This is a genomic window from Streptomyces sp. NPDC053079, from assembly GCF_044546695.1.
Taxonomy (GTDB): Bacteria; Actinomycetota; Actinomycetes; order Streptomycetales; family Streptomycetaceae; genus Streptomyces.
Window position 1 is genome coordinate 1 of record NZ_JBITZJ010000001.1, and the last position, 54,353, is coordinate 54,353.

The window sequence follows — 54,353 nt, forward strand, 5'->3', positions numbered from 1 at the left end:
TGTCAACATATCTGGCGTTGACTTTTGGCACGCTGTTGAGTTCTCAAGGAACGGACGCTTCCTTTGTACTCACCCTCTCGGGCTTTCCTCCGGGCACTTCCCTTCGGTATTTCGTGTTCCGACTCTATCAGATCCTTTTCCGTGCCGTTCCCGGCTCGAAATTTTGTTTCCGATTCCCCGTCGGCGGGGTGTTCACTACGTTAGCGGATTTCCCCGGCGGCTCCTAATCGAGCCGGATCATTGTCGTAATTCGGCACAGCGAAATACGGCCCCGATCAAGGGGAGGTCCTCGTAGTAGTGGTTTGCCGCCCAGAGGTACGCGCACATGGCGCTGCCCGTCTCAAGCGGCTCGCCTACGTTAGGCCCTCCCGGCTCCGGAGTCAAGCACCGTCCCCCGCCCGGCCCTTCGTCTGCTCCTTCCCCCTGTTCCGCGGCACATGGGCCCGGTACGGGCTGACCGTCGGGTCTCCGTCCGCCCAGAACCGCCAGGGGTGCGCCGCGCCCTCGCCGCCCACGCCCGTGCGGGGGCCGCTGCGTACCCGGTCGGCGGGGACGGGGTGGCCGGCCAGCACGGAGAGAGGGGAGCCGGGGCCCGTACAGAGGTCGACGCCGTTGAGGTCGCGGTCCACGTCGAGGGCGGTGGCCAGGCGGGCCGGGCCCTGGGCGAGCTCGCGGTCGCGGCGGGCCTTCGGGCGGCGGGCGCGGGCGAGGTCGACGCCCTTGATCACTTCCCCGCCGCGGAGGAGGACGCCGCTCGCGGTGCCCTCTGGGCCGCAGACGAGGTTCAGGCTGAACCACATGCCGTAGATGAAGTAGACGTAGGCGTGGCCCGGAGGGCCGAACATCGACGCGTTGCGCTTCGTGCGACCGCGGTAGGCGTGCGATCCGGGATCGGATTCGCCGGCGTATGCCTCGACCTCCGTGATGCGGACCTCGATCGGGCCCTCGGGAGTCGTCCGGACCAGGGTGCGGCCCAAGAGCTCGGGGGCGACCTCGAGCACGGGACGGTCGAAGAACGCTCGGTCGAGTGGCATACGGTCAGGCGCGGCGATCATGCCGATCGAGCGTACTGGAAGGGTCCGGGACCGGTCCCGGACCCGGGGAGGTAGAGATGGTTTTCAAGAAGCTCATGGCGAGCCTGGGTGCGGGCGGCGCCTCGGTCGAGACCGTGCTGTTCGAGGAGAACGTGGTCCCCGGCGGCGTGGCGCAGGGTGAGGTGCGTATCCAGGGCGGCTCGGTCCCGCAGCGGATCGAGGGGCTGTCGGTGGGGCTGCAGGCCCGCGTCGAGGTGGAGCGCGAGGACGGCGAGTACAAGCAGGACGTCGAGTTCACCCGGGTCCAGCTGGGCGGGGAGTTCGAGGTGCAGCCCGGCGCCGTGCACACGGTGCCGTTCGGGCTGGAGATCCCCTGGGAGACGCCGATCACGACCTTCCTGGGCCGGCACCTGACCGGGATGAGCGTCGGGGTGACGACGCACCTGGCGATCGCCCGCGCGGTGGACTCGGGGGACCTCGATCCGGTGAACGTCCACCCGATGCCGGCGCAGCAGGCGATTCTCGACGCGTTCGGGCAGCTCGGCTTCTCCTTCAAGAGCGCCGACCTCGAGCAGGGCCGCATCTCCGGGACGCGGCAGCGGCTGCCCTTCTACCAGGAGATCGAATTCCATGCGCCGTCGCAGTACCGGGGGCTGAACGAGGTCGAGCTGTCGTTCGTCGCGGACGACCATGAGATGGACGTCGTCCTGGAGATGGACAAGAAGCCGGGCGTGTTCAGCTCGGGCAGCGACACCTACCGGTCGTTCACCGTGGATCTGCACTCCTACGGGCAGACCGACTGGGCCGCCTACCTCAACCAGTGGCTCGCCGAGGTCGGCGGCCGGCGCAGCTGGCTCTGACCGGTTCCCGGGCGGGGGTACGACCGGAAGGGTGCCGGCGCACCCGGGTACGCACCCCCGCACTCAGGCGAGCAGCACCGTCAGGGGTGACTCGTCGGCGGCCCAGAAGTCGACGGCGTCGGTGAGGACGGCCTCCGCCGTGCGGGCGTCGGCGGGGGCGGACTTGCGGAAGGTGCCCCAGTCCTCGGCCAGCAGCAGGCAGCCGCGGGCCTTGCCGGCCTCGCGCCACCAGGAGAGGTCCGTGAGGCAGTCGGCGAGGGCGTCCCAGTTGTGGCCGAACCAGTCGGGGAAGTCCAGGTCCCTGGCGCAGCGGTCGAGGAAGGCCGCCTTGTCGTGGACGCCGTCGAGCCGTAGCCAGGCGCCCTTCCAGTCGGCTTCGGCGGCGAGGGCCATGACGTGTGACGGGGCGTCGGTGGGGGGCAGGTGGTAGACGCCGGGGGGCGTGGAGCCGTTGAGGATGCCGGGGAGCCCGGGGGCGGGCAGCAGGCCGGTCATGGTTGTACCACCGCTTCGAAGGTCTGGTAGTGGTCGCTGGTGTAGAAGCGCTCGGAGTGTTCCCCGGTGATGATGCGGCGGGCGCCGCGGTTGCGGGAGCCGGGGGTGGGGACGGTGTACTCGCGGTAGTAGCCGCGGGCCTGCCGGGGAAGCCGGTTCTCGTAGTTGCCGAAGACGCTGCCGTCCTTCTCGTACGGGAAGGGGCCGCCCTTGGCGATGAGATCGAGGGTACGGCGCGCCTCGGGCGGCAGCCGGTCCTCGCTGACGGTCTTCATGCCCTTCGCCCAGGCGGGGACGGTCGCCGCCGGCGCTGTGGTCGCGGCGGGGGGCCTCTCCGCCTTCTGGCTCCCCGACGAGCATGCGGGGAGCAACAGGAGGGGCAGGGCGGCCAGGAGGACGGTCAGGGCACGCATGACGCGGCTCGCCGGTCGGTCTCGTCCGATTTGTCGAAGTACATGAAGCACACTCCATATGGTCGCAGTCTGCGCCGTCGTGGCCTCGTTAGGCTGGCGCTCTGACCTGTCCGCGTGTACTGGAGGTGTCCCCAGTGTCCGACGTGTCCGAGCGGAAGCGACGTCCGCTGCCGCACGATTTTCATCCGCCGGTGCCCTCGTTCGCCGTGGTGAGCGACGATGTGGCGCTGGGTGGGAAGCTGAAGGACGATCAGGTGTACTCGGGTGGCAATCTGTCGCCGGAGCTGCGCTGGGACGGCTTCCCTCCGGAGACGAAGAGCTTCGCCGTGACGTGCTTCGACCCGGACGCGCCCACGGGCAGTGGCTTCTGGCACTGGGTCCTCTTCGACATTCCCGCCACCGTCACCGAGCTCCCCACGGGAGCGGGCAGCGGTGACATGAAGGGGCTGCCCGAGGGTGCCGTGCACGTGCGCAACGACTACGGGTCGCGTGACTTCGGCGGTGCCGCGCCGCCGGCCGGGGACGGGCCGCACCGTTATGTGTTCACGGTGTACGCGGTGGACCGGGAGAAGCTGGGTCCGGACGCGGACGTCTCGCCTGCCGTGGTGGGCTTCCACCTGCGGTTCCACTCGCTCGCGCGGGCGCAGCTGATCGGCGAGTACGAGGTGCCGGCCGCGGGCTGAGCCCCGTACGCCCCGTCAGGCGCGTCTGGGCGTCCGGAAATTCCGTTGCGCCCCGACGCCCCCGGATCGCACAGTGGTGGTGCTTGACCGACGGCTTCGCATGCGGCCGTCGGGCAGTGGGCACCGCAGTGGCGGGGGCGGCGGGGCGCGATGGCGCCGGCCGTCTGTCGGAGTCCGGTTCCGTGCCGGGCGACCGCGCCCACTGCCGGACGCTCCGGGCCCGTGTTTCTTACGGGGGAAGGGCCCGGAGCGTTTCCCCCTGCCTCCCCTGCCTCCCCCTCTTCTCCCCCTGCTACTTGAGCAGCATCTGGACGATCGCCACGATGCCGACGGCGACGATGACGCCGCGCAGTGCCGTGGGGGGCAGCCGTCGGCCGACCTTGGCGCCTATCTGGCCGCCGATCGTGGATCCCACGGCGATGAGCAGGACGGCGGTCCAGTCGACGTCGGCGACGAAGACGAAGAAGAGCGCGGCGACGCCGTTGACGATGACGCCGAGGACGTTCTTGAGGGCGTTGACGCGCTGGAGTTCGTCGTTGAGGAGCAGGCCCATGAGGGAGAGGTAGAGGACGCCCTGGGCCGCCCCGAAGTAGCCGCCGTACGCGCTGGCCACGAGGAGTCCGGCGAGCAGCGCCGGGCCGCCGTCGCCGCGGGCCTCGGTGCCGTTGCGTTCGCGGCGGCGGGCGAGGGCGCGGGCGAGCCGGGGCTGGAGGACGACCAGCACCAGGGCGAGGGCGATGAGGGCGGGCACGATCGCGTCGAAGGCCTTCGACGGGAGGGCGAGCAGGAGGATCGCGCCGGTGAGTCCGCCGATGAGCGCGGCGATGCCGCAGCGGATGATGCGGGTGCGCTGGCCGCTCAGTTCGCGGCGGTAGCCGACGGCGCCGCTGAAGTTGCCGGGGACCAGGCCCAGGGTGTTGGAGACGTTGGCGGTGATCGGGGGCAGTCCGGTGGCGAGGAGCACCGGGAAGGTGAACAGGGTGCCGGAGCCGACGATGGTGTTGATGGTGCCGGCGCCGATGCCGGCGGCGAAGACCGCGAGTGCTTCCCAGATGGACAAGGCCATCTCCTTCAAGGTCAGTGTGTCGCCTCCCCGCCATGAGAGGTCGGGGGGCCGCACTGATCATGCATGAGGTCGATCATGCATGGTAGGGAAGTCGCTCAGTCGATCGTGGGCCGCTCGCGGCGCGGGCTCTCCTTCGCGGGCCGGGGCACGCCGCCTCCGCCGCCGCCCATGGGGCCGAGGTTGCCGACGGCGCCGCTGAGACCCTTGAGGGCGTCGCCGATCTCGCTGGGCACGATCCAGAGCTTGTTGGCGTCGCCTTCGGCGATCTTCGGGAGCATCTGGAGGTACTGGTAGGCGAGCAGCTTCTCGTCGGCGTCGCCGGCGTGGATGGACTCGAAGACCGTGCGGATCGCCTGGGCCTCGCCCTCGGCGCGCAGCGCGGCGGCCCTCGCCTCGCCCTCTGCGCGCAGGATCGCGGACTGCTTCTCGCCCTCGGCGGTGAGGATCTGCGACTGGCGGATGCCCTCGGCGGTGAGGATGGCGGCGCGCTTGTCGCGGTCGGCGCGCATCTGCTTCTCCATCGAGTCCTGGATGGAGGTGGGCGGCTCGATGGCCTTGAGCTCGACGCGGTTGACGCGGATGCCCCACTTGCCGGTGGCCTCGTCGAGGACGCCGCGCAGGGCGGCGTTGATCTCCTCGCGGGAGGTGAGGGTCCGCTCGAGGTCCATGCCGCCGATGATGTTGCGCAGGGTGGTGACGGTGAGCTGCTCGATGGCCTGGATGAAGCTGGAGACCTCGTACGTCGCCGCGCGGGCGTCGGTCACCTGGTAGTAGATGACGGTGTCGATGTTGACGACGAGGTTGTCCTGGGTGATCACCGGCTGCGGCGGGAACGGCACGACCTGCTCGCGGAGGTCGATGCGGTTGCGGATGGAGTCGATGAACGGGACGACGATGTTCAGGCCCGCGTTGAGGGTTCGGGTGTAGCGGCCGAAGCGCTCGACGATGGCGGCGCTGGCCTGCGGAATGACCTGCACCGTCTTCATGAGGGCGATGAAGACGAGCACCACCAGGATGATCAGGACGATGATGATCGGTTCCATCGTGGCTCCAGCTCCCCGTGCCGTTGTCGTTGGTGTTGATCGGGCGTTCGTTGATCGTCGTGAGGGAGTCTTTCAGAACCCGGCGCCGCTGTGCAGGCGTTGAGGCCGACTCGTCCGTACGGCGACGATCTGGGCCTTCGTCACGGCGGCGGCTCCCACCTCACGGGGGCCCTCACATCACGACGGCCGTCGCGCCGTCGATCTCGACGACGTCCACGTGCTGGCCGACCTCGAAGCTGCGCTCGTCGTCGAGGGAGCGCGCGGACCAGATCTCACCGGCCAGCTTGATGCGCCCGCCGCTGCCGTCGACCCGTTCGAGCACGACGGCCTGCCGGCCCCTGAGCGCGTCGATGCCCGACTTGTGCTCGGGACGGCGTGAGCGCTGCCGGTTGGCGAGGGGGCGCACGACGGCGATGAGCGCGACGGAGACGACGGCGAATACCACGACCTGGGCCACCATGCCGCCGTGCAGGGCCGCCGTGATCGCGGCGCCGACGGCGCCGACCGCGAACATGCCGAACTCCGGCATGGCGGTCACGACCAGCGGAATGCCCAGCCCGACGGCGGCTACGAGCCACCACACCCATGTGTCCACCTGGTCATGGTAGGGGCGCGAGCCGCTCGGCGGACAGGGCGCCCGGGGGCCCCGTGGGCCCCGGGGCGCGTCAGGCCATCGGCAGGCCCTGGGCGGTCCAGCGGTCGCCACGGCGCTCGACGACCAGGGGCAGGCCGAAGCAGTGCGAGAGGTTGCGGGAGGTGAGCTCGAGCTCGAGGGGGCCGGCGGCGAGCACCTTGCCCTGACGGATCATCAGGACGTGGGTGAAGCCGGGGGCGATCTCCTCGACGTGGTGCGTGACCATGACCATCGAGGGGGCGAGCGGGTCGCGGGCGAGCCGGCCGAGGCGGCGCACGAGGTCCTCGCGGCCGCCGAGGTCGAGGCCGGCGGCGGGCTCGTCGAGCATGAGCAGCTCGGGGTCGGTCATCATCGCGCGGGCGATGAGGGTGCGCTTGCGCTCGCCCTCGGAGAGGGTGCCGAACTTGCGGTCCAGGTGCTCCGTCATGCCCAGGACGTCGAGGAAGGCACGGGCGCGCTGCTCGTCGACGGCCTCGTAGTCCTCGTGCCAGGTGGCCGTCATGCCGTAGGCGGCGGTGAGCACGGTCTCCAGGACGGTCTGCGTGCGCGGCAGCTTGTCGGCCAGCGCGATGCCGGCCATGCCGATACGGGGGCGGAGCTCGAAGACGTCGACCGCGCCGAGCTTCTCGCCGAGGATCCGGGCGGTGCCCTTGCTCGGGAAGAGGTAGCTGGAGGCGACATTGAGAAGGGTGGTCTTGCCGGCGCCGTTGGGGCCGAGGATCACCCAGCGCTCGCCCTCCTTGACCGACCAGGAGACCTGGTCCACCAGAGCCCGGCCCTCGCGGACCACGGATACGTCCACCAGTTCCAGCACATCGCTCATGAGCGCGTTGTCTCCCATTGCAGTCGCGTCGTCGCTTGCGCCTGTCGGCGCAGCCCCCAAGGAAAAACCTACGCCACCGGTTGCCGGGGGCAGTCCTTAGGCTGGGGGCCATGCTCGATGAACATCGCTCAGGACGGCTCACCGCGTGGGGAAATGCCCAGCTTGCCGGATTTGCCGCACCGGATGACGCGGCGCACCACATCACCGGAAGTGACGCGGTCCACCGTGTCACCGGTCTGCCCGGCGAGTCGGGCCCGGTGGGGCTCACGCTGGCGCTGGGCCGGCTGCGGGCGCTCGGCGCCACGGGACTGAGGCTGGCGCTGCCCGCGCCGGGGCATCCCCTGGGGCTGAGCGGACCGCCGGAGTTCAACGCCCGTGCCCTCGAGGCCGAGGAGGCGGTGATCGCCACAGGTGCCGCGCTGGGCCTCGTACCGGAGGTGTACGAGGCCGGGCCCGAGGGCGATGTGCACGTGGAGGTCCTCTGGCACTGCCTGCCCGTGCGCGACGCCCCGCCCGCCGACGTGCCGTCCCTGTCGGAGGCCGAGCGGGAGCTGGCGGAGGCGCTGCGGGAGGCGACGGAGGTGCTCACCCGGTTGGACGTGGCCGGCTCCGGCCCGGTGGCCCAGGCGGCGCTGGAGGCCTACCGGGCGCGGGCCGAGAGCGGGCGCGAGGTGCTCGCGCCGGGGTATCCGCCGCGCGCGGTGCGGGTGCTGGAGCTGGCGCAGCGGGTCGGGGCGCTGATCTCGATCGCCTACGAGCCGGGGGACGCCGAGGGGCGTGAGCATGGCGGGGCGGTGAGCGCGTCGGAGATCGCGGCGCGGGCGGCGGCGCTGCGGCCGGTGGAGCGTACGGCCCGGCGGGCGCAGGTGGCGGCGTACAACGCCATGGTGGAGGAGCGGGACCGGCGAAGGCACTGACGGCGCCCGCCGGACAGCGGGAAGGCCCCGCGGACCTGTCGGTCCACGGGGCCTTTCCTGCGCGTCCGTGCGTCACCGGTGGGACGCGCGCGGCATCGGTCAGTGATGGCCGTTGTCGTGGTGACCACCGTTGTCGTGGTGACCACCGTTGTGGTGGCCGTTTTCGTGGTGACGGCCCTCGTGGTGGACCTCGTGGGTTTCCTCGTGGTGCCTTTCCCTGGTGTCGCCGTTGATGCAGGTGTTCCCGAAGGTCGGGTTCAGGAGCCCGATGAGGACGTCGATGGTGTTGCCGCAGATGTTGATCGGGATGTCGATCGGCACCTGGATGACATTGCCCGACACGACGCCCGGCGAGCCCTTGGCGACGCCCGAGGCCAGGGCTCCGTCGAAGTCCCCGTCGCCACCGGCGACGGCAGGCGCGACGGAGGCGCCGAGGGCGACACCTGCGGCGGCCAGGGCGAGGGCGGCCTTCTTGGCAGTGTTCATGTGGTGGTCTTCCTTTTGATGACTGACCTGGTCGGGCCCTGCCACGGGGCCCTGCACCTATGAACGCCAATGCACCGCCGATGGCACGGCCATCGGCGGTGTTTGCCCTCGTTCGGACGATTGATCACCCTCGGATGTCGGCTCCGACGGGACGGAGCCGACCGCCCGACGGGGCGTGGTGGTGCTGATTACTCGTTGACGCAGAGGTTGCCGCTGGCCGGGTTGAACAGGCCGACCACGCTGATGGTGTTGCCGCAGGCGTTCACCGGGACCTCGACGGGGACCTGGATGACGTTGCCCGAGACGACGCCGGGGGAGTTCTTCGCGACGCCGTCCGCGCCGTGCCCGCCGTGCGCGGAGGCGGCACCGGCGCCGGCGAGGGCGAGACCGCCCACGGCGAGCGTGACAGCAGCGGCCTTCTTGATGTTCTTCACTCTTCCAATGACCTTCCTGGAGTGTTACCAGAGCGTCGCCGCGGCCATCAGCCGCAGTTACGTCATGGAAAACGGGCCAGGGCCATTCGGGTTGCGCCATCGGGCGGCTTATCACACGACCGCATGAATCTCTGATCAGAACGCGACGTTCCGCTACCGCCGGGCGCCTCGCCCCTCAGGCCCCGATCCCATGGCGGACGGCCCACAGCGCCGCCTGCGTCCGGTCGGCGAGGTCGAGCTTCATCAGGATGTTCGAGACGTGCGTCTTGACGGTCTTCTCCGACAGGACGAGCGCCCGGGCGATCTCCCGGTTGGAACGGCCGTCGGCGATCAGGGCGAGCACCTCGCGCTCCCGGTCGGTGAGCGCGTTGCCCCTCCCCTGGCCCCCGCCGCCCGCCTCGTCCTGGGAGAGCAGGGCGTCGGCCACCTCGGCCTGGAGCAGGACGTGCCCGGCGTGCACGGACCTGATGGCGCCGGCCAGGGCGTCGGGGTCCACGTCCTTGTAGACGTAGCCCGCCGCGCCGGCCCGCAGGGCGGGGATGACCGTGCGCTGCTCGGTGAAGCTGGTGACGATCAGCACCCGGGCGGGGTTGGCCAGCTCCCTGAGCCTGCGCAGCGCCTCGATGCCGTCCATGCCGGGCATCTTCACGTCCATCAGGACGATGTCCGGGCGCAGCTCCTCGGCGCGCTCGACGCCCTCGGCGCCGTCCGCGGCCTCCCCCACCACCTCTATGTCGTCCTGGACCTCCAGGAAGGTGCGCAGCCCCCTGCGGACCACCTGGTGGTCGTCCACCAGGAGCACCTTGATCACCCGGTTGTCAGCCACCGGGCACCTCCATTTCGATCGTGGTGCCCTTCCCGGGCTCCGAGACGACGGTCAGCGTGCCGCCGACGCCGCCGGCCCGGTCCCGCATGGACACCAGGCCCAGGTGGCGGCCGGCCCGGCGGACGGCGGAGGGGTCGAAGCCGCGGCCGTCGTCGGCCACGCGCAGGGCGGCGCCCTGGCCGAGGCGGTCGAGGGTGACGTCGACTGCGGACGCGCCGGAGTGGCGCAGGGCGTTGTGCAGGGCCTCCTGGGCCACGCGCAGCAGCGCCTCCTCCTGGGCGGCCGGCAGGGCCCGTACGCCGCAGGCGGCGAAGGTGACGCGGGCGGTGTGGGCCCGGTCGAGGACCTTGACCTGGGTGCGCAGGGTGGCGACGAGCCCGTCCTCGTCAAGGCCGGCGGGGCGCAGCTCCACCACGGCGGCGCGCAGTTCGTCGGCGGCCTCGGCGGCGAGCCGGGCGACCTCGTGCAGCTCCCCCTTGGCGCGGGCGGGGTCGCGGTCGACCAGGGCGGTGGCGGCCTGAGCGGTCAGGCGCAGGGAGAAGAGCTTCTGGGAGACGGCGTCGTGGAGCTCGTGGGCGAGGCGGGCGCGCTCGCCGGCGATGGTCAGCTCGCGGCTGCGCTCGTAGAGGCGGGCGTTGGTGAGGGCTATGGCGGCGTGCTGGGCGAGCATGCCGAGGAGTTCCTCGTCCTCCGCCGTGAAGGCGCAGCCTCCCTCGGGCTTGGGGCACTTCTTGTTGGCGAGGAACAGGGCGCCGAGGATCTCGTCGCCGTCGGCGACCGGCATGCCGATGAAGTCGCTCATGTCGGGGTGGGCGCTGGGCCAGCCCTCGAAGCGGGGGTCCTTGCGGACGTCGCCCAGGCGTTGCGGGGTGGCCTCGCGGAGCATCGCGGCGAGGATGCCGTGCTGGCGGGGCAGGGGGCCGATGGCCTTCCACTCCTCGTCGTCGATGCCGGCGACCACGAACTGGGCGAAGCCTCCGTGGTCGTCGGGGACGCCGAGGGCGGCGTACTCGGCGTCGAGGAGCTCACGGGCGGAGACGACGATCGTCTGCAGGACGTCGCGCACCTCCAGGTGCCGGCTCATGGCGAGGAGGGCGGTGCTCACGGCGGTCAGGCCGGAGCGGGGGCCGTTGGTCATGGCCTCACGGTACCGAGGGGTGCGCGGGCGGGGATCGGGCCGGCGGTGGCATGTGGCGGGGACGGGGGACCTAGGCCGAAGGGCCCGGGAGCCGGGCGCGGCACCCGAGTTTCGCCATGTACGCCTCATCGCCGCGCGGCGTGGGCAGACTCCCGGCATGTCTATACCAACGCAGTGGACGCCCACGCACGGCGATCCCTACCGGCCGGTGCCCTACCGCCCCGAGCGGATGCCCGCCGAGGAGTCCCTCGCCCGCGCCGCCGAGCTGCGCGAGCGGATGGACCGGCGGCGGACCGTGCGGCAGTTCTCCGCGGACCCGGTGCCGGAGCAGGTGGTGCGGGACGCGATCGCGTGCGCCGCCACGGCGCCCTCGGGGGCGCACCAGCAGCCGTGGACGTTCGTGATCGTCAAGGACCCGGCGGTGCGCCGGCGCATCCGCGAGGCCGCGGAGGAAGAGGAGCGGCGCTCCTACGAGGGGCGGCTGGGCGAGGAGTGGCTGGCGGCCCTGCGGCCGCTGGGGACGGACGAGGTCAAGCCGCACCTGACGGACGCGCCCGCGCTGATCGTGGTCTTCCAGCAGCGCTACTGGCTCGGCGAGGACGGCGAGCGGCGCAAGCACTACTACGTGGACGAGTCGGTCGGCATCGCGGTGGGGATGCTGCTGTCCGCCCTGCACTTGTCGGGACTGGCGGCCCTGGTGCACACGCCGAGCCCGATGCGGTTCCTGTCGGAGGTGCTGGCGCGGCCGGTGAACGAGAAGGCGTTCGCGGTGATCCCGGTGGGCTATCCGGCCCCCGACTGCCGGGTCCCGGACCTGGTGCGCAAGAGCCTGGACCAGGTGCTGGTGGAGGTCTGATCCGGGCCGGGCCACGGCTCCCACCTCGACCTTTTTTCGATCGCAAACGCTCTGCACGGATGCGGGCACACCGGGTGAGGGCGAGGGGCCCCCGGTGTGACCCCGCTCATGGGACGCACGTCACGTACGAAGCTGCCTAGTGGAGGGGTAAGGCCGCCGTAAGTCACCGTGCGAGCAGGTCCTCGTACCTCTTGACAGGACCTTTGTCCCGTAGGTCGCAACGAAGCGGGGTAGTACGTCACACCTTTGCCACATGATTTTGCAGCCGCTAACAATTGCCCAGCCGCAGGGCGCCGTCGGATCGACGCGGCGCTTCATTCGCGCCGATCAGGGCCACTGCGACTCAAGCGATTGGAAGAGGTTCAGCTCAATATGCGCTCCCCCATCTCCGGTTATAGCCGTCTCACCAAGACCCACAAGTTCTCCGCCGCCGGCATCGCCGCGGCCGGTGCCGCCGCCCTGGTGTTCGCAGCCATCCCGAACGGGGCCGCAGATGCCGAGCAGTCCGTCGCCGTGAAGCCGGTCGCCTGGAACGCCACCGCTTTCGGTGAGACCCAGCAGAACGAGCTGACCAAGCAGTCGGACAACGCCGCCAAGCAGGCCAAGGCCGAGGCCGAGGCCAAGAAGAAGGCCGAGGCCGAGGCCGCCGCCAAGGCGAAGGCCGACAAGGAGCGCGCCGAGAAGGAGGCCGCGAGCCGTTCGCAGGAGCGCAAGCCCGTCGCGGCCGCGCCCGCCCCGGCCCCGGCGCCCGCCCCCAAGACCTACGCCAACAACCTCGACGGCTGGATCAAGCAGTCGCTCGACATCATGAAGGCCAAGGGCATCCCGGGCTCCTACAACGGCATCTACCGCAACATCATGCGGGAGTCGACCGGTAACCCCAAGGCCATCAACCTCTGGGACTCCAACGCCGCCAAGGGCATCCCGTCCAAGGGCCTGCTCCAGGTGATCGACCCGACCTTCAAGGCGTACCACGTCGAGGGCACGTCCTGGGACATCTACGACCCGGTCGCCAACATCACCGCCGCGTGCAACTACGCGTGGAAGGTCTACGGCTCCATGGACAACGTCAACTCGGCGTACTAAGAGAGCTCGTACCGGCCTTCGATCAAGGCTGTGACCAGCGCATATGCCGAAGGGCGGCACCCGGTACCGGGTGCCGCCCTTCGGCATATCCATGCATGCCCGATTACTTGCGCATGACCTCGGGCTCGTGGCGGCGCAGCAGGCGCGCGACCGCGAAGCCGCACGCGATGCCGATGGCGATGAGGGCGATCATGTCGATGCCCCACTGCGCGGCGGTGTGCTCCCAGAGCGGGTCGAGGTTCTTGGGGTTGCCCTTGTCCATCGGGGCCATGATGTGCGAGAGGTCCAGCGTGGCGCCGGCGGCGCCGATGGCCCAGCGGGACGGCATCAGCCAGGCGAACTGCTCGATGCCCGGCGAGTCGTAGATCTTGAACATGATGCCGGTGAAGACGACCTGGACGATCGCGAACATCACCAGCAGCGGCATGGTCTTCTCGGCGGTCTTCACCAGGGAGGAGATGACCAGGCCGATCATCATCGAGGTGAAGCCCAGCGCGATGATCACCAGGCAGAGCTCGGCGGCGGGCAGGGCCTTGATGATCAGACCCTCATCCGGCAGCTTGCGGATGGAGAAGCCGATGGCCGAGATGACCACGCCCTGGATGGCGGTGATGAAGCCGAGGACGATCACCTTGGACATCAGGTACGCCGACCGGGACAGGCCGACGGCCCGCTCCCGTTCGTAGATCACCCGTTCCTTGATCAGCTCACGGACGGAGTTGGCCGCGCCGGAGAAGCACGCGCCGACCGCGAGGATGAGCATGATCGTGCCGGCGTCCTGGTTGAAGTGGCCCTTGTTCGGTGCGCCGAGTCCGAAGTCGGACGGGATCACCGTGCTCACTCCGCCGAGGACGGCGGGCAGGAGCAGCATCAGGGCCAGGAACCCGCGGTCGGAGGCGATGACCGAGGTGTAGCGGCGCATCAGCGTCCACAGCTGGGAGCCCCAGCTCTGCGCCTTGGGCGGGCGGACCATCTGCGGCTGGACGTGCACGGACTGCGGGGCGACGGCGTCGATGTCGGCCGCGTACATCTGGTAGTGCTGCGAGCCCTTCCAGCGGCCCGCCCAGTCGTAGTCGCGGTAGTTCTCGAACGCCGAGAAGACGTCCGCCCAGGTCTCGTAGCCGAAGAAGTTGAGCGCCTCCTCCGGGGGGCCGAAGTAGGCCACCGAGCCGCCGGGCGCCATGACGAGCAGCTTGTCGCAGAGCGCGAGCTCGGCGACGGAGTGGGTGACCACCAGGACCGTGCGGCCGTCGTCGGCGAGGCCGCGCAGCAGCTGCATGACGTCGCGGTCCATGCCCGGGTCGAGGCCCGAGGTGGGCTCGTCCAGGAAGATCAGCGAGGGCTTGGTCAGCAGCTCCAGGGCGACCGAGACGCGCTTGCGCTGGCCGCCGGAGAGGGCGGTGACCTTCTTGTCCTTGTGGATGTCGAGCTTGAGCTCGCGCAGCACCTCTTCGATGCGCGCCTCGCGCTCGGAGGTCGCGGTGTCGCCGGGGAAGCGGAGCTTGGCCGCGTAGCGCAGCGCCTTCCGGACGGTGAGCTCCTTGTGCAGGATGTCGTCCTGCGGGACCAGACCGATGCGCTGGCGCAGCTCGGCGAACTGCTTGTACAGGTTCCGGTTGTCGTAGAGGACGTCACCCTGGTTGGCGGGCCGGTAGCCGGTGAGGGCCTTGAGCAGGGTGGACTTGCCGGAGCCGGAGGGGCCGATGACGGCGATCAGCGACTTCTCGGGGACGCCGAAGGAGACGTCCTTGAGGATCTGCTTGCCGCCGTCGACCGTGACCGTGAGGTGGCGGGCCGAGAAGGAGACGTCACCGGTGTCGACGAACTCCTCGAGGCGGTCGCCGACGAGCCGGAAGGTGGAGTGACCGACACCGACGATGTCGTTGGGGCCGATGACCTGCTGGCGGACCGGCTGACCGTTGACGTAGGTGCCGTTGTGGCTGCCGAGGTCGACGATCTCGAAGCCGCCGGGGGTGGCCCGGAACTCCGCGTGGTGCCGGGAGACCTGGAGGTCGGAGACGACCAGCTCGTTGTCGAGGGCACGACCGATGCGCATCACACGGCCGACGGCCATCTGATGGAAGCGGGTCGGGCTTCCGTCGCCGTGGGCGGCCGGAGCGCCCGCGCCGCCGCCGGGCGCCTGCGGGGACTGCGCGGCCTGCTGCGGGACGTACGGCTGCTGGGCCTGCGGCTGCTGCCAGGAGCCCTGCTGCTGCGGGGGGTGCTGGTACTGCTGCCCGGGCCAGCCCTGGCCGGGGACGCCCTGGCCAGGCTGCTGGTACTGCTGCGGGGCCTGGTGGCCGTGCTGCAGGGGCGAGGCCAGCGCGGTCTGCGCGCTGTAGAGGTCCGCCGCCGGGGCGCCCGCCGCGGCACCGGACAGATTCAGCCGCGGGCCGTCCGTCGCGTTGCCCAGATGCACGGCCGAACCGGGGCCGATCTCCATCTGGTGGATCCGCTGGCCCTGCACATAGGTGCCGTTGGTGCTGCCGTGGTCCTCGATGACCCAGCTGTGGCCGCCCCACCGCAGGGTGGCGTGCCGCCAGGAGACGCGGGCGTCCTCCAGCACCATGTCACCCTGCGGATCGCGCCCGAGGGTGTATGACCGGGACGGGTCCAACGTCCAGGTCTGTCCATTCAATTCCAGTACGAGTTCCGGCACTCCATGCCCCACTACTTGTCCCCCGATGAGCCCCCATCACGGGGAGTCTAGGGATGGCGAACATCGGGAGGAACTATTTCAGGCGCAGTCCCCCCACCGAAAGTCGGGAGTGACGCAGAGGTGTACCGGCCCGGTAACAGGCGCCGTTGACCGATGCGAAACACGCCCTGACAGTAGTAACCGCCCACGGATACGTACGGATCATGAACATCCGGGCGACGGGCGGGCACCGGGGGGCCGCTATGACCATGACCAGCGGCAGGCGCGCGAGTGCTGTCGCGGACCTGCTCCTCACCGCGATAGCCGCTGTGAGCTGGGCTTTTCTCGCCATGGCAGGGATCGCCGCACTGGGCCTGCACCTGCTGGGGGCGGATGCCGCCGGGTCGCTGGGGCCGATGACCGCCGCGGTGGTCGTCCTCGCGGTCGGTGGCTCGATCACTCCCTCGGGCTCGGTCGAAGCATTCGGGCTGACGGGCGCGGGGGCGCACACCACCATCGACATCGCGCCACTGGGAGTGAGCCTGACCGGGGCGCTGCTGCTCGGCTGGGTCTTCGCCCGGTCGCTGCGCGGGGCGGGGCCGGTGGTCCGGGGCGGTGAGCTCGCCGCCCGCGTGGGTGCGGTGGCCCTCCTGTTCCTGCTGTTGCTGGGCGGGCTCGCCTGGGCGGGCTCCTCGAGCGTCACCATCGACGGCAGCGGACTGGGCCTCGGGGCGCCGGATCCCGGGAGCGGCCGGACGCGTCTGGAGATTCCCGGCCTCGGGGACATCGGGGACATCGGCGGCGGCCTGCCGGAGCGGATCGCGGGCCTGGCCGACGCCAAGGCCTCGGTGGGCTTCTCCGTACGGACCGGGCCGTCGCTGCTCGGCGGGCTGGTGTGGGTCCTCGCGGTCCTGCTGATCACGCTGCTGGCCGCCCGCCGGGCCCCGCTGCCGCGCCGTCTGCGGGCGGCGCACCGCGGCGTGCGCCCGGCGGCCTCGGCGCTGCGGGCCGTGCTGGTGCTGTCCGTCGTGGCCGGCCTCGCGGCGGCGGTGACCGCGGCCTCGGGCGACGGCCATCCCCGGCGGGTGGCCGGTGCGGCCCTGCTCGGGGCGCCGAACGGGGTGTGGCTGGGGTTGCCGCTGGGGCTGTTCGTGCCGTTGCGGGGCCGGGCGAGCGGTTCGCTGCTGCAGATGCTGCCCGATCCGCTCGACGACCTGCTGCGCATGGGCACGGACCAGAGCATCACGGTGGGCCGGATCGCGGACCTGGAACCCCTGGCGTGGCTGCTGCCGGTGGGGTGTGCCCTGCTGATGCTGACGGCCGGGGTGCTCACCGCCGCCCGTACGCCCCGGGGCACGGCGGGGCCCGGGGCGTTCGCCGCGCGGTGCGGGTTGTCGCTGGGGGCGGCCGTCGCGGTGGCGCTGCCGCTGCTGGTGCTGGCGACCCGGGTCAAGGCCGACGCGAGCCTGTCGGTGCTGGGCATCGACGCCATGGGCGCGGGGCTCGAGCTGGCGGGCAGCGTGCCCCTGGCGCTGCTACTGGGCGCGGTGTGGGGGTTCGGCGCGGGAGTGGCCGGAGCACTGTTCGCCTGCGCCGTGGGTGTCGCGGGCCGGCGGGCCTCGCCGCTGGCGCAGGGGCCGTCTCCGCACCCGGACGGCCGTACCTACCCCGACCTCGCCTACCGGCCGGGGCCGTACAATCCGTCGGCGGGGTACCGGCCCGCGCGGGACGAGACGAATCCCTATCTGCGGCCGCCGGGCGAGGATCCGTTCAGCGCGCCGACACAGACGAGCAGCTCCCCCCTGCCGCCGCCCCGCCGGTCACCGCGCCGGCCGCCGCAGCGGCCGGGGTACCGGTACGGGTCCTCGCCGGTGCCGCCGCCGGACGACCGGCCGCCGCCACCGCTGGGGGGCCGCCGGTAGGGGTCGGGGCTCCGGCCCCGGACGGGCTGGACTCACCGGGTTGCTCCCCGGGGCCGCAGGGAGGAACCCCCGGTGACCGGCAGCGGAAGAAATGCCGCACACCGCGGCGGCAGCGTCCCGGCAGGCGGGACACGTGTACGGGTCCGGCGCGGGGCCGGATACCGTAGGAGCACCATGAGCGCATCGCAGACCCCGCCTGCCACCGCCGTCACCGGCGACGATGTCCCCACCCTCCTCGTCAAGATCTTCGGGAAGGACCGGCCGGGCATCACCGCCGGGCTGTTCGACACCCTCGCCGCCTACGCCGTGGACGTCATAGACATCGAGCAGATCGTCACCCGGGGCCGGATCACCCTGTGCGCGCTCGTGACCGCCCCCTCGGCCGGCGGCACGACCGAGGGCGATCTCCGGGCCACGGTGCACAGCTGGGCCGAGTCGATGCATCTGCAGACCGAGATCATCTCCGGCCGGGGCGACAACCGGCCGCGCGGTACGGGCCGTTCCCATGTCACCGTGCTCGGCCACCCGCTCACCGCGGAGTCGACCGCGGCCATCGCCGCCTGCATCACCGACACCGGTGGCAACATCGACCGCATCTTCCGCCTCGCCAAGTACCCCGTGACCGCCGTGGAGTTCGCGGTCTCGGGTGCGGAGACGGAGAAGCTGCGCACCGCGCTGGCCACCGAATCGGCGGTGCTGGGCGTGGATGTGGCCGTGGTGGCCGCCGGTCTGCAGCGCCGGGCGCAGCGGCTGGTCGTAATGGACGTGGACTCCACGCTCATCCAGGACGAGGTCATCGAGCTGTTCGCCGCCCACGCGGGCTGTGAGGCCGAGGTGGCCGAGGTGACGGCCCGGGCGATGCGGGGCGAGCTGGACTTCGAGGAGTCCCTGCACGAGCGGGTGGCGCTGCTGGCGGGGCTCGACGCGTCGGTGGTGGAGAAGGTGCGGGCCGAGGTGCGGCTGACGCCCGGCGCCCGGACCCTGATCAAGACCCTCAAGCAGCTGGGCTTCCAGGTCGGCGTGGTCTCGGGAGGCTTTACGCAGGTCACGGATGATCTGCGGGAGCGGCTGGGGCTGGACTTCGCCTCCGCCAACACGCTGGAGATCGTCGACGGCAAGCTGACGGGCCGGGTCACCGGGGAGATCGTGGACCGGGCGGGCAAGGCCCGGCTGCTGCGCCGGTTCGCGGCGGAGGCCGGGGTGCCGCTGGCGCAGACGGTCGCGGTCGGGGACGGGGCCAACGACCTGGACATGCTCAACGCGGCAGGTCTGGGGGTGGCGTTCAACGCCAAGCCCGTGGTGCGGGAGGCCGCGCATACCGCCGTGAACGTGCCGTTCCTGGACACCGTGCTCTATCTGCTGGGCGTCACCCGCGAAGAGGTCGAGGCGGCCAACACCCACGAGTGAGCCCGATGCCCGATGGGGGTACGGGATGGTGCGTACCCCCGGGCGTCGCGCCTACGCGTGCGGGGCCCAGAAGGCGACCAGGCGGGCCACGCCGTGCTCGACGGACTTCCACGAGCCGGTGAAGGAGAGCACCGCGATCGCTGACGTGGGGAAGCCGGAACGGTTCATCCGCGACAGCAGATCGCCCTCGGCGTCGCCCGCCAGCGCGTCGGCCAGGGCGTGCATGCCGGGGTTGTGCCCGATGAGCACCAGGTCGGCCACTTCGTCGGAGACCTCGTTGAGCACCGCGATCAGCTCGCCGAGGGAGGCCTCGTACAGACGGTCCTCGTAGACGGTGCGGGGGCGTTGCGGGAGCTCGGGGACGGCGAGCTTCCAGGTCTCCCGGGTGCGGGCGGAGGTCGAGCAGAGGGCCAGGTCGGGGGTGATGCCGGAACCGGCGAGCCAGCGGCCTGCGACGGGGGCGTCCTTGCGGCCTCGGTCGGCGAGCGGACGTTCGTGGTCGGACTCGTCTGACCAGTCGGCCTTGGCGTGCCGGAGGATGACGATCCTGCGGGTCGGTTCGGAGCTCATACCGTCCAGCTTCGCATGAAATCCACCGCCGGGCGCGGGGTGTTGGCAGGCTTGCCCCCGCCGGGTGGCGACCCCGCCCGCACGGGTGTTCACGGCGCCAGGCGCGCGGCGGAGTGCTGTACGAGCTGGACCACCCGCGCCACCGTGCCGCCGCCGGATCCGGGGCCGCTGTCGCCGCTGTCGGCCGAGGCCGGGGAGGCCAGCAGGGAGAACAGCGCCACGAACGCGGCCGCGGGCAGGGCCAGGGCCCACCACGGCAGCCTCGTCTGCTGCCGGGCCCGGACGCCGGCGGGGGTGTGGGCCTGCCTGCCGGTGGACATGGGGATCGCCTCCGAGGGGTTCGGTGCACCGCCGCGTCGCGGTGTACTACGAACCTACGGAGGGCGGCTTACCGCGCCCATCCGGCAAGCCACCCACATACCCCTGACGCCTGCCCCCTAGGGGACGGTGGTGCCAGCTCCACCACGAGGGCGGACGGGCTCAGGGCTCAGGGCGGACGGGCTCAGGGCTCAGGGCTCAGGGCTCAGGGCTCAGGGAGAGGCGATCGTCGCGATCACCGCGATGACGACGGTGATGCCGAGCATCACGCCGAGGATGGTCAGCAGGGCCTTCTGGCCGTTCTTGGGGTTCTCGTCGAGGACGGGCATGGGCACAGTCTCCCACCCCCGTCCGGACCGCCGTCATCCGGGCGTATGGGTCACCCAGGCGTGGCGTATGCCCAGCCAACAGCGCTGGCTCAGCGAGACGTGCCGGGCGGGCCCGACGGCGACGGGCGCGGTGTCCATGCCGGGGTCCCACCAGCGGGCGCACTCCAGGTGCAGCTGGACGCGGTCCAGGACGGCGTTGCCGTTGAAGCAGTGGGCGGTGGCGCGGGAGCCCTCGACGCGGGTGTGGCACTCCGCCTCGTGCGGGGGCTCGGGGGCGGCGGCCCGGGACCCGGCGGCGCTCGCGGGCGGCGCGACCGACAGCGCGGCGCTCGCCAGCAGGAGCAGTGCCGCCGCACGGCGAACAAGGACGCGCATGGCCCGTACCTCCTCCCTGCACCCCAGTGTGCGGTCGTGCGCCGCGCCGCACGACCCGGAGGCGGCCCCGGGAACAGGCGATGCCCGCCCCGGCAGGCATCCGGGACGGGCATCGCTCAAGACGTCGGGGGCTCAGGCACCCATCATGTGCACGCCGCCGTCGACGTGGACGATCTCACCCGTGGTGCGGGGGAAGAAGTCCGACAGCAGACCGACGACACCGCGGCCGGCCGGCTCCGGGTCGGCCAGGTCCCAGCCGATGGGGGCGCGGTGGTTCCACACGTCCGCGAGCTCCTCGAAGCCCGGGATGGACTTGGCGGCCATCGACTTGATGGGGCCGGCGGAGACCAGGTTGCAGCGGATGCCCTTGGGGCCCAGGTCGCGCGCGAGGTAGCGGTTGGTGGACTCCAGGGCGGCCTTGGCGACGCCCATCCAGTCGTACTTCGGCCAGGCGATCTGCGCGTCGAAGGTCAGGCCCACGACCGAGCCGCCCTCGCGCATCAGCGGCAGCAGGGCCATGGTCAGCGACTTGTAGGAGTACGCCGAGACCTGCACGGCCGTGGAGACGTCCTCCCAGGTGCCCTCCAGGAAGTTGAAGGCACCCTGCGGGCCGAAGGCGATGGAGTGCACGATGCCGTCGAGGGGCACGTCGTCGCCGAGGTGCTCGCGGACCTTGTCGGCGAGACCGTCGAGGTGCTCCTGGTTGGTGACGTCCAGCTCGATGACCGGCGCCGGCTTGGGCAGCCGCTTGGCGATGCGCTCGACCAGGGAGAGCCGGCCGAAACCGGTCAGGATGACCTCGGCGCCCTCGTTCTGGGCGACCTTCGCCGCCTGGAAGGCGATCGAGGACTCGGTGAGGACACCCGTGACGAGGATGCGCTTGCCTGCGAGGATTCCACTCATGGCGATCAGTGACCCATTCCCATTCCGCCGTCGACAGGAATGACGGCTCCGGTGATGTATGCGGCGTCCTCGGAGGCGAGGAAGCGGACCGAGGCGGCGATCTCCTCGGGCTGCGCGTAGCGGCCCAGCGGGACGTTGCCGACGATTCCCGCGCGCTGCTCGTCGGTGAGCACACGGGTCATGTCGGTGTCCACGAAGCCGGGCGCGACGACGTTGACGGTGATGTTGCGGGAGCCCAGCTCGCGGGCGAGCGAGCGGGCGAAGCCGACGAGGCCGGCCTTGGAGGCGGCGTAGTTCGCCTGGCCGGGCGAGCCCATCAGGCCGACGACGGAGGAGATCAGCACGACACGGCCCTTGCGGGCCCGCAGCATGCCCTTCGAGGCGCGCTTGACCACGCGGAACGTGCCGGTGAGGTTGGTCTCCACCACGGAGGTGAAGTCCTCCTCGGACATGCGCAGCAGCAGCTGGTCACGGGTGACGCCGGCGTTGGCCACCAGCACCTCGACCGCGCCCTGCTTCTCCTCGATCTCCTTGTATGCCTGCTCGACCTGCTCCGAGTCCGTGATGTCGCACTTCACGGCGAGGAAGCCGGCCGGCGGCTCACCCGAGCGGTAGGTGATGGCGACCTTGTCGCCCGCCTCGGCGAACGCGCGGGCGATGGCGAGGCCGATGCCACGGTTTCCTCCGGTGACGAGAACCGAGCGGCTCAAAGGATCACCCTTCCGTTTGTTGCCATAGTGGTGCTGGATACACCGAACGTATCGGTAGTGGTCGCGGAAGGGACGATCGACCTGCGACAGGGGCGGCGCGCAGTCACTGTTGGATCTCTACAGAACCCGGTCCGGGATTACCCGGCCGCCACCCGCCGAGGGCGTGGTTCACTGCCCCCACACACCGAGAAGGAGAGTGGACCGTGCCGCATGAGATCGATCCTTCGTTCCTCGCGCTGCCCTTGCGCCCCCTGGCCGACGCGGCCCTGGCGAGGGCGCGCGCGCTGGGGGCCGAGCACGCGGACTTCCGCTTCGAGCGGGTGCGCAGCGCCTCGTGGCGGCTGCGGGACGCCCGGCCGTCGGGTTCCTCGGACTCCACCGACCTGGGATATGCGGTGCGGGTGGTGCACGGGGGCACGTGGGGGTTCGCCTCGGGTGTGGACCTGACGATGGACGCCGCGGCACGGGTGGCGTCCCAGGCGGTGGCGATGGCGAAGCTGTCGGCCAAGGTCATCGCCGCCGCCGGGTCCGACGAGAGGGTGGAGCTGGCGGACGAGCCGGTGCACGCGGAGCGGACGTGGGTCTCGGCGTACGACATCGACCCGTTCACGGTCGCGGACTCCGAGAAGACCGGGCTCCTCGCCCAGTGGAGCGAGCGGCTGCTGGCGGCGGAGGGCGTCGCGCACGTCGACGCGGCGCTGACGGCCGTGCACGAGAACAAGTTCTACGCGGACTCCGCCGGGACGACCACCACCCAGCAGCGCGTCCGGCTGCACCCGCAGGTCACGGCGGTGGCGGTGGACGAGTCCACCGGCGGCTTCGACTCCATGCGCACCCTGGCCCCGCCCGTCGGACGGGGCTGGGAGTACCTGACGGGCGCGGGCGGCTGGGACTGGGACGCCGAGCTGGCGGAGATCCCCTCGCTGCTCGCGGAGAAGATGCGCGCACCGAGCGTGCGGGCGGGCTCGTACGACCTGGTGGTCGACCCCTCCAACCTGTGGCTGACCATCCACGAGTCCATCGGCCACGCCACCGAGCTGGACCGCGCGCTGGGCTACGAGGCCGCGTACGCGGGCACCTCGTTCGCGACGCCCGACCTGCTGGGCACCCTCGAGTACGGCTCGCAGATCATGAACGTCACCGGCGACCGGACCGCCGAGCACGGCCTGGCGACCGTCGGCTACGACGACGAGGGCGTGGCCGGCCAGTCCTGGGACCTGGTCAAGGACGGCATCCTGGTCGGCTACCAACTGGACCGCCGCACCGCCCGCCTGACCGACATGGGCCGCTCCAACGGCTGCGCGTACGCCGATTCCCCCTCGCACGTACCCGTGCAACGGATGGCGAACGTCTCGCTGCAGCCCGCGCCGGACGGTCCGTCGACGCAGGAACTCATCTCCGGTGTGGACGACGGTATTTACGTGGTGGGCGACCGGTCGTGGTCGATCGATATGCAGCGTTACAACTTCCAGTTCACACAGCAGAGGGCATACGCGATCAAGAACGGGCGGCTGGCGGGCCAGCTGCGGGACGTTGCCTACCAGGGAATCACGCCCCAGTTCTGGGGCTCCATGGAGGCGATCGGCGGACCCGGGACCTACGTCCTAGGAGGGGCCTTCAACTGCGGAAAGGCCCAGCCGGGACAGGTCGCCGCGGTGTCTCACGGGTGCCCCTCCGCGCTGTTCCGGGGTGTGAACATCCTGAACGCCTCGGCGGAGGCGGACCACTCCTGACGGGGTGACCGTCGGCGCGCGGTGAGGCGAGTGAGCCAGGTCTCGAAGGCGAGGGTCTTCTCCAGGGCGTTGGCCGTGCGGGAGCCGGGCGACAGGAGGGCCGTGCGCAGTGGGGCGGGGTCGATCAGGTCGCGTTGTGCGAGCTGCGAGCCGTCGATCAGGTCCAGGAGCTGTCGGCGGTTGCGGCGCAGCCCTTGGTAGAAGTCGGAGCCGCTGTCGGCCTTGGTGGTGCGGGTCAGGAGCGCCGTGGGGACGGTGCCGTTCAGTGCGGCGGCGAGCAGGGGTTTGTAGGTCCAGGGGGTGCCGCGTTCGTCCAGTCTCACCGCCAGGCAGGCTTGGAGTACGCGGTCGTCCAGGAAGGGCAGGGTGATCCACGGTTCGGTCAGGTCCTGCCGCATCAGGCGGTAGAGCTGGGCGGCGACGTGGACCCTGTGGATCGCCTGGTGCTGGCCGCGTTCGGGGGCCAGCGGCCGGGCCTGGTGGGCGGCTTCCCGCAGAAGGGCGGCGGCTTCTTCCGCCGCCCGGGGCGTCGCCCAGGGCGGCAGGCGCAGCGGTGGGCCCCAGCCGAAGAGCGGGCCGGCTCGTTGCGGTGCCCGCAGGAGGCACTCCTCGTCGGCGAGCCAGTGGGCGTAGGTGCGGCGGTCGGTCAGCCCCCGCAGCGTGCGGGCCGGCGGCCAGCGGTGCTGGGAGCGGTGTCCGCGTGCGTGCCGCAGAGCCCGCAGCGGATGGCGGGGCAGGAGGTCGGGGAGGTAACCGGGCGGGGCCTGGAGCACCTCGTCGCCACCGTGGCCGGCGAGCTGAACCGCGACGTGGTGAAGGGTGTACCGCTGGGCACAGGCGTTGAGGAGCGCACGACTGCGCAGGAGCAACGAGGGGGCGTCGGTGGCCGGTGTCGCCCGGTCCGGCGCGGCGTACTGCGCGGGCGCCTGGTCCGAGGAGAGGACGAGCCGCGTGGCGTGCGGAAGGTCGCGTGCCGCGTGGTCGGCCCAGAGGACGTCGTCATTGGCGGGGTCGCGAAGCTGCACCGTCAGCGTGACCAGGCGGACGCCGGCCTGATGGGCGAGGAAACACAGAGAGGTGGAGTCCAGTCCGCCGGACAGGTCGCAGCCGAGCGGTTCCGCGGCGCCCAGCGCGTTCGCCCTTCCGCTCACGGCTGCCGACAGGGCTTCTCGCACTGCCGGCGCTCCCTCGGCGAGGGACAGAACCGGGGCGGGCGGCTGCCACCATCTGTACGTCCGCGCCCGTCCGTCGGGGGTCAGCAGCAGCGCGCTGCCCGGCGGAACGGCATCGATCTGCCGCCATGCGGACAGGTCGCTCAGCGGATACGGCAGCTCGGACGTCATCAGAGAGGCCGCGAGCCATCGGTCGTCGAGTTCGGCGCCTGTCAGCTCCGCGAGGACGTCGGCGCGGTCGGCGGCCACCGTCATGCCCCGCCAGGTGGTGCGGTAGACCCGGCGCAGTCCGGAGGCCGTGCCCTGGACCCGTACATGGCCGTCGACTGACAGTGCGAGATGGGCGCTGCCCGGCAGGACGTCGGCCGACGTGGTCAAGTCCTCCACCCGCCCCGTCCGGCGGGCCAGTCGTGCGAGGTCGCGGGCGGTGCCCGGGTGGTGCCCGAGCACCGCCAGCCGTTGGTCACCCTCCGCGAGAACGGTGCACTGCCCGGTCGGCATCCTCCCGACCAGCCATGGGCGGCCGGACGCGTGCGCGGCCAGCAGCTCCGCCCCGCTCAGAAGCCCGGGAAGGGTCTGAGCCGCGGCGCAGTCCGGTACGACCACGAACCAGTACACGGCGCTCTCACGGATACCGGTGGGTGATCAACCCGACGGGAAGTTGAACAGGCCGACGAGTGGTTCCTGGAGAGTGCCGGTACCGCCGCGGGTGTCCTCGGCGAAGTCCCCGATCTCCTCCAGCATCGGCGGCACGTACAGAACTTCGGTGCGCTCGTCCATGGTGAATACCTCCTCCAGGCGGATGAGACCGTCTGACCCGCCTTTAGCGCACTGTCTGCTTCTCCGGCCGGAAGAACCATAACGAGAGCCTGAAAACCACTCGAATTAGTGACGTATTGGCAGAATATGCGAGCCGGCGAAACCATGGGCCATTGCCCCATCCGAGCCTCGGACAGGTACGACCGCCGCTCAGTAGGCTCTGGTCCAACGTCGACGCAGGAGGCCGGTCAGTGAGTGCCCGCAGGAGCAACAAGCCCCACGAGGTCGTCGAGCGCGCCCTCGAGCTATCCCGTGCCGATGGCTGTGTCGTCATCGCGGGCGAGCACTCCACCGCCAACCTCCGCTGGGCCGGCAACGCGCTCACCACCAACGGCGTCACCCGCGGCCGGGACGTCACCGTCATCGCGACCGTGGACGGCGCCGAGGGCACCGCCTCGGGGGTCGTGTCGCGTTCGGCCGTCACCGCCGCCGATCTGGAGCCGTTGGTGCGGGCGGCGGAGGCGGCGGCGCGGGAGGCGGGGCCCGCTGAGGACGCGCAGCCGTTGGTGACGGGTGTGCCGCACTCCCCCGCGTTCACCGAGGCGCCCGAGGAGACCTCCTCGGCCGTGTTCGACGACTTCGCCCCGGCGCTCGGCGAGGCCTTCGCCCGGGCCCGGGCCGCGGGCCGGGAGTTGTACGGCTTCGCCCGCCACGAGGTCGTCTCCAGCTACCTGGGCACCTCCACCGGGCTGCGGCTGCGCCACGACCAGCCCACCGGCGCCCTGGAGCTGAACGCCAAGAGCCCGGACCGGAGCCGTTCCGCGTGGGCCGGGCAGGCGACCCGGGACTTCTCGGACGTGGACCCGGGGGCGATGGACGCCGAGCTGGCCGAGCGGCTGGCGTGGGCGGGACGGAAGGTGGAGCTGCCCGCCGGGCGGTACGAGACGCTGCTGCCGCCGACCGCGGTGGCCGATCTGCTCGTCTACCAGCAGTGGTCGGCGGCGGCCCGGGACGCGGCCGAGGGCCGCACCGTCTTCTCCAAGGCCGGCGGCGGCACCCGGATCGGGGAGAAGCTCTCCCCCCTCCCGCTGACCCTGCGCAGCGACCCGCACGCGCCGGGGCTGGAGTGCGCGCCGTTCGTGCTGACCGGCAGCTCCGGCGACGACGCGTCGGTCTTCGACAACGGCCTGCCGCTCGCCCCCACCGACTGGATCCGCGACGGGGTGCTGGAGCACCTGCTGACCACGCGGCACAGCGCGGGCCTGACGGGCCTGCCCGTGACCCCTTACGCCGACAACCTGATCATGGAAGCGGGCGGCACCCGCTCCCTGGCCGAGATGGTCGCCGCGAGCGGCCACGACGGGCCGGCCCTGCTGCTGACCTGCCTGTGGTACATCCGCGAGGTGGACCCGGCCTCCCTGCTGCTGACCGGGCTGACCCGGGATGGCGTGTACCTCGTGGAGAAGGGGGAGGTCGTGGGCGAGGTCAACAACTTCCGCTTCAACGAGTCGCCGGTGGGGCTGCTGGGCCGGGCCACCGAGGCGGGCCGGACCGAGCCGACGCTGCCGCGCGAGTGGGGGGATTACTTCACCCGGGCGGCCATGCCGGCCCTGCGGATTCCGGACTTCAACATGAGCTCGGTGAGCCAGGGCGTATGACCGGAACCAAATCGGTTGCGCCGAGCAAATAGACTCGGTCTGTCCGCTGTCCGACAACCACCACAGGAACGTCACGATGACACGCCTCGGCGACTCCGTCGCGCGCGCCAGCGCACTGCTGGCGCAGGACCTCTCCACCGACTCGACCGTGGAGCAGCTGCTCACGGAGACGAAGGCGCGGCGCTATCTGGACCTGACGGACCTGCCGGCGAAGGACCAGGCCGAGCTGATCGCCGCGCGCACGGTCGAGGTGCTGCCCGCGGTGAGCAAGCTGGCCGAGCGCATCGAGGCACGCGGTGCCGAGGGCAAGGGCCTGCACATCAAGCTGGGCATCGACCCGACGGCGGCCGACGTCCACCTCGGACACGCCGTGCCGATCATCGTCCTCAGCCGCTTCCAGCGCATGGGCCACGACGTCAGCCTGCTCATCGGCGACTTCACCGCCAAGATCGGCGACCCGACCGGCCGCACGGCCGAGCGCCCGCCGCTGACGGACGAGGACATCGCCGCCAACCTCGCGGGCTACCGCCAGCAGGTCCGGCCGTTCTTCGACTTCGAGAAGGTCCGCTTCGTCCAGAACAGCGAGTGGCTGGCGGACTACACCTTCCCCAAGCTGCTGGGCGTGCTCGCGCAGGTGCCGGTCTCGCAGCTGCTGCAGCGCGAGGACTTCCGCAACCGTCTGGCCGACGGCTCGGGCCTGACGATGACGGAGATGCTCTACCCCATCGCCCAGGCCCTGGACTCCGTGGCGCTGGACTGCGACGTGGAGCTGGGCGGCGCGGACCAGCTGCTGAACCTGCAGATGGGCCGCAAGCTCATGGAGGTGCACGGCCAGAAGCCGCAGCTGGTCGTCACCATGCCGCTCATCGAGGGCACGGACGGCACCGGCGCCAAGATGTCCAAGTCCAAGGGCAACTACGTGGGCCTCTCCGCGCCCGCCGACGACGTCTTCGGCAAGATCATGTCGGTCCCGGACCGGCTGATGGAGCCGTACCTCAAGGCGTGGACGGAGTGGACGGACGCGGAGATCGCGCTGGTCCTGAGCCGCATCGAGGACAAGACGCTGCACCCGATGGACCTGAAGAAGGTCCTGGCGGGCGAGGTCGTGGCCGCGCTGTACGGCGTGGAGGCGGCGATGGCGGCGCGTGCCGGGTTCGTCGCGCAGTTCTCGAAGAAGACCTTCACCGAGGTCGAGACGCCGGTGGTGGACCTCGCCGAGCACGGTGAGGAGCCCGCCACGGCCGTGCTCAGCAAGGTGCTGGGCTTCCAGCCGAGCGCCTCGGCCGCCCGCCGGGTCGCCAAGCAGAACGGCCTGCGGCTGGTGCTCGAGGCCGACGGCGGCCAGGAGGCGCTCGTGCTGGCCGAGGCCGACGCGATCCGCCCGCTGGGCGAGGTGGCCCGGGAGCTGCTGGCCGGGCGCGAGGTGACCGGGGTCTACCTCAAGGCCGGCCGCAAGATCGCCGAGCTGCGCGGGCTGTAACCCGTCCCCGCCCTCAAGGGCTCTTCGAGGCGGCCGGTGCGCGTGATGCGCGCCGGCCGCCTCTCCGTTCGGCCCCGTGTTCCGGTGAACGCCCTCAGGTGGTCCTGTGCCTGTTCCCCCGCATCCCGACCCACAGCCGGTCGCCGATCGCGACCAGGATCACCGCGCCGGCCAGCTGCAGCAGATGCCGGATCCAGTCGATGCCCTTGGTGTGCTCGACCCCCAGCACCGAGGCCACCCAGTTGCCGAGCAGGGCGCCGATCAGGCCGAGGATGATGGTGAGCCAGAGCGGGACCTGCTGCTTGCCCGGCAGGATCGCCTTGGCGATCAGACCCAGAACCAGTCCGACGACGATTGCCCACAACCAGTTCATGCCGCCTCCTCGTGGATGCGATGTGGCGTGCTCCGCCATTCTCGGGCCGTGCTCCCTACGGCGCACGTCGGAGCCGTCCGTACGCCGTATGCGCACGTCGGGCGCCTGCCGGTGAGCCATCCCGAGGACGACCCGGTCTCGTACCCGGCGAGGTCGCGGCGTAACGTTGATACGTACGGGCCCGAAGGGCGTCGGCGCGGCAGTCGGGTGGTGGAACGTGATGCGGAAGCTGGGTGGTACGGAGGTCTTCCGGATCACCGGGGCCCGGCAGGGCCTGGCGGAGGACGTGCGCGGGCGGCAGCGCCGGTATGTCATCTCGATGGGCATCCGCACCCTGTCCGTGGTGCTGACCGTGATCCTGTGGAACATCGAGCGCTACGTGGCGGTGGGCACCCTCGTCCTGGGAGCGCTGCTGCCGTACGTGGCCGTCGTCATCGCCAACGCGGGCCGGGAGAACGCCCCTTCACTGCCGGGTACGTTCGTCCCGGCGCCGACCCGTCCCATGCTGACGACGGGGCCCGCGGGCGGCCTGGCGGAACCCGTCCCGGAAGACGACCGGTCCGCGCGGCGCGATCAGGGACCCGAGCACGGCTGATCCTCCGGTTCCGGGCGGGCCGGCGGAGGACGGTGTGACAAGCTCAAGAAAACCTCAGATCAATCATGTGGATCGGTGCCCCGCGCCGGGCACCCCGTGACATACTTCGTAGGCGCTCCGCATCCCCCGTCGGAGCGACAGACCGACGCCGGGCGGCTCCCCCCGTGGCTGCCCGGCGTCGCCGTGTCTGCCGGGGCCGTGACGATCTCCGGCGTCGTAGAGTCGAGGGGTGAACTCCCCCGAGAATGCCGTGATCTGCTCCGCCAAGGGCTGCCGTGCCGCCGCTCTGTGGGTGCTGGCGTGGAACAACCCGAAGCTGCACACCCCCGAGCGCCGCAAGACCTGGCTCGCGTGCGACGAGCACCGCGAACACCTGTCCAACTTCCTTGCCCTGCGCGGTTTCCTCAAGGACGTGGTGACGCTGGAGGAGTGGGAGGCGTCAGCCTCCGATCGCTGACATCGGACGCGCCGGCTGCAGGAAGGACGGGTCGTCCAGGCCCGACCCCGCCTTCTTGCCCCACATCGCCTTGCGCCACAGCTCCGCGATCTCCTCGTCCGTGGCCCCCGAGCGCAGCGCTCCGCGCAGGTCGGACTCCTCGGTCGCGAACAGGCAGGTGCGCACCTGTCCGTCGGCGGTCAGCCGGGTGCGGTCGCAGGCGGCGCAGAACGGCCGGGTGACCGAGCCGATGACGCCGACGCGGGCCGGCCCGCCGTCGACGATCCAGCGCTCGGCGGGGGCGGAGCCGCGCTCGGCGCCGGGCTCGGGGGTGAGGGTGAAGCGGGTGCGCAGGCTCGCGAGGATCTCCTCGGCGGTGATCATGCCGTCGCGCTTCCAGCCGTGCTGGGCGTCGAGCGGCATCTGCTCGATGAAGCGCAGCTCGTAGCCGTGCTCGACGGCCCACGCGAGGAGGTCGGGGGCCTCGTCGTCGTTGCGGCCGGGCATCAGGACGGCGTTGACCTTGACGGGGGTCAGGCCCGCGGCGTGGGCGGCGGCCAGTCCGTCGAGGACGTCCTGGTGGCGCTTGCGGCGGGTCAGGGCGGCGAAGACCTCGGGCCGCAGGGTGTCGAGGGAGACGTTGACGCGGTCCAGGCCGGCCTCCTTCAGGGCCCGTGCGGTGCGGGCCAGGCCTATGCCGTTGGTGGTCAGCGACAGCCGCGGGCGCGGGGCGAGGGCGGCGCAGCGCGCGACGATCGAGGCGAGGCCGGGGCGCAGCAGGGGCTCGCCGCCGGTGAAGCGGACCTCGGTGACGCCGAGGGCGGTGACGGCGACGCCCACCAGGCGGACGATCTCGTCGTCGGTGAGCAGGTCGGGCTTGGCGAGCCACTGCAGGCCCTCTTCGGGCATGCAGTAGGTGCAGCGCAGGTTGCAGCGGTCGGTCAGGGAGACGCGCAGGTCCGTGGCGGTGCGGCCGTAGGTGTCGATGAGCACGGTGTGGCCCCTCCCGCGGACTGGAAACGCTGGTACGTCGCTCGACGCAGCGTACGCGATCGTCCGCGGGAGGGGCCGTACGGGCGTCAGTGGGCCCCGTACCCCGTGAGGGCGCGGACCTCGAGTTCGGCGTACTTCTTCTCGTCCGGGACCTCCTTGCTCAGCAGGGAGCCCGCCCAGCCGAGGAGGAAGCCGAGCGGGATGGAGACCAGCCCGGGGTTGCCGAGGGGGAAGTAGTCGAAGCTCAGGTCGGGGAAGAGGGCCTTGGGGTTGCCGGAGACGACCGGGGAGATGATCACGAGGGTGACCGAGGAGATCAGTCCGCCGTAGATCGACCAGAGGGCGCCCCGGGTGGTGAAGCGCTTCCAGAAGAGGCTGTAGAGGATCGTGGGCAGGTTGGCCGAGGCCGCGACCGCGAAGGCGAGGGCGACCAGGGCGGCGGCGTTGAGGCGGTGGGCGAAGATGCCCAGCGCGATGGAGATCGCGCCGATGACGACGGCGGCGAACTTGGCGGTGAGGATCTCCTCCTTCTCGCTGGTCTTCCCCTTGCGGATGACGTTGGCCCACAGGTCGTGGGCGAACGAGGCGGAGGAGGCCAGGGTCAGGCCCGCGACGACGGCGAGGATGGTCGCGAAGGCGACCGCGGAGATCACGGCGAGCAGGATCGCCCCGCCCGTGGAGCCGGCGCCGCCGCCGACCTCCTGGGCGAGCAGCGGGGCGGCGGTGTTGCCGGACTCGTTCGAGGCGGTGATCGCCTTGGGTCCGACGAGGGCCGCGGCGCCGAAGCCGAGGGCGATGGTCATCAGGTAGAAGGCGCCGATGATGCCGATGGCCCAGTTCACGGACTTCCGTGCGGCGCGGGCGGTGGGCACCGTGTAGAAGCGGATGAGGATGTGGGGCAGTCCGGCGGTGCCGAGGACGAGAGCCAGGCCGAGCGAGATGAAGTTGAGCTTGGAGGTGCCGTCCTTGCCGTACTGCAGCCCCGGCTCCAGGAAGGACTTGCCCTTGCCGCTCTCCTCGGCGGCGCGGCCCAGGAGGGTGGAGAGGTTCCAGTGGAACTTGTTGAGGACCAGAACGGTGATCAGCAGGGTTCCCGCGATGAGCAGGACCGCCTTGACGATCTGCACCCAGGTGGTGCCCTTCATGCCGCCGATGGTCACGTAGAGCACCATCACCAGGCCGACCAGGACGATGATCCAGCGCCGTGATCCCTCGCCGGTGGCGCCGAGCAGCAGGGCCACCAGGGCGCCGGCGCCGACCATCTGGGCGAGCAGGTAGAAGATCGAGACGACGATGGTGGAGGTGCCGGCGGCGGTGCGCACGGGGCGCTGCTTGAGGCGGTAGGCGAGCACGTCGGCCATGGTGAAGCGGCCGGAGTTGCGCAGCGGCTCGGCGACGAGCAGCAGGGCGACCAGCCAGGCGACGAGGAAGCCGATGGAGTACAGGAAGCCGTCGTAGCCGTAGAGCGAGATGGCGCCGGCGATGCCCAGGAAGGACGCGGCGGACATGTAGTCGCCGGAGATGGCCAGGCCGTTCTGGAAGCCGGTGAAGGAGCGGCCGCCGGCGTAGAAGTCGGTGGCGTCCTTGGTCTGGCGGCCGGCCCAGACGGTGATGCCCAGGGTGATGGCGACGAAGACGGAGAACAGCGTGATGATCAGGGTGCGGTGCTCGCCGGCGCCGCCGGCGGCCAGGGTCTGCGCGGCATCGGCCGCGAGGGTGGTGCTCGGGATCATTCCCCCGCCTCCATACGGGCCTTGAGGGCCTCGGCCTTCGGATCGATCTTCGTCTCGGCGTGCTTGGCGTACCACCAGGCGATCAGGAAGGTGGTGAGGAACTGCGCCAGCCCGAACACGAGGGCGATGTTGATGTTGCCGACGACGGTGGTGTCCATGAACGCGCCCGCGTAGTTGGAGAGCAGGACGTAGAGCAGGTACCAGGTGACGAAGGCGATGGTGAGCGGGAAGGCGAAGGAGCGGTGTGCCCGGCGCAGTTCGGCGAATTCGGCGCTGGCGTGCACGGCGGCGACGCGCTCGGGCTGGGCGGGGATGGCGGGGCGTGTGGGCTCCTCGGGCCCCCTGGCTGTGGAAGGCGTCGTTCCCACGGCCTCTTCTGAGTCCACGGTCTCTCCTGAAAGGTGACGTGCGGGGCGCGAGCCGGTCCTGTGACTCGGATCACGCATCGTAGAGGGACACCGCAGTATGCGACAGGGGGTGGTTCGCCGAATGTCGCAGCGGGAGCCGTGCGGGGCAAAACCGCCCGGCTTCGGCCTCGTTGACCCTGGTGTGAGCACTGCCCCGACTCCTCCCCAGCCGTCCTCCGGCCGACGCCCTTTCGGGAGCGTCAGGTTGACGGCTCCCCTGCCGGCGCTGGGTACGGGCCGTCCCACGGTCGCCCCGGCGGCGGGCCGCTGGTACGGGCCGAGGGTGGTGCTGCCCCCGTTGAGCCTGGACGCGCTGCGCCGGGCGGGGGTCCCTCCGTTCACCCGGGGTTGACGTCACGTCATCTCGGAACGACGGGCCTTACTTGGGTCGTTCCGCCTTGTTTCTCCGGTGAATTCATTGCCCGGGGCCATGATCGGCGATAGCTTCACTCGTCATGCACCCGCCCACTCACACCTGTGCGTGGGCGGATTTCCGGATGATGTGGAGTACCCATGGCTCATCTGCGATCCAGACGGCGGCACGCCCTGCTGGCGGCCCCCGTCGGACTGGCGCTCACCGCTTCCCTCGGCTTCCTGCCCGGCGCCGCCTCGGCCGCCCCGCAGGCCGACGCCGCCCCGCAGGCCGCCGTCACCACGGACGGTCCGCTGCTGTCGTACGTCGTGAACACCACCACCGACCGCGGCACGCTCGGCAAGGTGAAGAAGGCCGTGATCCGGGCCGGCGGCACCGTCGTGGTCTCGTACGACAAGATCGGCGTCATCGTCGCGCACTCGAAGAACCCGGAGTTCGCCAAGACGCTGCGCGCGGTGCCGGGCGTGGAGTCGGCGGGCGCCACGCGCACCGCGCCGCTGAAGTCCGCGGCCACCACCGAGTACGGCAAGCCGGAGAAGCTGAAGCTGTCCAAGGACGGCGCGCGCTCGCTGGCCGCCGGCTCGGCCGCCACCGGCCAGGAGCCGCTGGAGGGCCTGCAGTGGGACCTCGGCGCGATCAACGCCGACAAGGCCGCCAAGGTCAACCCGGGCAGCAAGAACGTCACGGTCGCCGTCATCGACACCGGTGTGGACGACACCCACCCCGACATAGCCCCGAACTTCTCCAGGAGCCAGTCCGCCAGCTGCGTCTCCGGCAAGGCCGACACCAGCGCCGGCGCATGGCGCCCGTTCAACCCGGACGAGGACTACCACGGCACGCACGTGGCCGGTTCCATAGCCGCGGCCCGCAACGGCGTCGGCGTTGCCGGTGTCGCTCCGGGCGTGAAGGTCTCCGGCATCAAGGTGTCCACCCCGAAGGACAGCTTCTTCTACGCGGAGAGCGTCGTCTGCGCGTTCGTCTTCGCCGCCGACCACGGCGTCGAGGTGACGAACAACAGCTACTACGTCGACCCGTGGATGTTCAACTGCCCGGACAACGCCGACCAGAAGGCGATAGCCGACGCGGTCGGCCGGGCCTCGAAGTACGCCCAGGACAAGGGCGCGGTCAACGTCGCCTCCGCGGGCAACTCCAACTTCGACCTGGCGGCCAAGGAGATCACCGACGCCTCCAGCCCGAACGACTCCACCCCGGCGTCGCGCAAGATCGACCCGAAGAAGTGCCTCGACGTGCCCGCCCAGCTCCCGGGCGTCGTCACCGTCGCGGCCACCGGCGTGAAGTCGCAGAAGTCGTTCTACTCCAACTACGGCCTCAACGCCGTGGACGTCGCGGCCCCCGGCGGCGACTCGTACCAGGTGCCTGAGCTGCCCGCCAAGGACGGCCGCATCCTGTCCACGATGCCGGGCGGAGACTGGGGCTACCTGCAGGGCACCTCGATGGCCGGCCCGCACGTCGCGGGCGTGGCGGCGCTGATGAAGAGCGCCCATCCCAAGGCCAGCCCGCAGGAGATCCAGTGGCTCCTCAAGGCACAGGCGAAGAACCCGGGCTGCCCGACGACGGCGTACGACCCGGACGGGAAGGGTAGCTGGAAGGCCGCCTGCACCGGCACCAAGCACAACAACAGCTTCTACGGCTACGGCATCGTCGACGCCCTGGCGGCGGTCCAGGACTGACCCGGCAGCTGACCGGTGGAGGGGCCGGGCGGCCGCAGCCGCCCGGCCCCTCCTGCTCGCCCGTGCCGGCCGTCCCCGCCGGTGCACGCGAGCACCCCGCGGGCCAGCAGGCTCTGTGCGGCCAGATACGTGAGCATGATCCAGAACTGGGGCGCCGGGGCCTGCGGCCAGTCGGCGAGAGCGCCGGCGATGAGCGTGTCGGAGAGCAGGAACAGCGCCCCGCCCGCCGCGGCCCACGCGTGCGCCCGCGTCGCGCCCAGCGCCATCGCGGTCAGCAGCAGGCTGTAGAGCGTGACGGGCGCCCGCAGTCCCGTCTCCAGGCCGGGCCACAGCAGGGCGAGCGTGCCCAGCCAGGCGGCGGTGTACGCGGCCGCGAGCCGGCGGGTGCGGGCGCCGCGCGGGCCGCCGTGGCGGGCGAACAGCACGAGGTAGCACACGTGCCCGGCCGCGAACGACCCCATGCCCAGCAGGAAGAGGACGTCCCCGCCCACCTGCAGCAGGGTGTCGCCCCCGCAGCCGAACAGCAGCGCGACGACCAGCAGGCGCGGTCCGCCGCGCGCGAGCACGTACACCGCCAGCAGCGGCATCAGCGCCGGCTTGGTGACGTGCGCGGGCGCCGGGGCGCCCGCGAGGAGGGCGGCGAGGTGCGTCACCGCGACCGCGGCGAACGCGACGGGCGCCGCGCGGCCCCCTCTCACGCGACCCGCTCGGGGACGACGGCGGCGCCTGCGGCCGCCCCTCCCGTCCCCTCGGCGGCGCGCTCCGGTTGCCAGCCGGGCCCCCGGAAGATGCGTCCGGCCCGCTCCCGCCAGCCGCTCGCCGCCTTCAGGTCGCGGGCGATGGCCGCGTATTCGTGGGTGGCCACGCGCAGGGGGTTGTAGGTGTCGATGTTCTTCGTCAGGCCGTAGACGGGACGCTCCCCCTCCGGCACGAACGATCCGAACATCCGGTCCCAGACGATGAGGATGCCGCCGAAGTTGCGGTCCAGGTAGCCGCCCTGCGAGGCGTGGTGGACGCGGTGGTGGGAGGCGGTGTTCAGGACGTACTCGAAGGGCCGGGGCAGCCTGCCGACCCGCTCGGTGTGCACCCAGAACTGGTAGACGAGGTTGACCGCCGAGCAGAACGCCACCGCCGCCGGATGCACGCCGAGCGCGATCATCGGCAGGTAGAAGGGCCACACCGTCAGCGAGGTCCACGGCTGGCGCAGCGCGGTGGTGAGGTTGAACTTCCGGCTGGAGTGGTGCACCACGTGGCAGGCCCACAGGATCCGTACGACGTGATGGCCCCGGTGCGACCAATAGTAGAAGAAGTCCTGCGCGAGGAGCATCAGCGGCAGCGTCCACCACAGCACGGGCACGCGCAGCGGCGTCAGTTCGTACAGGGCGGTGTAGACCGCGACGATCGGGATCTTCCAGAGGGCGTCGAAGACCAGGCTGCCCAGCCCCATGCCGATGCTGGTGGCCGCGTCCTTGGCCGCGTAGCCCTCGGCACGGTCGTCGGGGCGCAGCCGGTAGCTCACCAACTCCAGTGCGGTGAGCAGGATGAAGGCCGGTACGGACCACAACACGACATCGGGAAGGTGCGGCATGGCGGCACCATAAGGGCGTCGGCGGGGGTGCCGCTAGGGGTTGTTACCCTCGGGTACCGAAGTGCGTTACCCCGAGTTCGATGGCGGGGCCATGGATGCCCTCCGGACGGCGGCGAAAACCCGTTGGCCTCGGCGAACGGCCGCTGCCTACACTCGCGGTGCGGGGGCGGCTCCGCGGCGTGCTTCCTTCTCGTTCTCTCAATGAATCCCAGCGCGCCCACTCTCCGCCCCCGCTCGCTTTTCTCCAGGGGGAATCCTTCGTGCCCACACTGCACTCGGTGCTGCTTCGCCGTGCCCGGACCGTCTACGTCGACCACGAGCCGCCCTCACCCGCCGCGGCCGGCGATCCGCACGTCGCGACCGGACTCGCCGCCCTCGAGGCGGAGTTGCTCGACCGGGGGCACGCCCTGACCGAACCGCTGCGCACCGCGCTGGCGGGGGCCGGGGCCGAGGCCCTGGCCGACACCGGGCGCGGCCTGCTGCGCGCGATCGACGCGCAGCTGGGCGCGGACCGTACGCACATGCCGCTGTTCCGCGACTTCCCCCGCTCCGTGCCCCACGACACGTTCGCGCTGTATGTGGACCGCGTCTTCAGCCTGCTGCTGCAGCGGCCGGAGCAGAGTTGCGTGCTGTGCGGCACGGTCGGCGCCGTCCACCCCGTCTCGCCGTGCGCGCACCTGGTGTGCCGCTCCTGCTGGGACGGCGCGGACTACACCGGGTGCCCCCTGTGCCATCGCCGCATCGACCGCGCGGACCCCTTCCTGCGGCCCGGCCGGCCGACCGGGGCCGTGCGGCGCCCCGCCCCGCAGGGGCCGCTGCGGCTGCTGGTCCTCGGCAGCTCGCGCACGGCGGACGCCGCGGCCGAGCTGGCCGGCCTGCTCGCACGGCCGACGCCGCTGTCGCCCCAGGACCGCGACGACGTCAAGGTGCTGGTGGCGCACGCCGCGCCCGGCGGGCTGGACTGGCTGCCCGCGGAGCTGCCCGTGCGCGAGACCAGGGCGCTGGTGCTGGGCACCCTGCTGCGCGACGGCGGGCCGGCCACGGCCGAGGCGGTGCGCACGCTGCTGCCCGGACTGCTGACGACCGCCACGGACGTGCTGCGGCTGCTGTGCGTATGGTCCGGCGGCGAGGCCGACCTGGTGGCGCCTCCGCGCCTGCGCGGCGTTCCGCGTGCCCTGCGGCGCGAACTGCTGTCCGTACTGGACTCCTTGGCCGTCGCCCCGCTCGTCGAGGACCTGCGGCGGCACCCGCGCGCGTGGAAGCGCGCGGCGGAGGTCCTGCATCCCTACGAGCACCATGCCCGGCATCCGCGTGCCGCGCTGGCCTTCGCCACGCTGCGCGGCACGGATCCGGCCGGCGCGGGGGCGCTGGGCGAGGCCCTGCTGCGCACGGCGGCCGAGCACCCGCAGGCGGTGGCGGTGCGCGGCGGACGTCTGCTGGCCCGCACGTGGGCGGGCCGGGTGGAGGAGGCGCTGCGCGAGGGTGATCCGGAGGCGGCCGTGGCGCTGCTGCGGCAGCGGCCCGGTGAGCTGGTGCGGCGGCTGGACCAGTTGCTGCGGGCGTACGGGGGCGAGGAGCTCGCGCCCGCGCTGGAGGAGGCGCTGCGCGTCGCCCTGCCCGGCGTGGGGCCCGGTCCCCTGGTGGGGGCGTGGGGCGCCCTGCGTGGCCGGCATCTGCCGTCGCGGCGGCGGGTGTTCTTCCCCCGCGGCCGGGTCGCCCACGCCTATGGGGTCGACGACGTGCGGGCGCCGCTCGCACAGCCGGTCGTCGCGCGGGTGTGCGCCCTGCTGGAGGCCGAGCTGCTGCGGCGGCTGGGTGAGGCGTCGCGCTACGGGCTCGCCGTGCTCGACCCGGCCCTGGCCACGGTGGCGGTGCCGTTCGCGGAGCGGACGGCGGCCTCGTCGTTGGTCTGCGTGCCGCGCGGCAGCGAGCTGGCGCTGCCGCAGGGCCGGCCGCTGCGGCTGTTCCTGCACTGGACGGAGCCCGAGGACACGGAGGCGGACCTCGATCTGTCGGTGGTGTTCTTCGACGACGACTGGAACGTCGTCGGCGTCTGCGACTTCACCGATCTGCGGCACGGCGACGCCGCCGTGCACTCCGGCGACCTCACCTCCGCGCCCGCTCCCCACGGGGCGACCGAGTACGTCGACCTCGACCTCGCCGCGCTGAGGGCCGGCGGTGCGCGCTTCGCCGTGCCGGTGGTCTTCAGCTTCGACAACGTCCCCTTCGACGAGCTGCCGGACGCCTTCGCGGGCTTCATGGCCCTGCCCGCCTCCGGGGTGCGCGACGCCGCGTTCCAGCCGGGCGGCGTGCGACAGCGGTTCGGCATCACCGGGCACTCGCGCATCTGCGTGCCGATGCTCGTCGACCTCGCCGACGGGCGTGCGCTGTGGACCGATGTCCACCTTCCGGGTGAGATCGGCTTCCACAGCGCGGGGCGGCACGGCGACGGTCTGGGCTCGCTCGGCCGTGACCTGTGGGCGTACTTTTCGGGCGGCGCCCGCGCCACCGTGTGGGACCTCGCCTGCTGGCACGCCGCGGCGCGGGCCGACGAGACGGCGGTCGTCCGCCGCGCCCCGGAGCCGGGAGCGGCCGGCGAACTGTGGCGCTACCGGCGCCGCGAGGGCGAGGACCTGTCCTCCTTCGCGGCGCGGCTGCGTGCGCTGGGGACGCCCGAGAGCCGCGAGCCGGCCGACGACGCGGCCGACCTCGCGGCCCGCGCGGCGGACGGCCGGCACGTCCTGCTCGCGCTGGTCGAGGGGGACGTGTGCCCGCGGAGGGCGACCGGCACCCTCTACCGGCTCTTCCCCGGTGAGGTGGACGCGTGGCGGGAGGCGGAGCGGGTGACGGCCGGCGGGCTGCTGACGGAGCTGGCTTGATCGCGGCCCTCCGGCCGCCGTGGGGCCCGGCCGGATCCCGCGTTGTCAGCGGTGGCCCGTAAGCTCTTGGACCATGCTCGATGACCACACCGCCGCCGCCTCGTCCAGCCCGTGGCCGACCGCGTATCCCGAGGGGTACGCGGTCGTCGACGTGGAGACCACCGGGCTCGCCCGGGACGACCGGATAGTGTCGGCGGCGGTCTATCAGCTGGACGCACGCGGCCGGGTGGAGGACCAGTGGTACACGCTGGTCAATCCGCAGCGCGATCCGGGGCCGGTGTGGATCCACGGGCTCACCTCCGAAGTCCTCGCCGACGCGCCGCTGTTCCCGGAGATCGCCGACGAGTTCGCGAAGCGGCTCGACGGGCGGGTCCTGGTCGCGCACAACGCCGCCTTCGACTGGTCGATGATCTCCCGCGAGTACGCCCGCGCCCGGGCCACCGCCCCCGTCCGGCAGCGGCTGTGCACCATCGCGCTGTCGAAGGAGCTGCGGCTGCCGCTGCCCAACCACAAGCTGGAGTCGCTGGCCGCGCACTACGGCGTCGTGCAGCAGCGCGCCCACCACGCGCTGGACGACGCCCGGGTGCTCGCCGAGGCGTTCCGGCCGAGTCTGCACCTGGCGGCGGAGGCCGGGCTGCGGCTGCCGCTGCTGGCGTGCCAGCCGCTGACCGAGTGGTCCGACGGTCCGACGACTGCATCGTCGGGGTCCTCGGGCTCGACGGCGGCCCGCTCGGCACGGGTGGGGTACCAGCCGTCCTACCGGCCCACGACCTGGCGGCCGAGCCGGAAGCGCCCGGCCTGCCCGTATCCCAACCCGGGCCGGTACGAACCGGGCGAACAGCTCATTCAGGGCATGCGGGTGGCGTTCTCCGGCGACACCTCCATCGACCGCGAGCTGCTGGAGGACCGGGCCGTCGACGCCGGGCTGCACGTGGCCACCAGCGTCTCCCGCCTCACCAGCCTGCTGGTCACCAACGACCCGGACTCTCCCACCTCCAAGACCACCAAGGCCCGCTCCTTCGGCACGCCGGTGATCGACGAGGCCGCCTTCATACAGCTGCTGTCGCATGTGACCCCCGCCGGGACAAAGGGCGCGTGAGGGGAGCAAACCACCCATAGTCATCGCGTGGCACCCGCTGGCCGGGGGGCGAACCCCACCAGGTACCGTCAAAGCGTGTACCGCTTCCTGTTGTCCCGGCAGTGGGTGATCACCACACTCGTGGGACTCGCCCTCATCCCGGTGATGATCAAACTGGGCTTCTGGCAGCTGCATCGCCACGAGCACCGGGTCGCGCGGAACGACCAGATTTCCCGGAGCCTGTCCGCCCCCGCCGTCCCCGTGACCGAGCTCACCACGCCCGGCCGCACGGTGCCGCACGACAACATATGGCGCACCGTCACCGCGAGCGGCACCTACGACCGCCAGGGCGAGGTCGTCGTCCGGATGCGGACCGACGGCGACGGCAACCAGGGGTATTTCGTCCTCACGCCCCTGGTGATGGCGGACGGCCGGGCCGTCCTGGTCAACCGCGGCTGGGTGCCGGCCAACGGCGACCTGACCCGCTACCCCGACGTACCCGCCGCACCGTCCGGCAAGGTCACCGTCACCGGCCGGCTGAAGGCGGACGAGACCACCGCCAGTGGCATCAAGAACACCGCGGGCCTGCCGCCCCGCCAGGTGATGCTCATCAACAGCGAGCAGCGCGCGGCCGATCTGCACCGCCCGCTGCTCGGCGGCTTCATCGAACTCACCGACCCCGTGGGCAAGGACCAGCCCCGGCCCGTCGGCGCCCCGGACCACAGCAGCATCGGCCCGCACATGGCCTACGCCGTGCAGTGGTGGCTCTTCGCCGCCTTCGTGCCCGTCGGCTGGGTCATCCTGGTGCGCCGTGAGCGCCGCGACCGCGCGGAAGCGGCGGCCACCGGCGCATCGGACGGCGCCGGCGCGAGCGGCGAAGACGTCGCCCGGACAGCTGCCGCACCGGAGTAGCACCCACCCGATCAGGGAAGACGCCTCGCGTGGGAGCACTCATCGAGGACTACGCGCTCATCGGCGATCTCCAGACCGCCGCCCTGGTCGGCCGGGACGGCTCGGTCGACTGGCTCTGCCTGCCCCGCTTCGACTCGCCCGCCTGCTTCGCCTCGCTCCTCGGGGACAAGGACAACGGCCACTGGCGGCTCGCCCCCGCCGGGGCCCGCGAGTGCACCAGGCGCGCCTACCTCGAGGACTCCCTCGTCCTCGAGTCCGTCTGGGAGACCGACGCCGGCACCGTCAAGGTCACCGACTTCATGCCACAGCGCGACCGCGCCCCCGACCTCGTCCGCATCGTCGAGGGCGTCAGCGGCAGCGTCGACATGCTGAGCGTGCTGCGGCTGCGCTTCGACTACGGCCACGTCGTGCCGTGGATACGCCGCACCGACGGGCACCGCGTCGCCGTCGCCGGACCCGACTCGGTCTGGCTGCGCAGCGAGCCGCCCGTGCCCACGTACGGGCGGGACTTCAGCACCCGCTCGGAGTTCACCGTCGCGGCCGGGGAACAGGTCGCCTTCGTCCTCACCTGGCACCCCTCGCACGAACCCCGCCCCAAGCTCCTCGACCCGTACGAGTCGCTGCGGCACAGTCTGGAGGACTGGCGCGAGTGGGCGGGCCGCTGCTGCTACCGGGGGCCGCACCGGGACGCTGTGGTCCGCTCGCTGATCACCCTCAAGGCGCTCACCTACGCCCCCACCGGCGGCATCGTCGCCGCCCCCACCACCTCGCTGCCCGAGGAGATCGGGGGCGTGCGCAATTGGGACTACCGCTACTGCTGGCTGCGCGACTCCACCCTGACCCTGGGCGCCCTGCTCTCCCTCGGCTACGAGGACGAGGCCGCCGCCTGGCGCGACTGGCTGCTGCGCGCGGTCGCCGGCGACCCCGCCGACCTGCAGATCATGTACGGGGTCGCGGGCGAGCGGCGGCTGCCGGAGACGGACGTGCCGTGGCTGGCGGGGTACGAGCGGTCCTTCCCCGTCCGCATCGGCAACTCCGCGGCGACCCAGTTCCAGCTCGACATCTACGGCGAGGTCATCGACTCCCTCCACGTGGCCCGCTCGGACGGCCTGGGCGTCAAGCCGCACGCCTGGAACATCCAGCGCTGCTTCCTGGAGTTCCTGCAGACCCACTGGCGCGAGCCCGACGAGGGCCTGTGGGAGATCCGCGGCCCGCGCCGCCACTTCGTGCACTCCAAGGTGATGACCTGGGTCGCCGCCGACCGTGCCGTACGCGCCCTGGAGGCCGACCCCGACCTGGACGGCGACCTCGACGGCTGGCGGGCGATGCGCGACGAGGTCCACCGCGAGGTCTGCGAGCGGGGCTACGACGCCGCGCGCGGCACCTTCACCCAGTTCTACGGCTCGCGCGAACTCGACGCGGCCACCCTCCTCATCCCCCGCGTCGGCTTCCTGCCCCCGGACGACCCCCGCGTGGTCGGCACGGTCGACGCGGTCCGCCGGGACCTGGCCCACGACGGGCTCCTGCGCCGCTACAGCTGCGAGTTCTCGCCCGGCGGGCCCGTGGACGGGGTGCCCGGCGGCGAGGGGGCCTTCCTCGTCTGCTCGTTCTGGCTGGCCGACGCGCTGCACATGACCGGCCGCACGAAGGAGGCCCGCGAGCTGTTCGAGCACCTGCTCACCCTGCGCAACGACGTGGGCCTGCTCTCCGAGGAGTACGACGCCCGGACCGGCCGGCAGCTCGGCAACTTCCCCCAGGCGTTCAGCCACATCGGGCTGGTGGGAACGGCTCTTCTGCTCTCCGGGCAGGGCACGGCAGACTGACTCCATGGATCTTGGACTGAAGGACCGGGTGTACGTCCTGACCGGCGCGAGCCGGGGGCTGGGCTTCGCCACCGCCCGCGAACTGGCGGCCGACGGGGCCCGTGTGGTCGTCTCCGGCCGCGACGAGAAGAGCGCGCGGGAGGCGGCGCGGGAGCTCGGCCCGGGCGCCGTCGGAGTCGGCGCCGACAACGCGGACCCCACCACCGCCGCACGGCTCATCGCCCTCGCGCGCGAGCGTTTCGGGCGCTTCGACGGCATCCTCGTCAGCGTCGGCGGCCCGCCGCCGGGCTCGGCCGCCGACAACGACGACGCCCAGTGGCAGGCGGCGTTCGAGTCGGTCTTCCTGGGCGCGGTCCGGCTGGCGCGGACCGCGGCGCAGGAGCTGTCCGAGGGCGGTGTGATCGGCTTCGTGCTGTCGGCGTCGGTCCACGAGCCGATCCCGGGGCTGACGATCTCCAACGGGCTGCGGCCGGGGCTCGCGGGCTTCGCCAAGTCGCTGTCCGTGGAGCTGGGGCCGCGCGGGATCCGGGTCGTGGGGCTCGCGCCCGGCCGGATCGAGACCGACCGGATGCGGGAACTCGACGCGCTCTCGGGCGACGCCGAGGCGACGCGGGCCCGCCGCTCGGCGTCGATCCCGATGGGGCGCTACGGCGCCCCGCAGGAGTTCGGCAAGGCGGCGGCGTTCCTGCTGTCGCCCGCGGCGTCGTATCTGACGGGCGTGATGCTGCCCGTGGACGGCGGCGCCCGGCACGGCTTCTGACCGCCGCCCTCACCCGACGCGTTCGGCGCCGTGGCGCACCGCGCGCAGCCGGACCTCCGCCGGCAGCCGGTCGAGGCCGGCCGAGGTCCGGCCCTGCCGCAGGACCTCGGCGCAGAGCCGGCCCAGGGCCGCGGCGGGGGCGCCCCGGGGGGCCAGGGTCAGCCGGACGTGCGCCTCGGGCGCCGTGCGCCGGCCGCGGAGCGCGACCAGGGCGTGGTCCACTCCGTCCAGGGCGCCCGCCTCGGCGGCCAGCACGGACTCCAGCGCCCGGCCCCGCACCACGGCCACCTCGCCGTCGCCGCAGTCGACGACCAGCTCGCGCAGCCGGCGCCGGCGCACCTGGGCGAGCAGCCACCACAGGGCGCCCAGCACGAGGAGGGCCAGGGCGGCGATGACCGCCGCCCACCACCAGGTGCGCCCGCGCCACCCGCGGCGGTCGGCGTCGGCGAGCAGGACGTCGTCCGGCCCGTCGAAGGGCCAGGCCGACGGCAGCGTGAGGTGCCAGCGCCGCTGCAAGTCCAGGGCGCCGACGAGCACGGCGGCCCCCAGTGCCAGGAGCACCGCTCCGGCCAGCCCCGTCAGGATCCGGTTGACGCTCCTCAGCACCGCGCGCTCACCTCTTCGCCGGCCGGCGGACGTACACGGACAGGGCGGGTTCCCGGGCCAGCCCCAACTCCCGCAGCCCCTCGGACAGTACGGAGTCGACGTCCGTACGGACCTCGCCCAGGTCCCGGAAGTGGGACTGCGCCCGGGCCTTGACGGCACGGCGGCCGACGTCGACCCGTACGGACTGCACGCCGCTCACCTCCATGGCGCGGTCGCGCAGGACGAGGGCCGCGGCGCGCCGGTCGAGGCCGGCCCGTACGTCCGGGGCGCTGCGCCGCATCGGCAGGACCCCGCGCAGGCCGGGGGTGACGGCCAGGACGATCAGCCACAGGCCCAGCAGGACGGCGACCACGGCGCCGGCGGTCAGCCAGAAGTCGCCGAGGGGGCGGGTGGCCAGTTCATGGGCGAGGCGGCGGCGCCAGCGCAGGGCGGGGCGGCCGGCCCGGACGGCGGCGATGTCGTAGAGCAGGGCCCCGGCGGCGGCCAGCACGACGGCGGCGACGAGCGCGGCGGGCAGGCGGCGCGTGGACCAGAAGCGGTGGGCGCGGGGATGCGTGCCCTGCCCGGGGTCGTCCTTCTCCAGGGAGACGGGCTCGCTCATCGCACGCGCTCCCCGTCCCCGCGGTCCGAGTGCGGCGAGTGCAGCCGCTCCACCGTGATCACCACCTCCGGGACCTCCATGCCCGCCAGGCCGCGGACGCGCTCGACGACGCGGCCGCGCACCGCGCGACAGCGGGCGCCGACGTCGGCGGGGTAGTCCAGCTCGAGGGAGACCCGCACCCGGGCCGAGCCCTCATGGACGACCACGGAGGCGTGCGGGGGCTCGTGGTGTGCCGCGGCCGTGCCGCTCAGTGCCTCGCGGGCCGCCCGCGAAGCGATCTTCGCGACGACGCGGTCGGCGATACGGGTCGCGCCGCGCTCGGCGGGCTCGACCTCCCGTCCTCCCCCCACGCCCTACCTCCTGGGTCCGTCGTGGTCGCGGGGGCGCAGGAACCGTTGGAACTCGCCCGGTTCCAGATCGCCGTCGAGGAACCGGCCCGCCACGAACCCGATGGCGCCCAGCGCCGCCACCAGCAGAAAGGCCCCGAAGCCACCGAAGTAGCCGGCGAATCCGAGCCCCATGCCGGCCATCAGGCCGGCCACCGCCATGCTCATCGCGCGCTCCTCACTGGATCCTGGGCTCGGGCTCTTCCTCTTCCTCCTCCGGGAGCTTGACGTCGGTCACGGCGATGTTGACCTCGACCACCTGCAGGCCCGTCATGCGCTCGACCGCCGCGATGACGTTCTCCCGCACCGCGCGGGCCACGTCCGCGATGGCGACGCCGTAGTCGACGACGATCTCGAGGTCGAGGGCGGTCTGGACCTCGCCGACCTCCGCCTTCACACCGCGGGTGGCGGACTTGCCACCGCCGGGCACCCGGTCGCGCACGGCGCCGAAGGTGCGGGAGAAGCCGCTGCCCATCGCGTGGACGCCCAGCACGTCGCGGGCCGCCAGGCCGGCGATCTTCTCGACGACCCCGTCGGCGATGGTGGTGCGGCCCCGGTCGGCGGCGGCGACCGGCGAGTGTTTGCCCTGGGCACCGGTCTGGCTGGTCTGGCTGGTGGTATCGCTCATCGTCGATCGCCTCTCTTCCAGTCCTTTTGCCACCTTAGGCGGGGTTACCCCGAGCCGCGCGGCCGATGCGGGGGAAGTCCGGGTGAAGCCCGCCATTCGGGTGGGGCGGGCCTCACCGGGGAGGGGCGGGCTAGTCGCCCAGGCCGGCCAGGTCCCGCAGCCGGCGGGCCTGGGCGGCGCGCTCGGCGACGCGCTGGTCGTCGTAGGTACGGTCGGCGGCGCCCCGCAGCAGCGCCTTCGTCTCGATGACCGCGTCCCGGGGCGCGGCCAGCAGGGCCGCCGTCAAATCGTCCGTGGCGGCGGCCAGTTCGCCGAGCGGAACGACCACGTTGGCCAGGCCCATGCGCTCGGCCTCGGCCGCGTGGACGAAGCGGCCGGTCGCGCAGATCTCCAGGGCGCGGGCGTAACCCACCAGCGACACCAGGGGGTGGGTGCCGGCGAGGTCGGGCACCAGGCCCAGGCTGGTCTCGCGCATCGCGAACTGCGCGTCGTCCGCGCACACCCGCAGGTCGCAGGCCAGGGCGAGCTGGAAGCCCGCGCCGATGGCATGGCCCTGGACGGCGGCTATGGAGACGATGTCGGTCCGCCGCCACCAGGTGAACGCCTGCTGGTACGTGGCGATTTCGGCGTCCAGCGCCTCGTCGCTGCCGCGTGCGAGGTCGAGGAAGGACGGCTCGCCGTCGAAGCCCTCGGGCGTGAACGCCTGACGGTCGAGGCCCGCGGAGAAGGACTTGCCCTCTCCCCTCAGCACCACGACGCGCACGGCGCCCGGCAGCAGCCGTCCCGCCTCGGCCAGGGCCCGCCACAGCGCAGGCGACTGGGCGTTGCGCTTGGCGGGATGGGTGAGGGTGACGGTGGCAACCGCGTCATCGACGGTGAGCTGTACGCCGTCCTGGTCGAGCAGGGTCTTGCGGGCAGTCATGGGGGCCTCCGGAATCGGCCGCAGTCGCGTTGGTTGACTGCACAGTAACCACCCGGAGGGCCGGTCGGCCGACCGGGTGGTGACTGTCCTGACTGCTGTGCTCTGACTGCTGTGCTCTCAGGTGCGCGGCGTCAGGCCGAGGCGGCCTTCTTGCCGCGCGTGGCTCCGCCGCGGCCCCGCAGGACCACGCCGGATTCGCTCAGCATCCGGTGAACGAAGCCGTAGGAGCGGCCGGTCTCTTCGGCCAGCGCCCTGATGCTCGCACCGGAGTCGTACTTCTTCTTCAGGTCTGCCGCGAGCTTTTCGCGCGCGGCGCCGGTCACCCGGCTGCCCTTCTTCAGAGTCTCGGCCACCCGTGCCTCCTCATGGGAGATGCGCCTCTTGACTCTCATGATCACCCCTTGGCGGCCTCATGGCCACCCATTCGGCAAGGTCCATGAGAAGTCGAGGGGAACGGACGTCCGGAAAATCCGGCCGCAGCAGCGCCCGGAGCAGGCGATTCCGAGCGATCGGGCTCGTACGGCCGTACGGGTGGCGGGACGAAGAAGCAGGTCAGGCGGGGGCCTCTCCCGCACGGCGCGAACGGCGCCCCGCACCTCACGCAGCGCATGCGCCGGAGCACCCGGCGCCATCGGGGTACGAGCCGTACTCACTCAGATGATGGATCACCTGTCGGCCGAATGATCGGGACGACACTGATCAAGAGACCGCGCCCGGCGCCGGGCGGCGGATCAGGCGAGAGACACCAGGTCCGCGTAGTCCGGGCCCCACAGGTCCTCGATGCCGTCCGGCAGCAGGATGATCCGCTCGGGCTCCAGGGCCTCGACGGCGCCCTCGTCGTGCGTCACCAGGACCACCGCGCCCTTGTACGTCCGCAGCGCGCCGAGGATCTCCTCGCGGCTGGCGGGGTCGAGGTTGTTGGTGGGCTCGTCCAGCAGGAGGACGTTGGCCGAGGAGACGACGAGGGTGGCCAGCGCGAGCCGGGTCTTCTCGCCGCCGGAGAGCACGCCGGCGGGCTTGTCGACGTCGTCGCCGGAGAACAGGAAGGAGCCCAGCGTCTTGCGCACCTCGACGAGGTCGAGGTCGGGCGCGGCGGAGCGCATGTTCTCCAGCACCGTGCGGTCCGGGTCGAGCGTCTCGTGCTCCTGGGCGTAGTAGCCGAGCTTGAGGCCGTGACCGGGCGTGACCTGCCCGGTGTCGGACTTCTCGGTGCCGGCGAGCAGGCGCAGCAGGGTGGTCTTGCCGGCGCCGTTGAGGCCGAGGATGACGACGCGGGAGCCCTTGTCGATGGCCAGGTCGACGTCGGTGAAGATCTCCAGCGAGCCGTAGGACTTCGACAGGCCCTCGGCCATCAGCGGGGTCTTGCCGCAGGGGGCCGGGTCGGGGAAGCGCAGCTTGGCGACCTTGTCGGAGACGCGGGCCGCCTCCAGGCCGGAGAGCAGCTTGTCGGCGCGGCGGGCCATGTTCTGCGCGGCGACGGTCTTGGTGGCCTTGGCGCGCATCTTGTCGGCCTGGGCGTTGAGGGCCGCGGCCTTCTTCTCGGCGTTCTGGCGCTCGCGCTTGCGGCGCTTCTCGTCGGCCTCGCGCTGCTGCTGGTAGAGCTTCCAGCCCATGTTGTAGACGTCGATGGCCGAGCGGTTGGCGTCGAGGTAGAAGACCTTGTTGACGACCGTCTCGACGAGGTCGACGTCGTGGGAGATGACGATGAAGCCGCCGCGGTAGGTCTTGAGGTAGTCCCTCAGCCAGGCGATGGAGTCGGCGTCGAGGTGGTTGGTGGGCTCGTCGAGGAGGAGCGTGTCGGCGTCGGAGAAGAGGATCCGGGCCAGCTCCACGCGGCGGCGCTGACCGCCGGAGAGGGTGTGCAGCGGCTGGGTGAGGATGCGGTCGGGCAGGCCCAGGCTGGCGGCGATGGTCGCGGCCTCCGCCTCGGCGGCGTAACCGCCCTTGGTCAGGAACTCCGTCTCCAGGCGCTCGTACTTCTTCATCGCCTTCTCGCGGGTGGCGCCCTTGCCGTTGGCCATCCGGTCCTCGTTCTCGCGCATCTTGCGCAGGACGGAGTCCAGGCCGCGGGCGGAGAGGATGCGGTCGCGGGCGAGCACGTCGAGGTCGCCGGTGCGGGGGTCCTGCGGGAGGTAGCCGACCTCGCCGGAGCGGGCGATGGTGCCCGCCGCGGGGATGCCCTCGCCGGCGAGGCACTTGGTGAGGGTGGTCTTGCCCGCGCCGTTGCGGCCGACCAGGCCGACGCGGTCGCCCTTGGCGATGCGGAAGGAAGCGGACTCGATGAGGACGCGTGCGCCGGCGCGCAGCTCGATGCCGGAGGCGGTGATCACGGGGGTTCTACTCCTGAGCAGGGTGGACGGCGGTGGGACGGGCTGGGGTCGCTATGACGCCGTCTAATGCACGAGGAGGAATGCCATAGGCCCCAGTCTAACGGGGGCGCGCAAGCCGATTTCCGGGGTCGCCCGCCGGGCGCCCCCCGCCCCCGCGCTTCGAAAAGGGCGGAGAAGGGGTGATTCGCGGATACTCGGGGTGGAAAAACCTGGCGGGAGAGCGGAGCGCGGGACGGCCGGAGAGGCGGTGCGCAGTGCAGTTCGACGACGACGCGGATCTCGACACCTCCCAGGTTCAGGACCAGCGGGGCGGGATCCCCGGCGGCGGGCTCACGATCGGCGGCGGGATCGCGGGGCTGATCGCCCTGGTGCTGGGGCTGTTCTTCGGCATCGGCCCGGGTGAGCTGGGTCTCACCTCACAGGAACCGGCGACGCGGGGCACCGCGAGTACGGACGCGCAGGTCTCCGGCAGCTGCCGCACGGGCCGGGACGCCAATACCCGCGAGGACTGCCGGATCGTGGCGGTCGTCAACAGCGCCCAGTCGTTCTGGAGCCAGGAGTTCGCCCGCCGCTCGGGCACGTACACGCCCGCCTCCACGGTCTTCTTCACCGGCCAGGTCCGCACCGCCTGCGGGGCCGCCTCCTCGGAGGTCGGCCCCTTCTACTGCCCGGGCGACCGCAAGGTCTATCTGGACCTGGGCTTCTTCGACGACCTGCGGTCGAAGTTCGGCGCGAGCGGCGGCCCCTTCGCCCAGGCCTACGTGGTGGCCCACGAGTACGGGCACCACGTCCAGAACCTGACCGGCACCCTCGGCCGCGCCCAGGACCGGCGCACGGGCGCCGACAGCAACTCCGTCAAGGTCGAGCTGCAGGCCGACTGCTACGCCGGGGTCTGGGCCCGGCACGCGACCACGACGCCCGAGAAGTCCACCGGCCGGCCACTGGTCAAGCAGCTGACGCAGGCCGACATCGACGACGGCCTGTCCGCGGCCGCGGCGGTCGGCGACGACCGCATCCAGGAGAAGTTCCAGGGCCGGGTCACACCGGAGAGCTGGACGCACGGCTCGGCGGCCCAGCGCCGCCAGTGGTTCTCCACCGGCTACTCCACCGGCGACATGGGACGCTGCGACACCTTCCGCTGATTCCGATCGGTTTCCGGTGACAACCAGAGCGAGGAGCGAACGCATGGCAGGCACGAGCACGACCGCACCGACCATCTGCCCGGCGCTGCTGTACCAGGACGCGAAGGCGGCGATCCGGCAGCTGACCGAGGCCTTCGGCTTCACCCGGACCGCGCTGTACGAGAGCGAGGACGGCACGGTCCTGCACGCGGAGCTGGTCTACGGCAACGGCCTGGTGATGATCGGCTCCAGGGGCCGGGGCGGGGTGTTCGACGAGGCCATGAAGGACTCGGGGGCCAGCGGCATCTACGTCGTGGTGGAGGACACGGACGCCCACCACCGGCGGGCCGTGGAGCACGGTGCGGAGATCCTGATGCCGCCGACGGACCAGGAGTACGGGTCGCGGGACTACATGGCGCGCGACGTCGGCGGGAACCTGTGGAGCTTCGGCACGTACGCCCCGAAGGGGCCGGAGCTCACGGCCTGAGGCCCGGGGGCACCCCGGGCCTCGCGCCTACGCCCCGCCCCGGTGGACCTGGAAGGCCGCCCGGCGGACCGCCTTGGCCAGGGCCGGGTCGGGGTGCGCCGCGGCCAGGGCGACGAGGACCTGGACCGTGCGGGGGTGGCCCACGGCCCGGACCTCCTCCAGCAGGCCCGGCACGGTGCCCTGCACGGCCGACTCGAGGTGGCGCACCAGCAGCCTGCTCTCGCCGTGGTCGGCGACGGCCGCGGCCGTGTCCACCCACAGCCAGGTCGCCTCCTCCCGGGTGAGGACCTCCGCGGCCTCCTCGGGGTCGTGTCCCTCGTGCTCGGCGAGCCACAGCAGGGCGTACGGGCGCAGGACCGGCTCGCCGGCCACCGCCCGCACCGCCGGTTCGGCGGGGGCGCCCACCGCGCGCAGCGCCTCGAAGGCGAGGCCGCGCACCATCGCGTCGTCGCCGCGGGCGGTGTCGAGGAGCTCCTCGACGGCGCTGCGCACGGGCCGGGCGGCGAGCCAGGCGCGGTACTCGGCGCGGGCGGGGCCGGGGGTGAGGTCGGCGCAGCCGCGGAGCATGGCCTCGGCGGACAGCTCGATGTTGCCGGCGGGGCTCTGGGCGGCGACGCAGATCTGTTCGAGCTTGACCCACACGGCCCAGTTGCCGAGCGGCGTCAGGACGGCCTCGGCCCGGGGGCCGGTACCGCCGCGCATGATCAGGGCGCCGACGGAGGCGAGCGCCTCCAGGGCCCAGTCGAGCAGCTCGGGCAGCGGGTCGCCGACGGGGGCGGCCGGGGCGGGGGCGGGCACGGGCGGCGGGCCGTAGGGGACCTCGCAGCGCTCGGCCCGGATCTCGGCGACGCGCTGCTGCAGCAGGTCCAGGAGCATCGCCACGGAGACGGGGCCGGCCGACAGGTGCATGACCGACAGCAGCTGGGGGGCCGCCTCGACGACCTCGGCGGCGATGGTGGAGTCGGTGCCGGCGGGTTCGGGGTGGGCGAGGGACCAGGCGTCGAAGAGCGCGACCCAGCCGCGCAGCACGGCGCTGTCGTCGCGGTCCCAGGCCTGCAGGCGCCAGCCGGGGCGGGCGGTGCCGCCGTGCAGTTCGAGGAGGCCGGCGAGGCGGGCCCGGTCCCAGTCGGTGCGTACCTGGCCGGTGGTCAGTCCCAGCTCGGCGGCGGCCCGCTCGAGCGTCTCCTCGTCCATCCCCCCGGCCGTGCCCGGCCGCAGTGTGGCGCCGCGGCCGCATTCGGCGGCCGCCCAGCGGGCCAGGCGGACCGCGCCGGTCAGTCCGCCTCTCGCCTGCCGGGCGAGTTCCGGACGGGCCGGGGTGCCCGCGGGCGGGCGGGGAGCCGGCCGGGAGCCCCGGTTCGCCACGGCCCGGCGGGCGGCGGCGATCGGCTGTCGGGGAACGAGTCTGAGCCGGGAGTCGCGCGGAGTACGGGACGTCACAGGAGCAGTCTTGCCGTTCACGCTCCGAAAACCCAATCGGAACCAACTATCCGGCCGCTGACGACCGGTGGTGGGCCGTCGGGAAGGAGCCGGGTACGGGCTGCGGGCGCCCTACATGAGGGGGACCAGGAAGCGTCGCAGGGCCTCTTCGTAGCCCTGCGGATCGACGTTCCAGGACCCGGCGTGACCGGCTCCGCGCACGGCCCGCAAAGTGATCAGTTCCGGTCGCCCCGCGGCGAGTTCACGGGAGAGGGCCAGGGGCGCGAGGGTGTCGTCGCGGCCGTGCACGAGGAGCGTCGGCATGGGCAGGGCGGCGGGGTCGGCCGCCGCGAGGAGGGCGTGGGGTGCGAGGCCGGTGCGGCCCTCGGTCGCCCGGACCGCAAGCGGAATGAGGGCTGCCGGGACGCGGCGGCCGGCGAGGGCGCGCAGCGCGGCCGGCCAGTCGAGGACCGGGGAGTCCAGGACGAGGCCGCTGACGCGGCTGCTCAGCGCGGAGTTCCGGGCGGCCAGCAGGGCCATGGTGGCGCCGGTGGACCAGCCGTGCAGGACCACCCGGCGGGCGCCGTAGCGCAGCGCGTAGCGGATGGCGGCGTCGAGATCCCGCCATTCACCGGCGCCGAAGTGGCCGATTCCATGGGGCGGCCGGGGTGCGCCGGGGTCGCCGCGGTACGCGATGTCGAGCACGGGCAGCCGCTGGCCGTGCAGGAACGGCATGACGTTCATGGGGTGCTCGCGGGTGGCACCCAGGCCGTGCACGGTGATCACCCAGGTGTCGCGGCCGCCGGGCACGAACCACGCGGGCAGCGGTCCCATCTCGCCGGGGACGTCCACCTCGGCGTGGTCCAGGCCGAGGGCGTCGCGGGGGTTGCCGGCGTGCACCTGCGGGGTGAGCCAGACGCGCTCGCCGGGGCGCAGGGCGCCCCGGGTGACGCGGTCCAGGCGGCGGATCACCCGGTCGTGCGGGTGCGAGACGTCCGCGATGACGGGCCCGACGACGGCGTGCACACCCCGCCCCGCGAGCCCGTAGGTGCCCGGGAGCAGGGCGGCGGGGGTACGGCCGAGGGTGACGGTGGCGCCGGTGACGTCGTGGAGGGCGAGCCGGGGCTCGCCGGGCGGCGGACGGCCGGGGTCCGCCTTCAGGGCAGCGTCACCGGCGTACCGCCCGGCCGCCACCGCGGCCGCCCCGGCACCGATCAGCGTGGTGGCGGCCGCGGCCGCCACTGTGCGCAGCACCATCGCCTTCCAGTGTGGGCGCGCCCGGCGGGCGCGGCCAGTGGGGGATCAGCCGCGCTGTCCGTAGCCCCGCAGCTTGGCGGCCGCCTCGTCCAGGAGCCCGGGGCCGAGCAGCGAGGGGGTGTGGCCGGGGACGGCGGCGGCGGTGAGCCAGACCCGGCACATCCACTCCAGCTGTGCGGTGCGGTCG

At 72.2% G+C, this 54,353-nt stretch carries 59 protein-coding genes (1 of these 59 running past the window's edge); 22 read left to right on the forward strand and 37 right to left on the reverse strand.

From position 1 onward, the window contains the following. Positions 1–227, forward strand: a 227-nt coding sequence (locus ACIGXW_RS00005; RefSeq protein ID WP_399568275.1) for a hypothetical protein, incomplete at its 5' end; no start/stop codon positions are given. Positions 228–380: 153 nt separating this feature from the next. Here the strand turns inward: ACIGXW_RS00005 and ACIGXW_RS00010 are convergent. Next, the gene (locus tag ACIGXW_RS00010; protein WP_399568278.1) at positions 381–1,055 is read right to left on the reverse strand and encodes a DNA-3-methyladenine glycosylase; all 675 of its coding nucleotides are present in this window, start codon (positions 1,053–1,055) and stop codon (positions 381–383) included. Positions 1,056–1,111: 56 nt separating this feature from the next. On the opposite strand from ACIGXW_RS00010, the gene ACIGXW_RS00015 reads away from it, so the two are divergent. Further along, positions 1,112–1,894, forward strand: a complete 783-nt coding sequence (locus tag ACIGXW_RS00015; protein WP_071964448.1) for a sporulation protein — start codon at positions 1,112–1,114, stop codon at positions 1,892–1,894. Between the two features lie 63 nt (positions 1,895–1,957). Here ACIGXW_RS00015 and ACIGXW_RS00020 read toward each other — a convergent pair whose 3' ends face one another. Continuing rightward, on the reverse strand, positions 1,958–2,389 hold the full coding sequence (locus tag ACIGXW_RS00020; protein WP_399568281.1) for a barstar family protein: 432 nt from the start codon (positions 2,387–2,389) through the stop codon (positions 1,958–1,960). Continuing rightward, a complete protein-coding gene (locus tag ACIGXW_RS00025) occupies positions 2,386–2,802 on the reverse strand; it encodes a ribonuclease domain-containing protein (protein ID WP_399568284.1) in 417 nt (138 codons plus the stop codon). Before ACIGXW_RS00025 ends, ACIGXW_RS00020 begins: the two co-directional genes overlap by 4 nt. A gap of 143 nt (positions 2,803–2,945) precedes the next feature. Here ACIGXW_RS00025 and ACIGXW_RS00030 point away from each other — a divergent pair, with 143 nt between their 5' ends. Continuing rightward, complete coding sequence (locus ACIGXW_RS00030) at positions 2,946–3,485, forward strand: YbhB/YbcL family Raf kinase inhibitor-like protein (RefSeq protein ID WP_071964460.1); 540 nt, start codon at positions 2,946–2,948, stop codon at positions 3,483–3,485. 292 nt (positions 3,486–3,777) lie between these two features. On the opposite strand, the gene ACIGXW_RS00035 is transcribed toward ACIGXW_RS00030, so the two are convergent. From ACIGXW_RS00035 to ACIGXW_RS00050, 4 genes are all read right to left on the reverse strand, one after another. Then, positions 3,778–4,551 carry a sulfite exporter TauE/SafE family protein gene (locus ACIGXW_RS00035; RefSeq protein WP_399568286.1) on the reverse strand — a complete coding sequence of 258 codons (774 nt, stop codon included), beginning with the start codon at positions 4,549–4,551 and terminating at the stop codon, positions 3,778–3,780. Positions 4,552–4,646: 95 nt separating this feature from the next. After that, positions 4,647–5,594 carry an SPFH domain-containing protein gene (locus ACIGXW_RS00040; RefSeq protein ID WP_071964452.1) on the reverse strand — a complete coding sequence of 316 codons (948 nt, stop codon included), beginning with the start codon at positions 5,592–5,594 and terminating at the stop codon, positions 4,647–4,649. A gap of 172 nt (positions 5,595–5,766) precedes the next feature. After that, the gene (locus tag ACIGXW_RS00045) at positions 5,767–6,189 is read right to left on the reverse strand and encodes an NfeD family protein (RefSeq protein WP_071964453.1); all 423 of its coding nucleotides are present in this window, start codon (positions 6,187–6,189) and stop codon (positions 5,767–5,769) included. Between the two features lie 70 nt (positions 6,190–6,259). Further along, positions 6,260–7,069, reverse strand: a complete 810-nt coding sequence (locus ACIGXW_RS00050) for an ABC transporter ATP-binding protein (protein ID WP_071964454.1) — start codon at positions 7,067–7,069, stop codon at positions 6,260–6,262. 92 nt (positions 7,070–7,161) lie between these two features. Between ACIGXW_RS00050 and ACIGXW_RS00055 the strand changes: the two genes are divergently transcribed. Then, positions 7,162–7,968, forward strand: a complete 807-nt coding sequence (locus tag ACIGXW_RS00055) for a hypothetical protein (RefSeq protein WP_360917372.1) — start codon at positions 7,162–7,164, stop codon at positions 7,966–7,968. Positions 7,969–8,067: 99 nt separating this feature from the next. Here the strand turns inward: ACIGXW_RS00055 and ACIGXW_RS00060 are convergent, their stop codons facing one another. The 4 genes from ACIGXW_RS00060 to ACIGXW_RS00075 all read right to left on the reverse strand — a co-directional run bounded on the left by ACIGXW_RS00060 (position 8,068) and on the right by ACIGXW_RS00075 (position 10,852). Continuing rightward, positions 8,068–8,454 (reverse strand): chaplin, encoded by a 387-nt coding sequence (locus ACIGXW_RS00060; protein WP_399568288.1) that lies wholly within the window; start codon positions 8,452–8,454, stop codon positions 8,068–8,070. Between the two features lie 188 nt (positions 8,455–8,642). Beyond that, a complete protein-coding gene (locus ACIGXW_RS00065) occupies positions 8,643–8,888 on the reverse strand; it encodes a chaplin (protein ID WP_360917378.1) in 246 nt (81 codons plus the stop codon). Between the two features lie 175 nt (positions 8,889–9,063). Continuing rightward, positions 9,064–9,714, reverse strand: coding sequence for a response regulator transcription factor (locus ACIGXW_RS00070; RefSeq protein WP_360917381.1), 651 nt, complete (start codon positions 9,712–9,714; stop codon positions 9,064–9,066). Then, entirely contained in the window at positions 9,707–10,852 is a 1,146-nt protein-coding gene (locus tag ACIGXW_RS00075; RefSeq protein ID WP_360917384.1) for a GAF domain-containing sensor histidine kinase, read from the reverse strand. Before ACIGXW_RS00075 ends, ACIGXW_RS00070 begins: the two co-directional genes overlap by 8 nt. Positions 10,853–11,009: 157 nt before the next feature. Between ACIGXW_RS00075 and ACIGXW_RS00080 the strand changes: the two genes are divergently transcribed. Together ACIGXW_RS00080 and ACIGXW_RS00085 are read left to right on the forward strand one after the other, a co-directional pair. Then, positions 11,010–11,708 (forward strand): nitroreductase family protein, encoded by a 699-nt coding sequence (locus ACIGXW_RS00080; protein ID WP_399568290.1) that lies wholly within the window; start codon positions 11,010–11,012, stop codon positions 11,706–11,708. 372 nt (positions 11,709–12,080) lie between these two features. Further along, a complete protein-coding gene (locus ACIGXW_RS00085; RefSeq protein WP_071964458.1) occupies positions 12,081–12,794 on the forward strand; it encodes a transglycosylase SLT domain-containing protein in 714 nt (237 codons plus the stop codon). Positions 12,795–12,897: 103 nt separating this feature from the next. Here ACIGXW_RS00085 and ACIGXW_RS00090 read toward each other — a convergent pair whose 3' ends face one another. Beyond that, on the reverse strand, positions 12,898–15,465 hold the full coding sequence (locus ACIGXW_RS00090; protein ID WP_399568293.1) for an FHA domain-containing protein: 2,568 nt from the start codon (positions 15,463–15,465) through the stop codon (positions 12,898–12,900). Between the two features lie 230 nt (positions 15,466–15,695). Between ACIGXW_RS00090 and ACIGXW_RS00095 the strand changes: the two genes are divergently transcribed. Both ACIGXW_RS00095 and serB read left to right on the forward strand, forming a co-directional pair. After that, on the forward strand, positions 15,696–17,354 hold the full coding sequence (locus tag ACIGXW_RS00095; RefSeq protein ID WP_399568296.1) for a streptophobe family protein: 1,659 nt from the start codon (positions 15,696–15,698) through the stop codon (positions 17,352–17,354). Between the two features lie 174 nt (positions 17,355–17,528). Beyond that, positions 17,529–18,761 (forward strand): phosphoserine phosphatase SerB, encoded by a 1,233-nt coding sequence (gene serB / locus ACIGXW_RS00100; RefSeq protein WP_360917399.1) that lies wholly within the window; start codon positions 17,529–17,531, stop codon positions 18,759–18,761. Positions 18,762–18,812: 51 nt separating this feature from the next. On the opposite strand, the gene ACIGXW_RS00105 is transcribed toward serB, so the two are convergent. The 6 genes from ACIGXW_RS00105 to fabG form a co-directional block, all read right to left on the reverse strand. After that, positions 18,813–19,331 carry a SixA phosphatase family protein gene (locus tag ACIGXW_RS00105; protein ID WP_399568299.1) on the reverse strand — a complete coding sequence of 173 codons (519 nt, stop codon included), beginning with the start codon at positions 19,329–19,331 and terminating at the stop codon, positions 18,813–18,815. An 89-nt stretch (positions 19,332–19,420) separates the two neighbouring features. After that, a complete protein-coding gene (locus tag ACIGXW_RS00110; RefSeq protein ID WP_399568302.1) occupies positions 19,421–19,651 on the reverse strand; it encodes a hypothetical protein in 231 nt (76 codons plus the stop codon). 210 nt (positions 19,652–19,861) lie between these two features. Beyond that, positions 19,862–19,978, reverse strand: a complete 117-nt coding sequence (locus ACIGXW_RS00115; protein WP_360917408.1) for an SGM_5486 family transporter-associated protein — start codon at positions 19,976–19,978, stop codon at positions 19,862–19,864. 33 nt (positions 19,979–20,011) lie between these two features. After that, entirely contained in the window at positions 20,012–20,353 is a 342-nt protein-coding gene (locus ACIGXW_RS00120) for a hypothetical protein (protein WP_071965660.1), read from the reverse strand. Positions 20,354–20,485: 132 nt separating this feature from the next. After that, positions 20,486–21,256 (reverse strand): enoyl-ACP reductase FabI, encoded by a 771-nt coding sequence (fabI, locus tag ACIGXW_RS00125; protein WP_360917412.1) that lies wholly within the window; start codon positions 21,254–21,256, stop codon positions 20,486–20,488. 5 nt (positions 21,257–21,261) lie between these two features. Then, entirely contained in the window at positions 21,262–21,966 is a 705-nt protein-coding gene (fabG, locus tag ACIGXW_RS00130) for a 3-oxoacyl-[acyl-carrier-protein] reductase (protein ID WP_360917415.1), read from the reverse strand. 203 nt (positions 21,967–22,169) lie between these two features. Between fabG and ACIGXW_RS00135 the strand changes: the two genes are divergently transcribed. Next, positions 22,170–23,699, forward strand: coding sequence for a TldD/PmbA family protein (locus ACIGXW_RS00135; RefSeq protein WP_399568304.1), 1,530 nt, complete (start codon positions 22,170–22,172; stop codon positions 23,697–23,699). On the opposite strand, the gene ACIGXW_RS00140 is transcribed toward ACIGXW_RS00135, so the two are convergent. Both ACIGXW_RS00140 and ACIGXW_RS00145 read right to left on the reverse strand, forming a co-directional pair. After that, positions 23,627–25,489, reverse strand: coding sequence for an asparagine synthase-related protein (locus tag ACIGXW_RS00140; protein WP_399568307.1), 1,863 nt, complete (start codon positions 25,487–25,489; stop codon positions 23,627–23,629). The genes ACIGXW_RS00135 and ACIGXW_RS00140 overlap by 73 nt on opposite strands. Positions 25,490–25,516: 27 nt before the next feature. Next, positions 25,517–25,651: a lasso RiPP family leader peptide-containing protein gene (locus tag ACIGXW_RS00145; RefSeq protein ID WP_399568309.1), complete on the reverse strand. Its 135-nt coding sequence runs from the start codon at positions 25,649–25,651 to the stop codon at positions 25,517–25,519. Between the two features lie 230 nt (positions 25,652–25,881). Here ACIGXW_RS00145 and ACIGXW_RS00150 point away from each other — a divergent pair, with 230 nt between their 5' ends. After that, positions 25,882–27,288: a metallopeptidase TldD-related protein gene (locus tag ACIGXW_RS00150; protein WP_399568312.1), complete on the forward strand. Its 1,407-nt coding sequence runs from the start codon at positions 25,882–25,884 to the stop codon at positions 27,286–27,288. A gap of 76 nt (positions 27,289–27,364) precedes the next feature. Continuing rightward, positions 27,365–28,768, forward strand: coding sequence for a tyrosine--tRNA ligase (tyrS, locus tag ACIGXW_RS00155; protein ID WP_399568315.1), 1,404 nt, complete (start codon positions 27,365–27,367; stop codon positions 28,766–28,768). A gap of 94 nt (positions 28,769–28,862) precedes the next feature. On the opposite strand, the gene ACIGXW_RS00160 is transcribed toward tyrS, so the two are convergent. Next, a complete protein-coding gene (locus ACIGXW_RS00160) occupies positions 28,863–29,141 on the reverse strand; it encodes a GlsB/YeaQ/YmgE family stress response membrane protein (protein ID WP_399568318.1) in 279 nt (92 codons plus the stop codon). Positions 29,142–29,361: 220 nt separating this feature from the next. Between ACIGXW_RS00160 and ACIGXW_RS00165 the strand changes: the two genes are divergently transcribed. Both ACIGXW_RS00165 and ACIGXW_RS00170 read left to right on the forward strand, forming a co-directional pair. Continuing rightward, entirely contained in the window at positions 29,362–29,736 is a 375-nt protein-coding gene (locus ACIGXW_RS00165; RefSeq protein ID WP_399568320.1) for a DUF3099 domain-containing protein, read from the forward strand. Positions 29,737–29,965: 229 nt separating this feature from the next. Further along, positions 29,966–30,193: a hypothetical protein gene (locus ACIGXW_RS00170; protein ID WP_071965560.1), complete on the forward strand. Its 228-nt coding sequence runs from the start codon at positions 29,966–29,968 to the stop codon at positions 30,191–30,193. Here the strand turns inward: ACIGXW_RS00170 and moaA are convergent. From moaA to ACIGXW_RS00185, 3 genes are all read right to left on the reverse strand, one after another. Next, a complete protein-coding gene (gene moaA, locus ACIGXW_RS00175; protein ID WP_399568322.1) occupies positions 30,176–31,165 on the reverse strand; it encodes a GTP 3',8-cyclase MoaA in 990 nt (329 codons plus the stop codon). The two genes, ACIGXW_RS00170 and moaA, sit on opposite strands and share 18 nt — an antisense overlap. Positions 31,166–31,251: 86 nt before the next feature. Next, the gene (locus ACIGXW_RS00180; protein WP_399568324.1) at positions 31,252–32,898 is read right to left on the reverse strand and encodes a cation acetate symporter; all 1,647 of its coding nucleotides are present in this window, start codon (positions 32,896–32,898) and stop codon (positions 31,252–31,254) included. Next, on the reverse strand, positions 32,895–33,212 hold the full coding sequence (locus tag ACIGXW_RS00185) for a DUF485 domain-containing protein (protein ID WP_071965561.1): 318 nt from the start codon (positions 33,210–33,212) through the stop codon (positions 32,895–32,897). Before ACIGXW_RS00185 ends, ACIGXW_RS00180 begins: the two co-directional genes overlap by 4 nt. Positions 33,213–33,510: 298 nt before the next feature. On the opposite strand from ACIGXW_RS00185, the gene ACIGXW_RS00190 reads away from it, so the two are divergent. Beyond that, complete coding sequence (locus ACIGXW_RS00190; RefSeq protein WP_399568327.1) at positions 33,511–33,657, forward strand: hypothetical protein; 147 nt, start codon at positions 33,511–33,513, stop codon at positions 33,655–33,657. A gap of 161 nt (positions 33,658–33,818) precedes the next feature. After that, positions 33,819–35,369: a S8 family peptidase gene (locus tag ACIGXW_RS00195; RefSeq protein ID WP_399568329.1), complete on the forward strand. Its 1,551-nt coding sequence runs from the start codon at positions 33,819–33,821 to the stop codon at positions 35,367–35,369. On the opposite strand, the gene ACIGXW_RS00200 is transcribed toward ACIGXW_RS00195, so the two are convergent. Together ACIGXW_RS00200 and ACIGXW_RS00205 are read right to left on the reverse strand one after the other, a co-directional pair. Then, positions 35,330–36,067: a lysoplasmalogenase gene (locus tag ACIGXW_RS00200; RefSeq protein WP_399568333.1), complete on the reverse strand. Its 738-nt coding sequence runs from the start codon at positions 36,065–36,067 to the stop codon at positions 35,330–35,332. The two genes, ACIGXW_RS00195 and ACIGXW_RS00200, sit on opposite strands and share 40 nt — an antisense overlap. Continuing rightward, on the reverse strand, positions 36,064–36,957 hold the full coding sequence (locus ACIGXW_RS00205) for a sterol desaturase family protein (protein ID WP_071964402.1): 894 nt from the start codon (positions 36,955–36,957) through the stop codon (positions 36,064–36,066). Before ACIGXW_RS00205 ends, ACIGXW_RS00200 begins: the two co-directional genes overlap by 4 nt. A gap of 260 nt (positions 36,958–37,217) precedes the next feature. On the opposite strand from ACIGXW_RS00205, the gene ACIGXW_RS00210 reads away from it, so the two are divergent. The 5 genes from ACIGXW_RS00210 to ACIGXW_RS00230 all read left to right on the forward strand — a co-directional run bounded on the left by ACIGXW_RS00210 (position 37,218) and on the right by ACIGXW_RS00230 (position 44,409). Further along, entirely contained in the window at positions 37,218–39,836 is a 2,619-nt protein-coding gene (locus ACIGXW_RS00210; RefSeq protein ID WP_399568335.1) for an MXAN_6230/SCO0854 family RING domain-containing protein, read from the forward strand. 73 nt (positions 39,837–39,909) lie between these two features. Next, positions 39,910–40,935, forward strand: a complete 1,026-nt coding sequence (locus tag ACIGXW_RS00215; protein ID WP_399568337.1) for a DEDDh family exonuclease — start codon at positions 39,910–39,912, stop codon at positions 40,933–40,935. 75 nt (positions 40,936–41,010) lie between these two features. Beyond that, on the forward strand, positions 41,011–41,826 hold the full coding sequence (locus ACIGXW_RS00220) for an SURF1 family protein (RefSeq protein ID WP_399568339.1): 816 nt from the start codon (positions 41,011–41,013) through the stop codon (positions 41,824–41,826). Positions 41,827–41,855: 29 nt separating this feature from the next. Further along, positions 41,856–43,649 carry a glycoside hydrolase family 15 protein gene (locus tag ACIGXW_RS00225; protein ID WP_399568341.1) on the forward strand — a complete coding sequence of 598 codons (1,794 nt, stop codon included), beginning with the start codon at positions 41,856–41,858 and terminating at the stop codon, positions 43,647–43,649. Between the two features lie 4 nt (positions 43,650–43,653). Next, positions 43,654–44,409, forward strand: a complete 756-nt coding sequence (locus ACIGXW_RS00230; protein WP_399568344.1) for an SDR family oxidoreductase — start codon at positions 43,654–43,656, stop codon at positions 44,407–44,409. A gap of 9 nt (positions 44,410–44,418) precedes the next feature. On the opposite strand, the gene amaP is transcribed toward ACIGXW_RS00230, so the two are convergent. The 8 genes from amaP to ACIGXW_RS00270 all read right to left on the reverse strand — a co-directional run bounded on the left by amaP (position 44,419) and on the right by ACIGXW_RS00270 (position 49,882). Further along, on the reverse strand, positions 44,419–45,015 hold the full coding sequence (gene amaP / locus ACIGXW_RS00235; RefSeq protein ID WP_071965304.1) for an alkaline shock response membrane anchor protein AmaP: 597 nt from the start codon (positions 45,013–45,015) through the stop codon (positions 44,419–44,421). A gap of 7 nt (positions 45,016–45,022) precedes the next feature. Further along, positions 45,023–45,616 (reverse strand): DUF6286 domain-containing protein, encoded by a 594-nt coding sequence (locus ACIGXW_RS00240; RefSeq protein ID WP_399568346.1) that lies wholly within the window; start codon positions 45,614–45,616, stop codon positions 45,023–45,025. Further along, positions 45,613–45,966, reverse strand: coding sequence for a hypothetical protein (locus tag ACIGXW_RS00245; RefSeq protein ID WP_399568349.1), 354 nt, complete (start codon positions 45,964–45,966; stop codon positions 45,613–45,615). Before ACIGXW_RS00245 ends, ACIGXW_RS00240 begins: the two co-directional genes overlap by 4 nt. Positions 45,967–45,969: 3 nt before the next feature. After that, a complete protein-coding gene (locus ACIGXW_RS00250; RefSeq protein ID WP_071962430.1) occupies positions 45,970–46,170 on the reverse strand; it encodes a hypothetical protein in 201 nt (66 codons plus the stop codon). A 10-nt stretch (positions 46,171–46,180) separates the two neighbouring features. Then, positions 46,181–46,630 carry an Asp23/Gls24 family envelope stress response protein gene (locus ACIGXW_RS00255; RefSeq protein ID WP_399568351.1) on the reverse strand — a complete coding sequence of 150 codons (450 nt, stop codon included), beginning with the start codon at positions 46,628–46,630 and terminating at the stop codon, positions 46,181–46,183. Positions 46,631–46,760: 130 nt separating this feature from the next. After that, entirely contained in the window at positions 46,761–47,552 is a 792-nt protein-coding gene (locus tag ACIGXW_RS00260) for an enoyl-CoA hydratase/isomerase family protein (RefSeq protein WP_399568353.1), read from the reverse strand. Between the two features lie 131 nt (positions 47,553–47,683). Next, positions 47,684–47,905 carry a helix-turn-helix domain-containing protein gene (locus tag ACIGXW_RS00265; RefSeq protein ID WP_006606369.1) on the reverse strand — a complete coding sequence of 74 codons (222 nt, stop codon included), beginning with the start codon at positions 47,903–47,905 and terminating at the stop codon, positions 47,684–47,686. Between the two features lie 378 nt (positions 47,906–48,283). After that, entirely contained in the window at positions 48,284–49,882 is a 1,599-nt protein-coding gene (locus ACIGXW_RS00270) for an ABC-F family ATP-binding cassette domain-containing protein (protein ID WP_071962433.1), read from the reverse strand. Positions 49,883–50,136: 254 nt separating this feature from the next. Between ACIGXW_RS00270 and ACIGXW_RS00275 the strand changes: the two genes are divergently transcribed. Then, a complete protein-coding gene (locus ACIGXW_RS00275; RefSeq protein WP_399568356.1) occupies positions 50,137–51,024 on the forward strand; it encodes a neutral zinc metallopeptidase in 888 nt (295 codons plus the stop codon). Between the two features lie 43 nt (positions 51,025–51,067). Further along, positions 51,068–51,490: a VOC family protein gene (locus ACIGXW_RS00280; RefSeq protein ID WP_071962435.1), complete on the forward strand. Its 423-nt coding sequence runs from the start codon at positions 51,068–51,070 to the stop codon at positions 51,488–51,490. Between the two features lie 27 nt (positions 51,491–51,517). Here ACIGXW_RS00280 and ACIGXW_RS00285 read toward each other — a convergent pair whose 3' ends face one another. The 3 genes from ACIGXW_RS00285 to ACIGXW_RS00295 form a co-directional block, all read right to left on the reverse strand. After that, on the reverse strand, positions 51,518–52,930 hold the full coding sequence (locus ACIGXW_RS00285; protein ID WP_399568359.1) for a hypothetical protein: 1,413 nt from the start codon (positions 52,928–52,930) through the stop codon (positions 51,518–51,520). A gap of 111 nt (positions 52,931–53,041) precedes the next feature. Then, on the reverse strand, positions 53,042–54,166 hold the full coding sequence (locus tag ACIGXW_RS00290) for an alpha/beta hydrolase (protein WP_399568361.1): 1,125 nt from the start codon (positions 54,164–54,166) through the stop codon (positions 53,042–53,044). A 45-nt stretch (positions 54,167–54,211) separates the two neighbouring features. Next, on the reverse strand, positions 54,212–54,353 hold the final stretch of the coding sequence (locus tag ACIGXW_RS00295; RefSeq protein ID WP_399568363.1) for a class II aldolase/adducin family protein. Its footprint extends 533 nt past the window's final position; only the last 142 of its 675 coding nucleotides appear in the window; the start codon falls outside the window, past its right edge; it ends in the stop codon at positions 54,212–54,214.

Excerpts from the sequence above, each read along its gene's own strand:
- ACIGXW_RS00010 (WP_399568278.1), bottom strand. The coding sequence starts at position 1,055 with ATGATCGCCGCGCCTGACCGTATGCCACTCGACCGAGCGTTCTTCGAC.
- ACIGXW_RS00015 (WP_071964448.1), top strand. The coding sequence starts at position 1,112 with ATGGTTTTCAAGAAGCTCATGGCGAGCCTGGGTGCGGGCGGCGCCTCG.
- ACIGXW_RS00020 (WP_399568281.1), bottom strand. The coding sequence starts at position 2,389 with ATGACCGGCCTGCTGCCCGCCCCCGGGCTCCCCGGCATCCTCAACGGC.
- ACIGXW_RS00025 (WP_399568284.1), bottom strand. The coding sequence starts at position 2,802 with ATGCGTGCCCTGACCGTCCTCCTGGCCGCCCTGCCCCTCCTGTTGCTC.
- ACIGXW_RS00035 (WP_399568286.1), bottom strand. The coding sequence starts at position 4,551 with ATGGCCTTGTCCATCTGGGAAGCACTCGCGGTCTTCGCCGCCGGCATC.
- ACIGXW_RS00040 (WP_071964452.1), bottom strand. The coding sequence starts at position 5,594 with ATGGAACCGATCATCATCGTCCTGATCATCCTGGTGGTGCTCGTCTTC.
- ACIGXW_RS00050 (WP_071964454.1), bottom strand. The coding sequence starts at position 7,069 with ATGGGAGACAACGCGCTCATGAGCGATGTGCTGGAACTGGTGGACGTA.
- ACIGXW_RS00055 (WP_360917372.1), top strand. The coding sequence starts at position 7,162 with ATGCTCGATGAACATCGCTCAGGACGGCTCACCGCGTGGGGAAATGCC.
- ACIGXW_RS00060 (WP_399568288.1), bottom strand. The coding sequence starts at position 8,454 with ATGAACACTGCCAAGAAGGCCGCCCTCGCCCTGGCCGCCGCAGGTGTC.
- ACIGXW_RS00075 (WP_360917384.1), bottom strand. The coding sequence starts at position 10,852 with ATGACCAACGGCCCCCGCTCCGGCCTGACCGCCGTGAGCACCGCCCTC.
- ACIGXW_RS00080 (WP_399568290.1), top strand. The coding sequence starts at position 11,010 with ATGTCTATACCAACGCAGTGGACGCCCACGCACGGCGATCCCTACCGG.
- ACIGXW_RS00085 (WP_071964458.1), top strand. The coding sequence starts at position 12,081 with ATGCGCTCCCCCATCTCCGGTTATAGCCGTCTCACCAAGACCCACAAG.
- ACIGXW_RS00095 (WP_399568296.1), top strand. The coding sequence starts at position 15,696 with ATGACCATGACCAGCGGCAGGCGCGCGAGTGCTGTCGCGGACCTGCTC.
- serB (WP_360917399.1), top strand. The coding sequence starts at position 17,529 with ATGAGCGCATCGCAGACCCCGCCTGCCACCGCCGTCACCGGCGACGAT.
- ACIGXW_RS00105 (WP_399568299.1), bottom strand. The coding sequence starts at position 19,331 with ATGAGCTCCGAACCGACCCGCAGGATCGTCATCCTCCGGCACGCCAAG.
- ACIGXW_RS00110 (WP_399568302.1), bottom strand. The coding sequence starts at position 19,651 with ATGTCCACCGGCAGGCAGGCCCACACCCCCGCCGGCGTCCGGGCCCGG.
- ACIGXW_RS00115 (WP_360917408.1), bottom strand. The coding sequence starts at position 19,978 with ATGCCCGTCCTCGACGAGAACCCCAAGAACGGCCAGAAGGCCCTGCTG.
- ACIGXW_RS00120 (WP_071965660.1), bottom strand. The coding sequence starts at position 20,353 with ATGCGCGTCCTTGTTCGCCGTGCGGCGGCACTGCTCCTGCTGGCGAGC.
- fabI (WP_360917412.1), bottom strand. The coding sequence starts at position 21,256 with ATGAGTGGAATCCTCGCAGGCAAGCGCATCCTCGTCACGGGTGTCCTC.
- ACIGXW_RS00145 (WP_399568309.1), bottom strand. The coding sequence starts at position 25,651 with ATGGACGAGCGCACCGAAGTTCTGTACGTGCCGCCGATGCTGGAGGAG.
- tyrS (WP_399568315.1), top strand. The coding sequence starts at position 27,365 with ATGACACGCCTCGGCGACTCCGTCGCGCGCGCCAGCGCACTGCTGGCG.
- ACIGXW_RS00160 (WP_399568318.1), bottom strand. The coding sequence starts at position 29,141 with ATGAACTGGTTGTGGGCAATCGTCGTCGGACTGGTTCTGGGTCTGATC.
- ACIGXW_RS00165 (WP_399568320.1), top strand. The coding sequence starts at position 29,362 with ATGCGGAAGCTGGGTGGTACGGAGGTCTTCCGGATCACCGGGGCCCGG.
- ACIGXW_RS00180 (WP_399568324.1), bottom strand. The coding sequence starts at position 32,898 with ATGATCCCGAGCACCACCCTCGCGGCCGATGCCGCGCAGACCCTGGCC.
- ACIGXW_RS00195 (WP_399568329.1), top strand. The coding sequence starts at position 33,819 with ATGGCTCATCTGCGATCCAGACGGCGGCACGCCCTGCTGGCGGCCCCC.
- ACIGXW_RS00205 (WP_071964402.1), bottom strand. The coding sequence starts at position 36,957 with ATGCCGCACCTTCCCGATGTCGTGTTGTGGTCCGTACCGGCCTTCATC.
- ACIGXW_RS00215 (WP_399568337.1), top strand. The coding sequence starts at position 39,910 with ATGCTCGATGACCACACCGCCGCCGCCTCGTCCAGCCCGTGGCCGACC.
- ACIGXW_RS00230 (WP_399568344.1), top strand. The coding sequence starts at position 43,654 with ATGGATCTTGGACTGAAGGACCGGGTGTACGTCCTGACCGGCGCGAGC.
- ACIGXW_RS00240 (WP_399568346.1), bottom strand. The coding sequence starts at position 45,616 with ATGAGCGAGCCCGTCTCCCTGGAGAAGGACGACCCCGGGCAGGGCACG.
- ACIGXW_RS00250 (WP_071962430.1), bottom strand. The coding sequence starts at position 46,170 with ATGAGCATGGCGGTGGCCGGCCTGATGGCCGGCATGGGGCTCGGATTC.
- ACIGXW_RS00255 (WP_399568351.1), bottom strand. The coding sequence starts at position 46,630 with ATGAGCGATACCACCAGCCAGACCAGCCAGACCGGTGCCCAGGGCAAA.
- ACIGXW_RS00260 (WP_399568353.1), bottom strand. The coding sequence starts at position 47,552 with ATGACTGCCCGCAAGACCCTGCTCGACCAGGACGGCGTACAGCTCACC.
- ACIGXW_RS00280 (WP_071962435.1), top strand. The coding sequence starts at position 51,068 with ATGGCAGGCACGAGCACGACCGCACCGACCATCTGCCCGGCGCTGCTG.
- ACIGXW_RS00290 (WP_399568361.1), bottom strand. The coding sequence starts at position 54,166 with ATGGTGCTGCGCACAGTGGCGGCCGCGGCCGCCACCACGCTGATCGGT.